We start from the raw sequence: 56661 nt of genomic DNA on the forward strand, positions 1-56661 counted from the left end.
AAGAGGCGAAAAACGGGCCGAAACAGAAGACACCGAGCATCAGTTTTCCGAGCGCTTCTACGGCCGCTTCGAGCGCCGCATTCCGCTAGGATACGAGATCGACGAAGGCAGGGTGAGCGCGAACTTCAGGAACGGCGTCCTGACAGTCACGCTTCCCAAAAGCGAGCAAGGCCAGTCCAAGGCGAAGCGTATCGCCATCAACAGCCAGTAGGCGGACATGCCATGGCGTACCTGCCGGCGCCAACCCGCGCCGGCAGGCCGCTCGCCGTGCGATCAGGCCCGATTTCCAATGCATTAGCACTCTTATACCAAGAGTGCTAAAATCCCGCTCCAGCCCTCTTGAAATCATTTCCCGGCAAAACCAGATCACTTTTGCCGAGCGCTCGCAGGAGGGCTGCCCCGCCGGATTCCTCCGGCGGACGCGTTTGCTCGGCTCTCCCGATGCATGCCGACCAGCCGTTCCCCGGGTCAGCGTGGATGGGAACCAGGAACTTGAGGAGGAAGAGATGACATTCCAACCGCTCCACGATCGAATTCTTGTGCGCCGCCTATTGTCCGAAGAAAAAACCAAGGGCGGCATCATTATTCCCGATACCGCCAAGGAAAAACCGCAGGAAGGCGAAGTGATCGCCGCCGGCCCCGGCGCCCGCAACGAGCAGGGCCAGGTCGTCGCCTTGGACGTGAAGGTCGGGGACCGGGTTCTTTTCGGCAAATGGTCCGGCACGGAGATCAAGATCGACGGCGAGGACCTGCTGATCCTGAAGGAAGCCGACGTACTTGGCGTCATCGAGGATTCGGGCACTGAACGGAAGGTCGCCTAGCGCATCGGCGCAGCGTGCCCTGTGTGCCAGGAGGAACGCCCGGCGCTGCAGGCACCGGCATCAATCGAAACTTGCAGTCTGAGAAGGAGTGAACCATGGCTGCCAAAGACGTTAGATTTCATTCCGACGCCCGCGAACGCATGTTGCGCGGCGTGGACATGCTGGCCAATGCCGTGAAGGTGACGCTTGGCCCCAAGGGGCGAAACGTGGTGATCGACAAGTCGTTCGGCGCACCGCGGATTACCAAGGACGGCGTCTCCGTCGCCAAGGAGATCGAACTCGAGGACAAGTTCGAGAACATGGGGGCGCAGATGCTGCGCGAGGTCGCCTCGCGGACGAGCGAGATTGCCGGGGACGGGACGACGACCGCGACAGTCCTCGCCCAGGCCATCGTTCGGGAAGGAGCCAAGGCCGTTATCTCCGGCATGAACCCGATGGATCTGAAGCGCGGCATCGATCTCGCCGTCGATGCGCTCGTCTCCGAGTTGAGGACCAAGGCGCGCCAGGTCTCCAAGAATGAGGAGATCGCGCAGGTCGGCACGATCTCGGCCAACGGTGACGCGGAAATCGGCCGCTATCTCGCCGAGGCGATGGAACGGGTCGGCAACGAGGGCGTCATCACCGTCGAGGAGGCCAAGACCGCCGAAACCGAGCTCGAAGTCGTCGAGGGCATGCAGTTCGACCGCGGCTACATCTCGCCCTACTTCGTCACAAATCAGGACAAGATGCGGGCGGAGTTCGAGGATCCCTACATTCTCATCCACGAGAAGAAGCTCTCCAATCTGCAAGCGATGCTGCCAGTGCTCGAAGCCGTCGTCCAATCCGGCAAACCGCTGCTGATCATCGCCGAAGATGTCGAGGGCGAAGCGCTCGCCACCCTGGTCGTCAACAAGCTGCGCGGCGGCTTGAAGGTGGCAGCCGTGAAGGCGCCGGGTTTTGGCGATCGCCGCAAGGCCATGCTCGAGGACATTGCCGTCCTGACGGGCGGCTCGGTCATCTCCGAAGATCTCGGCATCAAGCTGGAGAGCGTGACGCTCGACATGCTCGGCCGCGCCAAAAAGGTCTCGATCGAGAAGGAAAACACGACGATCGTCAACGGCGCCGGTGCAAAGGCCGACATCGATGGCCGCATTGCCCAGATCAAGGCGCAGATCGAGGAAACGACCTCCGACTACGATCGCGAGAAGCTGCAGGAGCGGCTTGCGAAACTTGCCGGGGGCGTCGCGGTGATCCGCGTCGGCGGATCGACGGAAGTCGAGGTCAAGGAACGCAAGGATCGCGTCGACGACGCGTTGCATGCGACGCGCGCGGCCGTCGAGGAGGGCATCCTGCCCGGTGGCGGCGTGGCGTTGCTGCGCTCGGTCGGCGTGCTCGGGAACGTCAAGACGGCCAATGACGACCAGCGTGTCGGGGTCGAGATTGTTCGACGCGCCATCGAAGTTCCTGTCCGGCAGATCGCCGAGAATGCCGGCGCCGAGGGGTCGATCATCGTCGGCAAGCTGCGCGAGAAGACGAATTTCTCCTGGGGCTGGAACGCCCAGACCGGAGAATATGGCGACCTCTTCGCAATGGGCGTCATCGACCCCGCCAAGGTGGTCCGCACTGCGCTCCAGGATGCCGCGTCGATTGCCGGCCTTCTGGTGACTACCGAAGCAATGATCGCCGAGAAGCCGAAGAAGGAGGCCCCTCCCCCGATGCCACCCGGCGGAATGGACTTCTGATAGCGCCTCTGCGAACAGATCCTTGGCTCGCTTCGGGCCAAGGATCTTAGATTAGTTCGAGTTCCCTTTCCCGCGCGGCCACGACCCGTCCCGTCGCCCGCTTCATCGGCTTGCCCGCGACGTAGACTTCGGCGACGCAGCGGTCGTCGCCCATCGTCTGCAGAACGAAGAGCTCTTCGGCAAGTGAGGACGCGACCTGCATCCTCAGCTCCATTGCGGATTTCGCACGGCTGTCGAGCACGACGATGTCGGCGTCCGCGCCGACATGCAGCGAACCGATTCGATGCTCCAGACCAAGCGCCTGGGCATTGCCGAGCGTCATCCTGTAGAAAGAATTGAGCGGCGAGAGCCGCTGGCCTTGCAGGTGCAATATCTTGTAGGCCTCGTCCATGGTCTCCAGCATCGAAAAGCTGGTGCCTGCACCGACATCCGTTGCTACCGCATAGCGGCCGCCGAGCCGGTCGAAGCGGTCGCGATCGAAGAGGCCGCTGCCGAGGAAGAGGTTGGAGGTCGGGCAGAAGACCCCGACGGCGCCCGCCTCGGCGAGCACGGATATTTCCCTGTCGCTCAGATAGATGCAATGGCCGAGCAATGTCTTGCGGCCAAGGAGGTCATAGCGGGCATAAATATCGGTATAGTCCCGCGCTTCGGGGTAGAGCGAAGTGGCGAAGGCGATCTCATCCCTGTTTTCGGAAAGATGCGTCTGGACGTAGCAGGCCGGGTGCTCGGCGACGAGCGCCCGGGCGATCTCCATCTGTTCCGGGGTCGAGGTGATCGCAAATCGCGGGCTGATCGCATAATGCGCGCGGCCGCGACCATGCCACTTGCCGATGAGCCGTTTGGTTTCGTCATAGCCTGTTTGCGGCGTGTCGCGCAGGGCCTCGGGCGCATTGCGATCCATCATCACCTTGCCGCCGATCATCAGCATGTTTCGCTCTTCCGCCGCGGTGAAGAAGGCATCGACGCTTTCCGGATGCACCGAACAATAGGCAACGGCGGTGGTCGTGCCGTTGGAGAGCAGTTCATCCATGAACCGGCCGGCAATGAAGGCCGCGTGTTTGCCTTCCCTGAATTTCTGCTCCTCGACGAAGACATAGGTGTTCAGCCACTCGAGGAGCTGCGCTCCATAGGAGGCGATCGCCTGGGTCTGGGGAAAATGGAGATGCGTATCGATGAGGCCGGACAGGACGAGATGCGGACGATGATCGATCAACTGCACGCGCTCTCCGGCAGCGGCCGCCACGTCGCCGTAAGGTCCGACGGCGGTAATCTTGCCGCCGCCGACGAGAACCGCGCCATCCTCGTAAAAGCGGTAGGACTCGCTGTCCTCCATGCCCTGGGGCTCCCGGACGAAAGTCAGCACCCGGCCGCGGATCAAGAGGTCGTTCATTGGATTTTTCCTTCCTTCACGGCCGTCTCGTACCAAGAGGCGAGCAATTGCCGTTCTTCTTCGCTGACGCCGGTGACGTTGGCGGGCGGCATTGCCCGCGACCGTCCCGCCTGCAGATAGATCTCGCGGGCATGCGCGATGATGTCGCCGTCGGTTTCGAGGACGACGCCCTTAGGCGGAACGACCAGCCCCTCCCAGCCGGGCTCGCGCGCATGGCACATGGCACAGCGGCCGAGCACCGTGTCGCGTACTTTGGAGAAGTCCGCCGTCGCGACGACCGCCTGTTCCCTGGTCGAGGCCCTCGCCTCCCCACCCTGCGAGAGAACCTTGGGAACCGTCGAGAGCCACATGATGACGATGAACAGGAGGGCCGTGACGAGCCATGTCCAGGTCGGGCTGCCCTGGCGGGCGTGGCGGGTGTTGAACCAGTGACGAACGGTGACGCCCATCAGGAACACCAGCGAGGCGATGATCCAGTTGTATTCGGTGCCGAAGGCCAGGGGATAATGGTTCGACAGCATCAGGAACAGGACGGGCAGCGTCAGGTAGTTGTTGTGCGTCGAACGCTGCTTCGCCTGTTTGCCGAGCGCCGGCTCCGGCGCTCGGCCGGCGATCAGGTCGGCAACTACCTTCTTCTGGTTGGGAATGATGATGAAGAACACATTGGCCGACATGATCGTGGCCGTAAAGGCGCCGAGATGCAGGTAAGCAGCGCGGCCGGTGAAGAGCTGGGTGTAACCCCAGGCGACGGCGACGAGCACGAAATAGAGCAGCACCATCAACCGCGTATTGTCTCTGCCGAGCGGCGAACGACAGATCGCGTCATAGGCAAGCCAGCCGAAGGCAAGCGAAGCAAGCGAAATGGCGATCGCGGCCGGCTTCGAGACATCGAGCACGCTCGGGTCGATCAGATAGAGATCGGCGCCGGCATAGTAGACGAGGGCCAGCATGCCGAAGCCGGAGAGCCAGGTGACGTAGGACTCCCATTTGAACCAGGTGAGGTGCTCGGGCATGTTTTCCGGCGCCACCAGATATTTCTGGATGTGATAGAACCCGCCGCCATGCACCTGCCACTCCTCGCCATAGGCGCCGAGAGGCATGCCCGAACGCTGCCTCAGGCCCAGGTCCAGCGCAACGAAATAGAAGGACGAGCCGATCCAGGCGATCCCGGTGATGACATGCAGCCATCTTACGGCAAATGTCAGCCAGTCCCAGACAATGGCATATTCGTACATGCGGGTTCTCCCATTTCTCCAGAGCGCATCGCCTTCAACGCGTTCACGTGACGCGCCTTGGATTTCTTGTTTTTGTGCATGTCGTAGTCCCAAACCGCTGCCCATGTTGGAGCGACATGCATTGGGCCGCATTATGTGCCATTGCTGGAGCAAGCGGGAACGTCCAAGGGATGACCAACTCTTTCAAAAAAAACTATAAAATGGAGATGGTGCCGGTACGGTATTTTCAGTTCCTAAGAACCTGAGGCGGAGCATGTCCTATCTCGATAATGTGCGCGTGTTCGTGCGCGTGGTGGAACTTGGAACGCTGTCGGCCGCCGGTCGCGACCAGCGCGTGACCCCCGCGGTTGCGAGCAACAGAATCAAGGAGTTGGAGCGGCAACTGGGTGTTCGCCTCTTCAACCGCACGACCCGCAAGCTGACGCCGACGGAACATGGCCGCGTCTTCTATGACGGCGCCGTCAAGATCCTCGAAGCGGTGGACGAGGCCGAAAGCGCCGTCGCCGATCTTTCCCGCAATCCCAAGGGCGCGCTTCGCATCACCGCACCGCTCGGCATGGGGCGCCGCCTGATCGCCTCCGGCATCCCCGAGTTCCATGACAAGTATCCGGATATCGAGGTGCGGCTGCGCCTTTCCGACCGCAATGTCGACATCCTGGCGGAGGGCGTCGACGTCGCTTTCCGGCTCGGCATACTCGAAGACTCCAACCTGCGCATGCGCGGGATCATGAATTGCGACCGGGTGCTCTGCGGCTCGCCCCGGTATTTCGAGAAGCGCGGCGTGCCGGCGACACCGGACGAACTCATCACCGGGCGCCACGATTGCCTGCTGCTGCGCTATCCCGGCTCCAAGGAATATTACTGGACGCTGCAGACGCCGGAGGGCGTGCGCAAATTCGAAGTGGCCGGCCCCTATGATTCCGACGACGGCGACGTGCTCACCGAATGGGCGCTCGACGGGCGCGGCATCATCAACAAGCCGCTCTTCGAGGTGAAGCACCATATCGACGAGGGCAGGCTGCTGTCGATCCTCCAAGAGACCCCGCCGCTCGGCGCCCAGCTTGCCGCGATCTATCCGCACAAACGCTTCCAGGACCCGAAAGTCCGACTAATCATCGACTTCATGGCCGAACGCTGCCAGCGACTGATCGGCAAGGTTCTCGCCGAGCCGGCGACGGCACAGGTGCAGGAGCCCGTGGAATAGTCGGCGCCGGAACAAGGACTCTTCGAAAGCCTGCCTGTCTATGCGCGCGACAGCACCAGCCGCAGTCCGGCAAGACCAAAGCATATGGCGAGAAGCCCCTCGATCCAGCGCCTCGCCCGGCGGTACAGGCGAACCATCGGTGCCGTCGAGAAGATGATCGCGTAGCCGCCGAAGATCGCGACGCTCAGCACCGCACAGCCGCCCAGGATCGCTGCAAGTGTCTGCCATGACGAATCCGGTCCAAGTCCAAGAGTGACCAGGGCAATCCAGCCAAGGATCGATTTCGGATTGCTGAGATGCATGAGCAATCCGCGCCGATAGAGCTCTGCCCCAGTCAGGACGGCACCGTTCGCTCCCGCATGCGCAGCATCTGCCTCTGGGGCGAACGCGGATTTGCCGGCCTTGAAGGCCAGATAGAGGAGATATAGGCCGCCCAGAATCTTGAGAAGCACCAGGATTTCCGAATAACGGATCATGACTGCGGAAACGCCCGTCGCGGCCATCGCCCCCCAGAAGAGCGATCCGCTGACGACGCCGGCCGCGAGCATGAGGGCTGCACGCCTTCCGCTATGCATCGCCACCCCCATGATCCGCATGGTGCTGGGCCCGGGGCTTCCGGCTGCGATCACATAGGCGCTGTAGACAATCAGGAGATGGTGGAATTCGGACGACAATTCGAAAACCTGTTCTGTGTTGTTTGCTGCAGATAGACCGATGAGACGCGCTGTCTCTATCTTTGCCGTCGCCATCACTTCCACGCAAGCGTCGCGGAAATGAACGGCAGCTACATCTTCGCCAACAGGCTCAAGGCAATCGACCACATCGTCAGGGCGATGAGCGTTTCCAGAATTCGCCAGGCTGCGGGCTTGGCGAAGACCGGCCTCAGCCAGGTCGCGCCGTAACCGAGCGAAAAGAAGAACAGGAAAGAGCCGGTCGCGGCGCCCGCCGCGAAGGAGGCCTCGTATCCCGGAGACCGGGTCGAGATGCTACCAAGCAGTACGACCGTGTCGAGATAGACGTGCGGATTGAGCCAGGTGAGAGCAAGGCAGGTCAAAAGGGTCGCCCGAAGGCTCGATGAGCCCGCCTCCTGCACCGTCAACGCTCCCGACGCGTGAAAGGCGGAATAAAGGCTTTTTGCACCGTACCAGGCCAGAAAGGCCGCGCCGCCATAGCGCATGACCGGATCGAGCCAGGGCAGCAGCGCCGCGATCTGCTGGAAACTGGTCACACCCATCGTGATCAGCACGGCGTCCGACAGGGCACAGGTGAGGCAGACGGCAAATACATGCTCGTTGCGAAGGCCCTGGCTCAGCACGAAAGCGTTCTGCGCGCCGATTGCGACGATGAGACTGAGCCCCATCACCAAGCCCGTGCCGTAAACCGGAAAATTCATACCTCAAAGCTCCCGAACGGTGATGGGCTTTTTTGCTATCGCAGCTCAGGGATTCAGGCTAGTTAATTCTACTAACTTCAATTAAGCAAAACTAATCCATGCTCGATTATTCAGCGCTCCGTGCCGTCTTCTCAGTCATCCAGACCGGCAGCTTCGAGAAAGCTGCTGGCCTGCTCAACGTGACGCCTTCGGCGGTTTCGCAACGGGTGAAGCAGCTCGAGGAACGCCTCGGCATCGTGCTGATCGCGAGGGGCAATCCCTGCACCGCCACCGAAAAGGGAGAATGGCTCTGCCGGCACATGGAAAATGTCGGGATGCTCGAAGCCGAACTGTTCAATCATCTGCCCGCGCTTGTCGATCCGACGGAACCCGAACTGCGCGTGACGCTGCATATTGCGACGAATGCCGACAGTCTCGGCACATGGTTCCTGACGGCCATGTCGCGCTTCGCCAGCCGCTCCCCCTATCTCCTGAACATCGCGGTCGACGACCAGGACCATACCGCCGAGTGGCTGCGGCGAGGACAGGTCATCGCTGCCGTCACCAGCCTGGAAAAGCCGGTTCAGGGCTGCCGGCGCGTGTCACTCGGAGCCCTGCGCTATCACGCCACCGCGAGCCCCGATTTCGTCGCCCGCCATTTCCCGCAGGGCGTCATGAAGGAGGCCATTGGCAAGGCGCCTTTGTTGACGTTCAATCAAAAGGACAGGCTTCAAGGCCGGTGGATGCACCAGGTGTTTGGAGAAGACCTCAACCCTCCCACCCATTGGCTTCCGTCGACGCAAGGCTTCGTCGAGGCAAGTCTGTCCGGCATGGGCTGGGGCATGAACCCGGCACTCCTCGTCGGCGAGCACCTGGCAACCGGGCGATTGGTCGAGCTGATCCCCGATACGCCGCTCGACGTTCCGCTCTACTGGCAGATGAACCGTCTCGCCGCTGACCGGCTGGTGGACCTGACGCGCGAGGTCACGGCGGTGGCTACACATCATCTGTTGGCATGACGCGCTGCCAAGACAAACGCCGTCGTGACGCTCATATCATTCCCATCATCGGCGGCACGAGTAGCCTGTCGGCCATCTGTTTCTGCGCTCCGTCGAGCGCCTGATAGAGAGGGGCGAGAGTTGCCTTCAGCTTGCGCACACTCTCGAGCCGGCTGGCGAGGGCGCTTTCCCTGGACTCGATCCGCTGCAATGGGGTCGCCGCGGCCCTGCCCGTGCTATCCATCGCGCCTGGCATCTGCGTCATGCCTTCCCGTGCGCCGCGGGCGTTAGCGCGCAGAACCTCGGCAAAGGCGTTCCACAACGACTCTTGCTCGGTCGTTATCTTGAGCTCCGTCTTCAGGAACGCGATGCGTCCCTCGATGTGTGCAGGCGCCATCATCTGGGCCATCGCCCACATGCCGCCCTGCGCCATTGGTCCCTGTTCGGTGGCCATCATGTCCATAGGTCCTTGACCACCGCCCATCATTCCCATCATTCCGCCCATCATATCGCCGGGCATCATGCCGCCGGACGGCATCATGGCGCTTGGGTTTGCGGCGGATGCTTGCGGCTGCGTGCTCTCTTCGCTCGCCTGCACAGGCGTGGCCGCGGGGTGATGTGCGTCTTCGGCAAAGGCCGGCGTCCCGACCAACAGCAGTGCACTCGTCAGCAGCATTGTTTGCAGAGGGGTCATTTTCATATCTCCCGGCTCTAATTGAGCAGTCGAAACCATTGAAAATGATATTGCGGCGGCGAAAGATCGCCTTGATGCGGATCAAGCCGGGTCGGTCTAACTACCTGTCTCGTCCGGGAGAATCGACGTCGATCGGCCATCCCGGCGAAATATGGACGACAAGGCCATTCAAGCTGCGCAACTGATCTTCCGGGCGTCGTGACTCCTGAACGGGTATATTATGCCCGATTCACGGGCTTCCCTGAGATGCCGAAGGCGGGAAATCAACGAGATGAGTACGGGCATTCGTCCGGCCTTACGCGTGTCTTTTTGCCGAATGCACAGCCATTGCGCCCGGCAGCAGAAAGCAGGAGGAAGCCATGAAAGCGGCCAGTTCTTTGGACGAGCTGCAGCAACTTCAGCGGCAGACGTTTGATTACTTTCTCAACGAAGTGAGCCCCGCCAACGGTCTCATCCTCGACAAGACGGCCACCAACTGGCCGTCCAGCATCGCCGCGACAGGTCTTGCGCTCGCCTGCTATCCCGTCGCCGTGAAGCGTGGACTGATGCGTCGCGCAGCCGCAGTCGATCGAACGTTGACCACACTCCGGTTCTTCTTGGGCAGTCCTCAGGGGACACAACCCGATGCCACGGGATACAAAGGCTTCTACTATCATTTCCTCGATATGGCGACCGGGCGTCGCGCCTGGCAATGCGAGCTTTCGACGATCGACAGCGCCCTGCTCCTAGCCGGGGCCTTGTCGGCCGCCGCGTATTTCGACGCGTCGGATGCTCGCGAACGGGAGATAACGGAGATCGCAGACGCGCTCTACCGCCGGGTGGATTGGCAGTGGGCGCTGAATGGCGCAGCGACGGTAACACACGGGTGGACACCGGAGGCCGGCTTCCTCAAGTACCATTGGGAGGGCTACAACGAGGCGCTGCTTCTTTATATTCTGGGACTGGGGTCGCCGACCCACCCGCTGCCGGAATCGAGCTACTCCGCCTGGACCTCCACTTATCATTGGGAGAGTTGCTACGGTTACGAGTACCTCTACGCGGGACCGCTGTTCACCCACCAATTATCCCATGTCTGGATCGACTTTCGCGGCATACAGGACGCTTACATGCGCGAGAAGGGCATCGATTATTTCGAGAACAGCCGCCGGGCGACTCAGGTACAGCGAGCCTATGCGATCGACAACCCCCGCAAGTTCGATGGATACCGGGAATGCTGCTGGGGGATCACCGCCAGCGAGGGTCCCGGCCCCGCGACGCTCAAACTGAAGGGCGTCGAGCGCAAGTTCTACGACTATGTCGGACGCGGCGTTCCTTACGGTCCGGACGATGGCACGCTCGCGCCTTGGTCGGTGGTCGCCTCCTTGCCGTTCGCGCCTGAAATAGTCCTGCAGGCGGTTGACTACTGCGTCCACCAGGCGAAGCTGACGAAGTTCAACAGATACGGCTTCAAGGCAGCCTTCAATCCGACCCACCCAGGTGAACCAGGCAACCCCTACGGCTGGTGGGTGTCACCCTGGCACTTCGGACTCAATCAGGGGCCGATCGTGCTGATGATCGAGAATCATTGGAGCGGCCTGTTGTGGCGTTTGATGCGCGCGTGCCCCTATGTGGTCACGGGACTGCGGCGCGCCGGCTTCGACGGAGGCTGGCTGGATGAACTGCCCTGATCGGTTCCTGTGAAAGGAATTCTGCGGTACGATTTCGAAGAGGCCGCTTGCAACGCGTTTTTTCCGACGACGACATGAGCGGCAGTCGCGTTTTCGTTGGCGCGGCTCGCCCCGGAGTAGGTGTCGGACGCGAAGACCATGAAAGTCGCAGTTTACAGCAGCAAGTCTTATGACCGCGAATTCCTCTGCGCAGCGAACAGCAGCGCCGCGCACGAGCTACGGTTTCTCGATGTTCGGCTTTCCCCCGAAACGGCGACCTTGGCAACGGGTGCCGAGGCCGTGTGCGCCTTCGTCAACGACGATCTCGGCGAGCCTGTCCTTCAGGAGCTCGCAAAACGCGGTGTGAAGCTCGTTGCCCTCCGCTGCGCCGGCTTCAACAACGTCGACCTTGAAGCCGCCTGTAATCTAGGCATCAGAGTCGCGCGTGTCCCTGCCTATTCCCCCTACGCCGTCGCAGAGCATACGGCGACCTTGATCCTCGCCCTGAACCGCAAAATCCATCGAGCTTACAACCGGGTTCGCGAAGGCAACTTTGCCCTTGACGGATTGTTGGGGTTCGACCTTCAAGGCAAGACGGTCGGCATAGTCGGCACCGGAAAGATCGGCCAGGCATTCACGCGGATCATGGCAGGATTCGGCTGCTCGTTGCTTGCAAACGACCTCAGGCCGGATCCGGCCTGCGAGGCCCTGGGGGCGACCTACGTTTCGCGAGAGGAGCTCTTCAGGCGATCCGACATTGTCAGCCTGCACTGCCCCCTCACGCCGGAGACTCATTACATGATCAGGAGCGAGACGCTGCCGTGTCTCAAGCGCGGCGTGATGTTGATCAACACGAGCCGCGGCGCCGTGGTTGAAACGCGCGCCGTCATCCGGGGATTAAAGGACGGAACGATCGGCAGCCTCGGGCTCGACGTGTACGAAGAGGAAGGCGATTTGTTCTATGAAAATCTTTCCGACCGTTTCATTCCGGATGACATCTTCGCGCGTCTGCTAACTTTCCCAAACGTCCTCGTGACAGGCCATCAGGCTTTTTTCACGAGAGAGGCCCTCACCAATATCGCCGAGACGACCATCGCGAATATCAGTGCGTTCGTAGCATGTGGCTGCGCAAATCACGAAGTTTCCATCGAGAAGATCGCCGGTCAAGGCCGCTGACGGCAGCCGCCGTGCTCAACCCGTTCGCGTTCACCGCGAAGACATTGCGGGACACGCGAGGGTCGTCGCCATAGATCGGGCCGTGAGATTGCGGTGGCGGGCCGCACTTCACCATGCCAGAGTCCTCGGCAGCAGCCGCGACAGTAACGACAACGCCGCAGGCGAAGACGTCGACATCGTCGAAAAAATCTCGCGGAGAGCTTCTTGACCCTGCCATCGTTGGAAGGTCCATATTGACTTAAGTCGGATCAATGGAGACCTCCAGATGCATCTTTTCAATATCCCCGACATGACCTGCGGGCACTGCGCCGCGGCGGTGGAGAGGGCAGCAAAAGCGATCGATCCTCATGCCGAGGTCACAGTGGATCTCGAGGCGAAGACCGCATCCATCGACTCTGAAGTCGGCTCTGACACGTTCATTGTAGCGATTAAAGACGCTGGCTATCATGCGTCTTCCAAGAATTCCTGCTGCGGCTCGGTCGCGTGACCGTCGGCGGCCGTTTGATCAAGATCAAGGCACAGCCTGCAACCACTGAGCAATGTGCTTGAATAAAGCACGAAGGGTCGAGCGAAACATGATCGCCGCCAGCCAGATCGTCCGGAAACGCGCAACAGAATTGCTGGGCATCATGGCCGTACTCATGTTTCTGTTCGCGCCGACGGCTGGGGCCGCCCTCGTCAAGTGTGAACCACACATCGCTAGCAGCGAACATATCGTCTCTCCGGAAGGTGATCCGGCACATCATGGCGACTTCGAGCCCGCCGACCAGAAGGCGTGCTGCAAAAGCGACTGCAGCCTGTGCAACGCGCTTTTCCCGGCACCAGTCCTTTTCGAAATTGCCCTGAAGCCCAACGGTCACCAAGTCCTCGACCCGCAGGGCGCCATCATCGGCGTCGACTCGCGCCCCGACATTGGCCCTCCCCGATCTGCCTGATGAAACGCGGCTGCCATCAGAACGGCAGCCCTACCATGGTCGCATCCCAGGGAAGCGGCATTCGCCGGCAACGGCCGGCGCTGAACGAGAGGTCAAACAAATGAAACGTCGTGAATTCTTGGGCGGACTGATGTCAGGCGTCGCAGTCGCCGCCTCAGGTGCTCTGCTTTTTCCCACCGCCGCATGGCCGGAGACGATGCCCGGCAATAATGGACTCACTCCGCGGCCCGGGACCAGGCCCCTGTCGATAAAGAAGCGCGTGATAGAGGTGAACGGGAGAGCCGCAGAGGTCTTCGGGCTCGTTCAACCGGATGGCACCGTGGGCTTGACCCTCGACGCGGACACCCTGTTCGACGTCGCCCTTTCGAATGAAGGCGGTGAGCCGACGCTCATCCATTGGCACGGACTTGTTCCGCCGTGGGATATGGACGGCGTGCCGGATAACCCGGCCGCACTTCTGGAGCCAAAGAAATCAAGGCACTACACATTTCCGGTCGGCTCCGGCGGCACCCATTGGATGCACGCCCATACGCTCCAGGAGCAGAACCTGCTTGCCGCGCCCTTGATCGTGCAAACCGCCGAAGACAAGAAGCGCGATGAGCAGGACGTGGTTATTCTTCTTCATGACTTCTCCTTCACACCGGCCGAGGAGTTGTTCGCCAGGCTGAAAAGTCCGGCAGGCGGGCACGCAATGGATCACAATGCGATGTCGGGCATGGCAGCCAATATGCACGGAGGCCACATGTCCGGCATGGCGACGCCAGGCATGGTCCCCATGGACCTGAACGACATCGAATACGACGCTTATCTCGCCAATGACCGCACCCTTGACGATCCGGAAGTGGTTGCGGTCGAAAATGGGGGCCGCGTTCGCCTGCGCATTATCAACGGGGCGACGGCGACCGCCTTTACGATTGATACGGGTGCGCTGACCGGGCAGCTGGTCGCCGTCGATGGGCAATTGATCCGGCCGGTTTCCGCAACGCGCTTTCCGATCTCCATGGGACAACGGCTGGATGTCCGTCTGGAACTCCCCAAGACTGCCGTGGCCAGTCCGGTTCTTGCATTGCGAGAAGGCTCGGATCATCGCACCGGCATCATCCTTGCTCCGTCTGGAGCCAGGGTGGGCAAGCTTGCAACCCGCGGAGCAGAAGTCGGTCCGGTCGTTGGCCTGGATCTCGAGCAGCAACTGGCAGCCACCGCATCGCTTGCCGCGCGTCGGGTTGACAGGCGTTTCGAATTGACCCTGACGGGCGGCATGAGCGGCTATGAATGGAGGATCGACGGCGCTGATAGCCTCAATGTCCGAGAAGGAGAAAGGATCGAGATCGTCATGCGAAACATGTCGATGATGGCCCACCCCATGCATTTGCATGGGCATCACTTCCAGGTTTCCGCCATTGATGGGAGGGCTTTCCCGGGTGCGTTGCGCGATACGGTCCTCGTGCCGCCAATGGGAAGCGCGACCTTCGCCTTCGACGCCAACAATCCGGGGCGTTGGCCGCTGCACTGCCATCACCTCTATCACATGGCATCGGGAATGATGTCTTTCGTCGCCTATACATGACGGAGACTTTGCCCGCCCGGCAAAGACGCGACCTGTTGGTCCGGAGATGCCGGGCGGGCGAACTTCGTCGTCGACGAATACCATTATGGAGACACTCCCCAATGGAAGAGCATGAACATCATCACCGACCCGAGGATCACCGGCACGATCACCACCATGGACATGTGAACCCCCCTCGCGACGAGGACGAAGGGGACATGCAGCAGCAGGGCGTGGTTTACACCTGCCCGATGCATCCGCAGGTACGACAGATCGGTCCCGGAAACTGCCCGATCTGCGGCATGGCGCTTGAACCGGAGATCATATCCGCCGATACCGGTCCCAGCCCGGAACTCGTCGATATGCGGCGGCGGTTCTGGATCGGGCTGGTTCTGACGTTCCCCGTGCTGGCGATTGAGATGGGCGGTCACCTCACCAACCTTCACATGCTGTTGGGTCCCCAGGTTTCAAATTGGCTGCAGCTTGTCTTCGCGACCCCGGTCGTCCTTTGGGCCGGCGCTCCCTTCTTCGAGAGGGCCTGGCAGTCGATCCTCACCCGGAAGCTGAACATGTTCACACTGATCGCCATGGGCACAGGCGTCGCCTGGGCCTACAGCGTGGTCGCAACGGTTGCCCCCGGCCTGTTTCCGGCGACGTTCCGATCCGACGAGGGGACCGTTGCGGTCTACTTCGAGGCGGCGGCCGTTATCACAGTGCTTGTGCTGCTTGGGCAGGTCCTCGAACTGCGGGCGCGGGAGCAGACCGGAGGCGCCATCCGTGCCCTCCTGGACCTGGCACCGAAGACCGCCCGTCGCATTGGCAGCGATGGCGCCGACGAGGACGTGCCGCTGGAAGCCGTTGCCGTCGGCGACCGGCTGCGCGTCCGCCCGGGCGAGAAGGTTCCGGTTGACGGTACCCTCGTGGAAGGCCGCAGCTCGGTCGATGAATCGATGGTCACCGGGGAGTCGATGCCGGTTACGAAGGAGGTTGGCGCGACACTAATCGGCGGCACCATGAACAGGACCGGCGGCTTCGTCATGGAAGCAGGAAAGGTCGGCCGCGACACCATGCTGTCGCAGATCGTCCGCATGGTCGCCGAGGCTCAGCGCTCTCGCGCCCCAATTCAACGCCTCGCCGACGAAGTGTCGGGATGGTTCGTGCCCGCCGTCATCCTCATAGCCATCATTGCCTTCGCGACATGGATGACGGTCGGCCCGGAGCCCCGCTTCACGCACGGACTTGTCGCCGCAGTCGCGGTGCTCATAATCGCCTGTCCCTGCGCGCTCGGCCTCGCAACCCCAATGTCCATCATGGTCGGCGTCGGCAAGGGTGCAAGCCTAGGCGTGCTGATCAAGAACGCAGAAGCGCTGGAACGCTTCGAAAAGGTCGACACGCTGGTGGTCGACAAGACCGGCACCCTGACCGAGGGCAAGCCGAAGGTGACGTCTATCGTCGCGGTAGATGGCGTTTCGGAAAACGAGCTCCTTCGGCTGGCGGGGACGCTGGAACGGTCGAGCGAACATCCCCTCGCGGCGGCCATCGTCGAGGCGGCCGGGGAACGCCGCGTGGCACTCGCCACGGCAGAGAACTTCGACAGCCCCGTCGGCAAGGGAGTGACCGGGACCGTGGAGGGACGCAGCCTCATCATCGGCAGCCACCGGATCATGTCCGAGGAAAAGGTGGACATCTCAGTCCTCTTGCGAGAAGCGGAAGAACTGCGCAGTGAAGGAGCGACCGTCATCTTCGCCGCCATCGACGGTCGTCTGGCCGGACTGTTCGCAATAGCCGATCCGATCAAGGCGACGACGCCCGCCGCAGTGGATGCATTGCTGAAGGACGGCGTGCGGGTGGTAATGCTCACCGGAGATAACCAAACCACCGCCAATGCAGTCGCCCGGAAGCTCGATATCAAGGAGGTCGAGGCGGAGGTATTGCCGGAACACAAGAGCGAGATCGTCGCGCGCCTGCGCAAAGACGGCAGGATCGTCGCCATGGCGGGCGACGGCGTCAACGACGCCCCAGCGCTTGCCGCCGCCGACGTCGGGATTGCCATGGGAACGGGGACAGACGTGGCAATCGAGAGCGCTGGCGTGACGCTGCTCAAGGGCGATCTGCAGGGCATTGCGCGGGCGCGGCAGCTCAGTCACGCGACAATGCGGAACATCCGTCAAAATCTGTTCTTCGCCTTCATCTACAACGCGGCTGGCGTCCCGGTTGCGGCGGGCGTGCTCTATCCCGCCCTCGGACTTTTGCTGTCGCCGATCATCGCGGCAGCCGCCATGGCGCTCTCGTCAGTCAGCGTGATCGGCAATGCTCTCAGGTTGCGGAGTGCTCGGATATGACTTGATACCAACCTGCACCGATATTGACCGACTGCGTGGGACCGGGTGCGGATGTCCGGTGAGGAGCACACCGCAAAGCGATGCTCGTGCGTCTCCACTCTGGCCCTACAACTCCACTGCTAAGAGATGGCAAAGCAAACGCCACTGTCGGCCAGCCGCCCCACTGACCCAGCTATCCTGCTGACCTCCAACACTGGGTGGTTTCTGCTGTTCCGGCACAGGTCGTGGCGAGGATAGGTCTTCCTGGCCCCGGCTTTGACCTGTTTGCGCAGGCACAAAGACGCCATCGCCACGGTTCTACAAAAGACGTGTCGAGTTCAGGGGCGCTCGCGAGCCGTTTCAGCGAGCCAAGGACAGCCTGGCAGTCAACACCAGACAAGGAGCAAACCATGACGGGACTAGGCCTCGACGACACGGTGGCAGTGATCGCAGCAGAGTTGCCCGGAGCCGCGGAACTCTTCCGGGGGCATGACATCAGCTTCTGTTGCGGCGGCAAATATCCGGCTCTCGGAAGCCGCCGTCAAGGCGGGTCTCGCGCCGTCGGCGCTACTTGCAGAGCTCGAGGCCCTCGCCGAGTCTGCAAGACGAGATGCGCCCGAAGAAACATTGGATCTCATCAAACATATTCTCGACAGATACCACCAGACGCACCGCGCGGAGCTCGCCTGGCTCATCCCGCTCGCCCAGAAGGTGGAGCGGGTGCACGGAGACCATCCTGCGGCCCCGGTCGGCCTCTCCCAGGCGCTTGATCGCCTGCGGGACGAACTCGAAAGCCACATGATGAAGGAAGAACAGGTCCTGTTCCCGATGATGCGGCGCGGCGGTAGCCCGGTGATCGGCCATCCGATCGCGCAGATGGGCCATGAGCATGAGGAGGAGGCAGAGCATCTCCGGGCGATCGAGCATGTGACGCATGGACTTTCGCTGCCGCCTTGCGCCTGCGGCTCGTGGACCGCGCTCTATACAGGACTGCGCAAGTTCACCGACGACCTGGTGATGCACATGCATCTCGAGAACGCAGTCTTGTTCCCTCGTTTCGAAACTCAGTCCCAGGCGGCCGTTTGACGCACAAGGTAGCCGATTGGAGATCCATCTGGCGGGCGCCATATCGACCGCTGTTTTTTCTCGCAGGGCTATGGGCGCTTGTCTCGCCCATGGTCTGGCTTCTTCCCGAGCAAGATGCTCCGGAGCGGGTCACGTGGCACAGCCGCGAACTCCTTTTCGGCATGGCCGGCGCAGCAGCAGGCGGCTATCTCCTCACAGCCCTGCCGGCCTGGACGAAGCGGGGTCCCGTCACCTCGGCCGTCACCTTGGTGGCTACCTGCCTGTGGTGTGCCGCCCGCCTGACTGGCGCGCTCACAGGGCATCTGCCCTTTATCGCTGCCGCGATCGGAGTTTCCGCCTATTTCGCGTTCTTGACGGTGGTGTTGACGCATGGCGTCGTGGCCTCCCGCGCGTGGGATCGGTGCTGGGCTCCCTTCGGGACAGGTGCTCTCGGCATAAGTGCCTTGGCTGATATCGGCGCGGGCCCGGGTCCGACGCCGACGGTTTATGCCTTGCTGGTGGTTTTGATAGGCGGACGCGCAGTACCCGCCTTGACTCGGTCATGGTTGGATCGGACGGCGGGTGGGAGGCCTTTTTGTGATCGGCGAAAGATGTCGCACCTGGCGATCGTGGGTATTCTTGCCGCGGCCTTTCTCGATCGCGCTTGGCCGACAATGTCGTCAGGCTATGTGCTGGTGTTTTCGGGCGCTCTGCTTTTGTTGCAGATGATGGGGTGGCAGAGCCTCAGGACCGCCCGCTACCCAGCCTTGTTCATCCTGCATGTCGCTTTCGCCTGGATGCCAGCGGCCCTCGTCCTGAGCGGCCTTTCAGCGATTTTTCCCAGCCGGGTTCCACCGGATGTCGCCCTGCACGCGCTGACCATCGGCGCGATGGGGACAATGATGGCCGCCTTCATGATGCGGCCGGCCATGGACCGCCACGGAGAGACCCTGATCCTGAGCAGGTCCATGGCTTGTGCATTCTCGCTCGTGCCGCTCTCGGCGCTGCTGCGTGTTTTCGGTGCTTGGGTAGGCCAGACGCATTTTAATCCCGTCGCTGCTGCCGCCATCTGCTGGATAGCGGCTTGGGCGCTCTTCCTGACGGACTATATCCCTGCGATGATCGGTCCGGTGCCCAGACCGGTGTTCAGCGCGGCGATCAATAGGACCTGATGGCTCGTGTCGCTGAAGGCGAGGCGCCCGACCTTCGAGACGTCGGACGAAGTCGGATCCGCCCGGACCCCCAACGACGAGACATGAGCAGGAGGGAAGCCATGAAGGTGGAGAGGACTCAAAATGGGGATTTGATTGTGGACCCCACCGAACTTGCCAATCGTTTCGGAATATCCATGGACGACTTGCGCCGCTATTTCAGGAAGGGTCTGGTAACCAGCATGGTGGAACGCGGAGAGGGAAACCATGCCGGTACCTGTCGCCTGAGCGTGAAGCTTGGCAACCGGGTGTGGCGGGCGATCGTGAACAGCGAGTGTCGGGTGGTGAGCGAAGAGACGGTTTTCTATCGCGCGAGTTCACGCATGCTGACGAACGTCGTGGAACCCTGAGAAAGCGCATTGATACCGCCGGACAGGCCGGGGCGTTCGTTCTGCGGCCCCCAGTCTAGATAGGCTGACCGAAACGCACATGAGCACCTGCCGTGGAGATCAGGTCAACCGCAAGCTCCGGGCGTTTCGCGCAGGCGCGCCGGACAGCCGGCGTGCTCATCAGGCTGAAAGCCGTCGAGAAGGCGTCGGCAACCGTCGCGGTGGGGGCAACGACGCTCACTCTGCGGTGCATTCTCGGCGTTCCCCCGCTCAGCGGGTCGATAATATGCCCGAATCGACCGCTGGCGCCGAAATGGAAGCCTTCCTGGCTCGAGGTCGCGACCGCCCTGTTGACGAGGCTCAGAATGCTGTCGGGCCTGCCCATGTCTTCTCTCGTCGCAAGCCCGACTCGCCACGGCAGTCCGCTGCGTTGCGCCCCGATCGCGCGCGTCTCGCCCATGCTGACGAGACTGTTTTCAACGCCTGCGTCCTTGAGCAGTCTTACGACGCAGTCGGTGATGTACCCTTGGGCTATCCCATTGAGCGTCAAAGCCATTCCCGATCGGGCGAAGACGATGCGGTCGCGGTTGGACTTGATCTCGTCCAAACCGACGAGGGATAATGCCCGCTGTCTCTCCTCCGTGGAGGGCCCTGCGGGATCGGCGTAGCTGGCGGAAAAGTGCTTGGCATAGAGCATCCACAGAGGCTGGATAGTGGGATCGAAGGCGCCTTCCGTCGTCTCCCACACATCTCGGCTCACAGCGAGCAGGCTCACCAGATCCGCCGGCGGAGCAGCGATGGCTCCAGTGCGGTTCAGCTCGGAGAGGGCGGAATCCTGCCGGTAAAGACTGAACACCCTCTCGAGGCGCGACACCTCGGCAACGATCCGGTCCACCAGCCCTGCGGCTTCGGACCGGTCCTCGACGTTCAGGATCAATGTGGCTGGGGCGCCCAGCGCTTGACCAGTCCAGGTGACCGTGGCGGCGGCCGCTGCCCTGGCTCCTCCAAGACCCAGCAGCGGGAGCCCGGCGGCGGCAGCCAGGATGCAGATGGCCCTGCGGCGGGAAACGTGGTCAGCCATGAGTATCTCCTTCCGCATCGGGTTCACCTTGCAGGTCCGCCCCTTGCGGTTCGGCGCCGGTGCCCAGTACGTACTCCTTCGGCACATCGGCAAATTCGACCACGTCGCCACCATTCGCAGCGGCAAACTCACGCGCTGCGCCCTCGTCGGAAAACGGGACTGCTTCCTCCGCCCCCATGCCCCCTCTGACCTTGCTGCCGATGACGTAGAACGCCTTTTGTGCATCGATCCAATTCTCCGCCCCCGGCTCCTCCCAGCTTGGCGCTGCCCCCATGTCCGACACGTAGATGGCCGCGATATCCTTCGGCTCCTCCGGCAGCATGGTGAAGGCGATTGTGTCGCGCGCCGAAGAGAACCAGATAGGTTCCGGGATGTCCTCGAGGATCACCTGACCCTTCGGCCCCGGATGTTCGAGGACATTCATGCCGCAATAGTGCCCCATTGCGTCGGCTGTAAGCGAATAGGGAGCGGGCATTGTCGCCACCTCCTCCTTTTCGCAGCCTGCAAGGAGAAGAGACGCGGCCAGTGTTGCCGTGATGGCTGCCAACCTCATAATTCCCTCCTAGAGAAAACCAGTGTGGCCAATCCGAGCGGCGCAAGCGTCCAGAACCCGAGAACAGCAAGCAGAACGGGCGACGACAGGCCGGTATGGGCGGCGACGCCTCCCATGGCCGAAAGAGCGCCGGCCCCGCCTGAGCCAAGATTGAGCAGGCGATAGACGTCCGTGGGATTGGCAAGCAGGAGCACGTTGAGCAGCCCCGTCGGGATCGCCCGTCCCTGGGCGGCGACAAGCGCCCCGAGCAGCGCCATGTCGTAAATCAGTACGAAGAACAGCCATATCCCGATGGCGATGCCGCCGGCGGTCGCGCGCTCGTTTGCGACCGCACTTATCAGATGGCCGATCGCCGCAAACACTGCGCCGAGCAGCACCGAGGTTGCGATCATAGTTCCAAAGGCCTTCCAGCTTTCCGGGCCGATATTGCTTCCCGTCGCCGCCAGCGCCGCAGCCGCCACGCCGTAGCCGAGCAGAGTCGCGAAGGCGAGTATCGCCAGATGGCCCAGGAACTTGCCAAACACGACTTCGCGACGTCCGATCGGATAGCTGAGGAGAAGCAGCATCGTGCCTCGCTCCATCTCGCCGACGATCGCGTCGTGCGACAGGAGGAGCGCGATCAGCGGCACGAGGAAGATGGTGAGGCTTGAAAGGCTGACGATGACTACGTCGAGCTTGTTGACGCCCACACTTCCGGTCGGCGCGCTGCCCAGGAAAGACAATGTCAGGGCAAGCGCTGCCAGCAGCAAGGTGGTTGCCAGGACCCACCTGTTGCGCATGCCTTCCTGTATCTCTTTCCCGGCGATGGTGAGAATGTTCCTCATTTCGTCACCTGACCACCGAGAAAATGTGCATAGAGGTCGTCCAGCGTCGGTTCCGTGATCGTTAGACCGGAGAGCATCGCCGCGTCCGCGGTGATGTCATGCAGCAGCCGGACCTTGCGGTCGGAAGAGACCTCCGCCTCAAGTACCCCCTCCGGGCCGCGGCACCATTTCATGCCGCCATTGAGCCAGGCCGGCGAGGCCGCGGTCTGTGCGAGCTTTACCCTGATGCGCGTCGGCAGTCGGGCCACTCGCCGCAACGCCTCGAGCGAGCCGTCGGCGATCTTCACGCCCTTGTCGACGATGATCACACGATCGGCCCGGCCTTCCAGTTCTGTGAGGGCATGCGACGAGAGCAGTACCGTAGTGCCCCTTGCCTGCAGCTCTGAGATCAGATCGTAGAAGCTCCGGCGCAGAGCGGGGTCGAGACCGCTGGTGGGTTCGTCCAGCAGCAGGACCCGCGGCTTGCCAAGCAGAGCCTGCGCGAGTCCCAGTCGCTGCCGCATGCCCTTGGAATAGGTCCGGACTGGCCGGTCGACGGCATCCTGGGCGAGCCCCACGCAGTCGAAAAGGTCACCTGTCGGGGCGCCGCCGACCCGCTTGAGCCGCGCATAGAAGCGCAATGTCTCGCGCCCCGTTAGGGCCATGTTGAAGGAGACGCTTTCCGGCAGGTAGCCGAGACTTTGCCTGACGGCGAAGTCGCCGGTCGCAGGGTCTTCGCCCAGCACCCGCACTCGTCCGTTCGTCGGCCGGATCAACCCAAGCATCAGCTTGATGAGCGTGGTTTTGCCGGCACCATTGTGACCGACGAGTGCGACTGTTTCAGCCTCGCCGAGCACGAAGGAGACGTCTCGGACCACGGTGGAGTTTCCATACTGTTTGCTGACGCTCGCCATCTTGACGGTCTCGCTCATTGCAAGACTCCCTCGCGCGCCGTCGGAACCATCAGCGGGTGGCTGTCGACGACACCGCCGGGCAGCAGTGCCGGAAACTGCGCCTGGGCCCAGCGGATGACCTGGACCGCGGGGCTGGTCGTCAGCAGCTTTGCCTGAGGGGAAGTCCACAACACCTTGTCGATGAGGTCGTTCGGTCTATAGGGGTTGTCGCCGATACCGTCGCCGTCCAGGTCGAAGGCTGGATTGTCGCTCCAGTAGTTGCCCTGTCCCTCCGACGACCAATCGAGGTGGCGCGTTCCCACATACTTGACCTGATTCCGGTTTTTGATGAAGGAGTTGTGGCTGATCAGGTTGCCCTCCGAACCTGCCGTGAAGTGGATGCCGATCGCGCAGCCCTCGAACGTGTTGTTCCGGAAACGGTTCTTGTTGGCGTTGTAGATGAAGACGCATTTTTCCGGCCCGAGGCGGCGGTCACCTGAGATTTGGTTCTCTTCGTCGATCTTCGGAACGCCATGTCCGGAGGGTCGCGACTTCAGCCAACGCTCGGCCGGCTGGAGGCGGCCGACCACGATGTTGCCGGTGATTCGGGAGTTGTTCGCGTAGTTCAACAGAAGTCCGTGGTCGCGATCCCCGTCCGAGCGATTGCCCACTATCTCGAGGCGGTTGGAGTACATGATCGCATAGCCGACAGCGTTGCCTGTCGAGACGTTGTCGCTGATCTCGCTGTCGTTCGTGTACATGTAATGTACTGCGAACCGCAAGTCACGAAAGCGGTTGCCGCTGAAGACGTTCCGCTTGCTCGCCTTGGTAAAAATACCGTCCCGCCCGTAGCTGACGTCATTGTCAAGAACCCGCGCGCCTGGCGCGTTCCAGACCGATATGCCGTCTCCCGCCTCGCTGGTCCTGCCCTCGCGCAAGCCGATGATCCGGTTGCCTCGCGCCTGGGAATCTTCTGCCCCGTGCAGATAGATGCCGACGAGATTGCCGATGATCGCATTTTTCTCCAGCGTCGCGCCGGTCGCCGTCTGTGCCACGAAGATGCCGGAGTCCATTCCGTAGAGGTCCTTGCCCGACCCTCGAACCTCCAACCCGCGGACGATCGACCGCGGCGCCGTCACGGTTATTACACTGCCTTTGCCGTTGCCCATGACGACAGCCCCGGGTTCGCCTTCGAGCGTCAAAGTCTTGTCGATAGTGACCGGTCCCTGGTGTTCGCCTGCTTCTAGCACGATGACGTCCCCGGGCGCTGCGCCGTCGAGCAATGGCTGCAGCGGTGACCCGTCGGCAGACTTCCGGATCGTCGCCGCCGATGCGGGAGAAACGAGGATGACGACGGCAAGCGCCGCCATCCCGAGAGTCGGTATGTTTGGACGAGCCATCAGGCGCCCTGTGCCTCCACCAGCATGCGGCCTTTCATCTCCATGTGCATCGCATGGCAGAACCAGGTGCAGTAGTACCAGTAGACCCCCGGCTTGCTGGCCTTGAAGGTGACGGAAGCAGTCGCCTGCGGCCCAATCTCCATGTTGATGCCGTAGTTGACGATGCAGAACCCATGCGTAAGGTCCTCGACTTCGTCGATATTCGTCACGTAGACGGTGACGTCGTCGCCCTGCTTGACGGTGAAGTCCTCCAGCCCGAAGGCCGGCGCGGCGGACGTCATGTAGACTCGGACCTTGTTGCCGTCACGGATCACCTCCGAATCGACCAGCAGATCGATATTGTCGGCCTTCGCCTGGGCGACTGCATCGGCGAAGAACGGATCGTCCCTGTTCCAGACGTGCACGGGATTGATCTTTGAGGCATGAACGATCGTCGCGTCATGGGGTTCGGCAAAGGTCGGGTTGTCGTGCACAAGCACCATCTCGTCGCCCGAAATGTCGATCAGCTGATCGTTCTCCGGCTTGAGAGGGCCGACGTTCAGATACCGGTCCTTTGAGAACTTGTTCAGTGAAATCAGCCACTTGCCGTCGGCTTCCTTGGTCTGCCCCATGGAGGTGTGGTTGTGGCCGGGCTGATAGTGGACATCGAGCTTGTGGCGTATGGGATCGACCTTTTCCCCGGCATAGGCCCGCTTGGCGTCCTCGATGTTCCATTTGCAAACCTGGCTGTCGATAAACAGCGTCGTGTAGGCGTTGCCTTTGCCGTCGTAGGCGGTGTGCAAGGGGCCCAGACCGAGTTCCGGCTCGGCGACAACGGTATCGCGGGGCTGGATCTTGTCGTCGAACAGGTCATCGAACTTGCGCACGTCGAACACGGTCACGGTCGGCGAGAGCTTGCCATTCGCAACGACGTGGATACCGTCAGGCGCTGTGTTGATGCCGTGCGGACTGTTCGGCACGGGCACGTAGCGCGTGTAAGGCGAACCCTTGCGGCCGTCGAGCACCGGCACGCCGCCGATCTCCTTGTAGTCTCCCTTTGCAACCGCCTCCTCGATCCGCTTCAGGTTGAAAATGACGATCCAATCCTGCTCGCTTGCCATCATGTCCGCCAGGGTAAAGCCCTCCTCAGAATTGTAGCAGGTGGCGAAGCAGTACTTGCCCTGGTAGTCGGCGTCGACGTTGTCGAGGTTACCGTCGACCATCACCTGCCAAGCGACCTTCATGGTCTCGCCATCCACGGCGGTGAATATCGCCTGGTAGGAGTCCTTGTCGCCCATGGTCTTGCCGTCATTCGGGATCGGCACGGCGTCCTCGCCATTGCAGAAGACGTATCCGGTCTTTGGATATTTCTGGACCCGAAGGCCGTGAACAGTGTGCTGGTTCGGAAGCTGGATGATCTTGTCGCACTTCATGACGTCGAGCCGAATGCGGCAGACGCGGGAGTTGGACTTGTCGTTGGCATAGAGATAGCGCCCGTCATAGGTGCCGTCCGTAAACGACGGGTGCGGATGGTGGAGGTCGCCGTTCATATAGAGACCGCCCTGGTCCTTCAAGAACTCGACCGTTTCCGGCAGCAGGCCTTCGGTCAAGATCTTGCGGCTTTCGTTGGTTTGGCCCCAGCCGGTGGCGCTGCACCGGTTGAAGACGGGAATCCGCATCATTTCGCGCATCGATGGCGCACCGACGACGCGGACTTCGCCGGACTGCCCCGACGAGAAGAAGACGTAGTATTCGTCGAGTTCGCCGGGTTTTACCTCGTAGCTTCCGCCAGACGCCTCCTGCGCCTTGGCAGGCGTCGCCGCGCCGCCCGAGAGCGTTAGAGCGCCACCGGCGCCCACTGCGCCGGCAGCCGCTACGAATGCGGTCGTGCCGAGCATCTGTCGTCTGTTCAGACGCATCTTGGTTTCTTCGCTTGACATGGTGCCTCTCCTTGGATGTTGGCGTCAGACGGGATTTTCCGGGGCCTTCTCAGCTTTTCTGATCGGGGCGCCCTTATGGGTCACGACGGTCTTTGTCGGCACTTCCCCCCGCGAGACCGGGGTCGAAAGCGCCATGAACTTCTCGCGTTTCAACCGCACCTGGATCATGTGCGGACAGCGCTGGTCGTCGTGGTAAAGCTCCTGGCAGTGCATGCAGTAGATGCATTCGTTGACGTTGATGCCGCCCTCCGGGTGAATGGACTGGACCGGGCATTCTTTCGCGCACCTCTGACAGGGCGAGCCGCATTCCGGCCATCGCTTCAGCCACTCGAACATGCGGATTCGTCCCGGTATGGCGAGAGCGGCCCCGAGCGGGCAGAGATAGCGGCAATAGAACCGTTCGATGAACAGGCCGGCGGCAAGCACGGCGAGAGCGAAGACGACGAAGGGCCAATCACGGACGAACTTGAGGATGATCGCGGTCTTGAAAGGCTCAACCTCCGCGAACACTTCGGCAAGTGCGAGGGAGTAGAGCGACAAACCAAAGAGGCCGAGGAAGATCACGTACTTGATCGGCCAGAGCCGTTCATGCAGGCCCCAGGGCAACCGGACTTGAGGCACCTTCAGCCACTGTGCGACATTGTTCGTCAGTTCCTGCAGGGCACCGAACGGACACAGCCAGCCGCAGAATGGGCCGCGCCCCCAGAACAGCAGCGCGGCCGCCACGCTTCCCCACAGGATGAAGACCAGCGGAGCGGACAGGAAGAACTCCCATTGAAAGCCGGTAACGAGAGAGTTGACGAATGTCAGGACGTTGACCACGGAGAGCTGGGCGTTGGCGTACCAGCCGAGCCAGACGAGCGTGAAGAGTAGATAGCCGCGCCGCACCCAGGCAAAGAGCACCGGCCGCTTTACCAGCCAGTCCTGGAAGAAGAAGAAGATCACGGTCAGGACAAGCACGGCCGCGATGGTGATCGCCACCGAGACGCGGTTCATGTCCCACATCTTCATCCAGAGGGGCTGCCCCTCCGCCAACGGCTCGGCGGGTGCTGCCTGTTGCGCGACGCTCGGCTCGACCGCCGGCGCCGGCGCGGCCTCGATGGTCACGTAGGCATCAGGCAGTGTGTAGCCCAGATTGTAGGGCAGCACCGCCTTTTCGCGCCCACCGGCGCTACGCTGGACCAGCAGTTGGAGTTCCCACGGCGCGATCACATCGAAGCCGAACTCGGCCGGAACCACGAACAACGCGATTTCGCGAAGACGCGGCGCGCCGGCGGCCGCAAGCGTCGGCAGCCTCGTGTGGAAGCGGTCGCGGAACCGCAATCCCTGACCATCCTGAAGCAGTTCGATGCGATCGAAAATACCGCCGCGGACATAGCCGGATCCCTTGAAGGAATAGGCCCCGTCTCCCGCCACGACGATCGCCTCTTCTCCGGGCTTCATCTTGGCGCGCATCTGCTCATAGCGAGTATCGCCGAGGAGCGATCTTCCGATGCCCGGCACGCTGACTGGAGCGATATACAGGTCGATAAAGCGATCACCAGGATTATGGGTCTCAGGCCGCTCGGCCGCGCGCTCCTGGCCGGCCTGCCGGAAGGCCTCTGTGACCTCGCCGACGGTAAGCCGAAGACTTTTCACCGAGCCGTCGCCGATCAGCGTCTGCCAGTCGCTTGTCTCTGTCTTGCTAGGGTTGATCTTGCGGATTTCCGAAGTAGTTCCAGCCGCAGCGGCGACATCCGCGCCGAGCCTGTGGCTTCGAATGAGCTTGAGAGCGGAACGGACGATGCTGTCCCCCATCACGAGGACGGTCACCGTGGCGCCGCTGACGATGTCGACCTGGGGCGGCCGCTCGGCGCCTGAGGAAACCCGCCCGAGGTCCTTGCCGATGAGCGCATTGACAGCGGCCACCACCTTGGCTTCCGGGATGCCGATGAGAACGATCGGCTCCTTGTGCTCGACCAGCTTCAGCCCCCGCACTACTCCCTTTAGATCAATGCCGACCACGATCCTGATAGGCTTGCCGGAATAGCCGACCGAGCTTGTGATGTCGGAATTGAGGTAGGCATAGCCCAATAGCTCCTCGCCGCGGAAAACGGGGGCGAGCGGTGGATCTCCGCTCAAGTCCCCGAAACGGGTCGCGCCCGGAAAAATCTCCTCTGGCTGCACCTTTTGAAGGTAGATGGGCAATTCGCCCGCAGCCACGGTCTGAACTGCGAGAAGCAGCGCGATGCAGAAAGCGGCGAGTCCGAGGGAATTTGGCAAACGCATTTTCATCGACCACTGTCTGAACGCCGACACTTGAGGGGAGTTCTGCCGCTGCATAGCGGCGGTTTCGCACGATTTCGAAGGGGCTTCTTTGCGCCAAATCAACTTGACCAAATTCAACTAGGGCCAATCTGTATCAGGTCCGAGGACCAACCCACGAATGCACAACTTAGACGTGCTACACCGGGAGAAGAGGAATGCCGGGAAAAGGGACCGAACCATGGGCATTGGCGTCAATGGGGGAGTTGCTGTCGCTCGCGCGAGCGATGGAGCAGGAGGCGATCGACGGCTACGTCGCCCTGGCCGCGCGCATGCGAACAGAAAACCGCCCCGACCTCGCCGCGGTGTTCGAGCGTCTGATCGCGGAGGAAAAAGGACATCTGGGGAAGGTGGACCAATGGCTCGGAGACAGGAAGCCGGAGCCCGTCAGCCTCGCCGAGCCGCTTTTCGACGATGAGGGGGCAGGCGTTGTTTCTCCCGAGCTGCTGACGTCGTACCGCGCTTTCTCGATGGCCGTGCGCAACGAGGAACGGGCTTTTGTGTTTTGGTCCTATGCGGCGGCGCACGCGCCTTCCGAGGAAATCAGACAGGCCGCTGAGCGAATGGCAAGGGAGGAACTCGGCCATGTGGCGACGCTGCGCCGCGAGCGACGGAGGGCATTTCATGAAATGCGCCGCGGCGATCCCGATTCCATGAAGGGCGACTTGCCGGCATTCGAACAGCGGCTCTCGGAACTATTGTCGCGCGTTCCGGCGTCGGCATTTGATGAGCGTGCGGAGCGGGTGCGCGGCTTTGCGAAAGAGGCGCTGGGGCGGGCAAGCGCTTTATCTGACGTGCCAGCCGGCGAAACGCCTCTCTTGCAGCACGTCCCCAACAGCGTGACCGAACGCCTTGTTCCGCTTTGCGAATTCCTGCTCGATTGTTACCTGGACCTTGCGGAACGCGAAGCCACGGATTCGGCCAGGGCCCGGATGCAGACGTTCGCCAGCGATGTCATTCGCTGCCTCTATGCAGCACGGGAGCTGTAGGAGTCGAGCAGGTCAAGGCAGCGAAGTATCCCAAAAAGGCCCAGGAACGGGTCGAGGCCGCACTCGGCAAGCTTTGACCCTGGCAGAAGGCCCTGACCGTATAGGTCGGGGCCACTCTTCGTGACCGGCGGCACTGAATGACAATGTCCAGGCATGCCGGCTTTTTCGCACCTATCTGGCTTCAAGTGGAATATAGCGGACGAGCGCCAACGATCGAATTTTGTTCACCGTCCCTCTTGGCAGCGCGCACTGGACTTTGACGGTGCACTCCCGCAGAATCAGATCAGTCTTTCACCCCAGCAATCGATTTGCTCCGAATGGTTGGAGCATCCATGGAACGCAAGCTCACCGCCATTCTTGCCGCTGACGTTGTCGGATTCAGCCGCCTCGTCGGGACGGATGAGGCCGGGACATTGGCCGATCTCCGGGCTCACCGAGACAATCTTATTGATCCGAAGATCGCCGAGCATGGCGGGCACATTGTCAAAACGATCGGCGACGGCCTTCTGGTCGTATTTTCAAGCGTGGTTGCAGCGGTGGAATGCGCAGCTGCGATACAACGCGGCATGGTTGAGCGCAATCGCGACGTTCCCGGGCACGGCACGATTGAATTCCGCATCGGCGTCAATCTGGGAGAGGTTGTGGTCGAGGGCACAGACATTTTTGGCGATGGCGTAAACATAGCATCGCGGCTGGAAAGCATCGCCGAGCCCGGGATGATCTGTGTTTCCGGCGCTGTTTTCAGCGAGGTGAAAAACCGCGTCAAACTGCGATTCGAGGACCTCGGAGCGCAAACACTGAAGAATATCGTCGACCCGGTCCACATCTATCGGATCGTGCCAACGGCTGGTGGACCAGCGCCTCGGCATATCCCCCGGGCGACCGAGGACATGCCGATTCCGAAGAGACCTTCCGTTGCCGTTTTGCCGTTCGCCGATTTCACCGGCAAGCCGGATCACGACTATCTGGCAGACGGGCTCCGGCTCAACATCCAGGCGGCGCTGATTCATGCTTCCGGCCTGTTCCTGATTGGCGCTGCAACTTGCAATAGATATCGCAATGCTGATGTGACGGCCGAGCAGGCAGGACGAAATCACGGCCGAGGTTCTGAAGGCGCTCGACGTGAAGCTCGCGAGCGGCGAGAAATGGCTGCTCCACAGCACGATAAGCAATCTTGAAGCGCTCGATCCCTTCTATCGCGGGCTCAGCCTTTTCTACGCCGGGTCGAGAGAAGCTAACGCCGCGGCGCGGGAGATGTTCGAAACGGTCTTCCGCCTCCAGCCCGATTCGCCGGTGGGACCTGCGTATCTGTGCTTCACTTTCTGGGTGGACGCGTTCAGGGGATGGGCGGCGTCAAAGGAGCAATCGCTCGCTCAAGCGGCGCTGTGGGCAGATAAAGCCATCAAGCTGCGGGGGTCCAACGGCCTTGCGCATATTGTCTTGGCATCCGTCCATCTCTTGAATCGTCGTCACGAGGAAGCGCTTGCGACATGCTACAAGGCTGTCGAACTGCGCCCGAACTGCCCGACTGCGAACAGCTATCTGGCAAACATACTCTGCTACTGCGGCCGTGCTTCAGGTAAGCGGTGTTTTGACCGCACCTTCCGGATCAGTGCGTGATTGACGATGTTGAGCCCGAACGAGGGCTTGGACATATGTCGATTTCACAGCTTACACTTACATCCAGCGATGAAGAGCCGGCGCGCCGTTTCGAGGTTTTCACGGGCAGCGGTCGTCGGCGGGAGTGGAGTGACGAGCGCAAGGCGCAGATCGTCGCGGAGAGTTATGAGCCGGGCGTGACGGTCTGCTCCGTGGCGCGGCGTCATGGATTGACCCCGCAGCAATTGTTCACCTGGCGTCGGCTCGCCCGCAAGCCGCTGGAAGCTGTACCTGATGTCGAGGGTGTTCCGATGTTTGCGCCGGCGGTCCTGGATGTGCCGACGAAGGCGGTGGCGAAGGAGCCTGAACCGGCCCGTGCATCGAGAAAGAAGTCGAGCAGCGGCGCAATCGAATTGGAGATCGGCGGGGCGCTCGTCAGGATCGCATCCGGCGCGGACGCGGCCACGATTGCCGCCGTCATTCAAGCGGTGAAGGCACAGTCGTGATCGGGCCGTCGGGAGCGGTAAAGGTCATGGTCGCCACCCGGCCTGTCGATTTCCGCAAAGGTGCGGAGGGCCTGGCGGCGCTGGTAAAGGCCGAGATGGGTGCTGATCCCTTCTCCGGCACGATCTACGTGTTCCGGGCCAAACGCGCAGACCGGATCAAGCTGGTTTTCTGGGATGGCAGCGGGGTGTGCCTAGTGTCCAAACGTCTCGAGGATGGCGAGTTCCACTGGCCCAAGATGCAGGACGGTGCGATGCGCCTGACGGCCGCGCAGTTCTCGGCATTGTTCGAGGGACTGGATTGGAAGCGCGTCCATGCGCCCTTCGAGACGCGCATCCCGGAGAAGGCTGGTTAGCCGCTGCGACCAATTGAATCAGGCTCACCCACGCCCTCGTTTTGGTCGCCGGATTATGCTGTTGTCGCTCCATGACGATGACGGCCGACGAGCTTCCCGACGACCTGAACGCGCTCAAAGCCATGGTGCTTTCGCGCGAGGCGGAGAATGCCCGGCTGCGGCAGATCATCAAGGAATTGCAGCGCCACCGATTTGGCCGCAGAGCCGAGACGCTTCCAGAGGATCAGCTTCTCCTTGGGCTCGAGGAAGCCGAACAGGTCGAGGCGGACGGTCTGGAGGAGAAGGAACATGCAGCGAGCGATCTGCACCGGGAGCGGGTCGCCAAGCGGCGGATAAACCGCGGCTCACTTCCTGCCCATCTGCCGCGCATCGATGTGGTCATCGACATCGAGAGCCATGACTGCCCCTGCTGCGGCAACGGCCTGCACCGGATCGGCGAGGACGTCAGCGAGAAGCTCGACATCGTGCCGGCCCAGTTCCGCGTTCTGGTGACGCGCCGTCCCAAATATGCCTGCCGCGCCTGTGAGGAAGTCGTCGTCCAGGCTCCGGCTCCCACACGGCTGATCGAAGGCGGCATTCCGACCGAGGCGACCGTCGCCCAGGTACTGGTCTCCAAATATGCCGATCACTTGCCGCTCTACAGGCAGGCGCAAATCTACAAGCGACAGGGGATCGATCTCGACCGTTCGACACTCGCCGACTGGGTCGGTCGAGCCGCCTGGCACCTGCGCCCGGTTCACCAAAGGCTGCTCGAGCATTTGAAGGCCTCGTCCAAACTCTTCGCCGACGAGACGACCGCTCCGGTACTCGATCCGGGTCGGGGAAAGACGAAGACCGGGCAGCTTTGGGCCTATGCTCGCGACGACAGGCCATGGCAGGGAGTCGACCCGCCTGGTGTTGTCTATGTCTATGCGCCCGATCGCAAGAGCGAACGTCCGATGGCGCATCTTGATGGCTTCGTCGGCGTCCTGCAGGTGGACGGATACGTTGGCTATCGAGCGCTCGCCGCCGGCAACAGCGTGTCCCTGGCATTCTGCTGGAGCCATGTGCGTCGGCGCTTCTATGAACTGGCCGCCGCCGGTCCTGCACCCATTGCCAGCGAAGCGCTCAGGCGTATCGCCGAGCTCTACAAAATCGAGGACAATATCCGCGGTCTCACCCACGAGGACCGTCGCGCCGTCCGGCAGGACAAGAGCCGTCCGATCATCGCCAGTCTCGCGCCTTGGCTGACCCAGCAACTCTCCCTCATCAGCCAGAAGACCAAGCTCGCCGAAGCCATCCGCTACACGATCTCACGCTGGGACGGGCTGACCCGTTTCATCGATGACGGCCGTATCGAGATCGATTCCAACACCGTCGAGCGTTCCATCCGGCCGATTGCCCTTAATCGGAAGAATGCCTTGTTCGCCGGCTCCGACGCTGGGGCCGAACACTGGGCGACCATCGCCTCGCTCATCGAAACGGCCAAGCTCAATGACGTTGAGCCACTTGCCTATCTGACCGACGTCATCACCAAGATCGTCAATGGCCACCCGAACAGCCAGCTCGACGACCTACTGCCTTGGGCCTACGCCGATAAGCCAGAACCCAAGCCCGTGGCCTGAGAACACCGCTTACTGCTTCAGAAGCGATCGCAAAGGTCCAGGAGGCGATGCGCATCACCCCCGTCTTTCCACCATGGTATATGACATTGCTCGCAGCGGCTTACCGAGACACCGGTGAAATCGCAAAATCGATCTCCGCAGCCGGACATAGCCTTAAGCTGAACCCCGGCGACTGCGACGCTCTCTTGGTTCTGTGCAGTGACTACAGTCTGCTGGGGCAGCATCAGCAGGCCGGAAAATTGGCTCAGGAGATCGTTGCCATCGAGCCTAAGTTTTCACTTGGCAGGTATGCCGAGAGCCAGCCTTACAAAGACGAGGAAGCCCTGGCCCGTTTGATCGAGAGCCTACGGGCGGCAGGACTGCCGCAATAGTCGGCAAGTGGTTGTTCAGGCCACCACAGCGCATGACCGGGTCGGGCCAGGGGTCGGATCCTGGCTTGTCTGACGCGTCCTTGAACGAGGGAATTGCGAGGCGTCGAAGGACCAGCCCGGAGGCATGTTGGCCGGAATTTTGGGGGAAGAATTTCGCCATGGCGCCTCCTTGTGATCGCGGCAGGGGACGCCCATCAAGACTCTCGATCAGTTTCTATGGACCGCAAAGATTCAGCCTTTGATCCCAATCAACGACGCAAGAAAGTGTTGAGCGTAAGCTTACGCCACTGAGGACGATTCGATGCGCAATCTCGAGGAAACGAGCACCGGTGCGTTGCCGCGTTCCGCTGTTGGAACGATCCTCACAGAGGCTCGGCGAACGCCTCTTTTCGTGCTCATTGTCTTCGTGCCCGTCGTTATTCTCCTGGAGCAGATATCGCCCGAGGCGCACACTTGGCTTTTCCTCCTGTCGATTGTGGCGATCGTCCCCCTCGCGGCGATGCTCAGCCGCGCGACCGAGTCGGTGGCTGCGAAGACCGGCGATGCCGTCGGAGGTTTGCTTAACGCCACACTTGGCAATCTCACCGAGCTCGTAATTTCACTCGCGGCCCTGCAGGCCGGGCAATACCTGCTGGTCAAGGCGTCGATCGCAGGCGCCATCGTCACCAACACCCTCTTCATGTTGGGCGGCGCCTTCCTCGTCGGTGGGCTGAAACACCACCTGCAGGAGTTCAACAGGGTGAACGCGCGTTTTCAGGCGAGCCTGTTGTTCCTGGCGACGATCGCAATCCTGGTTCCTTCACTCGTCAGCGAAGCGGATCAGACGCCGACCGGCGCCTTCTCGCAGCAGCTGAGCCTGGGGCTGGCTGTGCTTCTTATCGCCGTCTATGCACTGGGAATGTTGTTTTCCCTGAGGACGCACCGAGAGCTCTTTGCCAGTGTGGCGCACGGCGAGGACGCCGAGACATCGTGGCCGCTCTCGGTGGGCGTCGCCGTGCTGATTGTCGTCACGCTGCTCGTCGCGATGGTCAGCGAGATATTCGTCGGCTCGGTGCAAGTCGCCGCGCAACATCTCGGGATGACGCCCGCCTTCGTCGGCTTCATCGTCGTCGCCTTGGTCGGAGGAGCAGCCGAGATGACCAGCGCCTTCTCGGCGGCACGCGCAAATCGCCTCGACCTGAGCGTCGGCATCGCATTGGGCAGCGCGGCGCAAATCGCTCTCTTCGTCGCGCCTGTGCTGGTGCTGCTCAGCTATTTCATTGGTCCGGAACCGATGTCCCTTCAGTTCTGGCCGGGCGCGGTCGCGATGATGCTGATTGCGACAATGGCGGCAACGCTTTTGTCCAATGGCGGGCATGCAGCCTGGTATGCGGGTGTCATGGCGCTGGCGGTCTATGCCATCTTCGGGTTCACGCTGTTTATCCTGCCGCCCGGAGCGGGGCAATAGGCCATATCCCGACCGCGAAAGAAGGCGCGTGACGCCTGTTCCGCGGTGTCCGCAACCCCGTTTGCCGCTCGGCGCACCATTTTTTGACCGAATGCGGCCCGCTCCATCAGCGACTTCGCCAGAAGCGCTTGATGTCGACCAAGCCGTCGTGTGCTTCAGCCGCCCGGCGCAAAAGCTCCGCCTTGTCGTAGGCTCGGAACAGATCCTGCGTGCCAGCCACTCCCAGTAGGCCGAGCGACGATAACATGCCGGGCGCAACCGCGAGGTCGTTGAGGTCGCCGAGTTGGTCCTGAAGGCCTGCCATTGCCGCGATGAAGCGGCGATGACGTTTCGTTTCGATCTTGCTCCGGAAAAGCGGCTCGAAGAACTCGGCCGCGTATCGCAGCTTCTTTGCCGCAATACGCAACCTGTGACGCGCCGCGTCATCCGCATCGATGAGACGGCGACCACGTGCCACTTTCTTCCAGAGCCGGTCGAGCGCCGTCGAGGCGAAATCTCGGGCGGATCGACCGTGCATCGGCATGGCTGATGCATCGGCCATCGAGCCGGAAATGAACTCGTCAATGTCGATCATGAGGGAGCGGACGCGCGCGGACGAAAGAGTGGCTTCCAGTGTCCGATAGGCGTCGCCGCGCATCGCTTTCAGGCGCCCTGCAAGCTCTTCATCCCTCGCGCGGCCGATCAGGACGTCGATATTGCGCGCCTGCCCTGTCTCCGCGGCGAGCCAGGACAATTCTTCGCGCAGATGATCGAAGCGGCTGTCCTGAAACAGGGACGTGCAGATGGAGAACAGCGAGCGCAGCCGTCTGAGCGCGACGCGGGCCTGATGCAGGACTTCCGCGTCACGGGACCAGGACAGTGCCATTTCGTTGAGCCGAAACTGCCTGAGGCACACGGCGGCGCTGCGGGCGAATGCAGTGGCCGCGCTCATTTCGGACGTGAGTGGCGCCGGACTAGCCTTGACGGCGCCCTGCGCGGCCGCAAGTAGCCGGTAACCTCGCTCCGCCTTGCTCAGCACGCCTAGACGGGCGGGGGTGATCAGGTCGACCTTGCGCGCGAGATCAAAGAGCGCCGCCGGCTGGCCGGCTTTTCTTTCCAGCTCGATTTCGCAAAGCGGCGCCTCGCGATCGGCAGCCACGACCTTGCCGACGTCGAGGCAAACCTCGATCTGCGCCTCACCGGCCGTCACGTTCCAACGGTGCCGCGTAACATGCACCTCGAACAGGGGCGCCAGTTCCGGCCCGGCTCCCGCCAGCAAGGCGACAATCTGCGGATCGTCGATAACCGGCGCATCGGCGGTGACCGGCCGCTCCCATTCCTCACGCACGAACGAACCGGCCGCAGCGCCGTCGCCTGCTTTGACGGTCTGGATCCGCTCGTTTCCCGATTGGCGGATGCGCAATGACAGCCCCCGCTTCGTCAGGTCCCACGCATTCGTATCGAAGTAGACCGATTTCTGCTGAAGAATGGTGGGCGGCGATACGAAGGGATTGGTCTTCAGGAGCGACCTCGCCCCCGATTGGGAAAGCTCGAGCTTCAGTTCCGCCTCTTGCATCGGTTTCTCCGCAAGGCACCGTGTCGCGGCGGATTTCGATCAACCGACTACAGACACAGGTTCTGCAAGGCCCTGTAATTGACGATTTCCACGCCACGAGTGCCCTGCAACCGGATGATGCTGCCGTTCTTCAGTTTGGTGAGCGCGCGGGAAACGGTTTCTATCGTGAGCCCGAGATAATCGGCAATGTCGATGCGGGGCATGAACAGATCGAACCTGCAGGTGCCACCAGCGCGGTTTGACATTTCGAGAAGAAATGCAGCCACACGCTCGAGCGCGCTCTGGCGGCCAATCACCAATTGGTGCTCCTGCGCCGATGAGAAGTTTTCGAGAACGACCGGCAGCAATCCCTGCCAGATATATCTCGTCTCCCGAAGGCTGATACTCTTTATGCCGGTGGTCCCAATCGCTTCGGCCGAAGAGCGGCGAAAGTCCTCATTCTGCAGACCGAACCAGTTTCCACCGAGATGGAAATCCAGAATTTGCCGCCGGCCGCTGGCAAGCACTCGATAGACGCGCACGGCGCCGAACTCCACCCGGTAGACTTGGCCGGCCCGCTCTCCGTCGGAGTAGATGCTCTGTCCGTCAACGAAGTTACTGACTGGCTTTGACTCGACGACGCCGAGTGCGGCCGACGTCACGAGCATAGGCTTCATCTGCCCTTGTGAAAATTCGAATGCAGGCATGTTCATGGCTTCACTCCAATCGCAGCGCCTCCGGCTCTCCTCCACCGTCGATCGAGAGGTATCGTGGCTACCCGAGTGCCTGCTCGATCTCCGCGGCAAGGCTCTCAATAAGGCCTCTGAACTCGTCGCGGCGCTCCTCGCGAATATGCGGCGGGAGTTGATCGGCACAGGCGAGGGCGTACTCGGCGGCAGCGAGATCCTCGCACATGCCCCTGAAACTCTCGTCCCGCATCAGTCGCTCTTTGATCTGTAACGATAGTTCCGGAAACCGGCGCAATGCCGCCGACAGGCCGTCTCCCTCTTCTGCCCTCTCGGATCCTATGCGCATCCCATCCTCCCCACGGGTCGAGAATGAAGATATTTCTAATGTATAGATTGCAACGGGCACGCAGCGGGACGTAAAATACGGAAGCTTACAGTAGCGCGTAAACTGCATGCGACTCCTGAGGCCATTGGGGGCGCCGACATGACAATCACGAAGCGTCTCGGCCCAGATGCAGAGATGCTGCAAACCGCTGCGGAGATACGTGCTCAACTCGACCGCATCCGGTCGAGCGCGGAATTCGACGCGCCGGAACGCGCCCGGAAGTTCCTGGCATATGTCATCGAAGAGACGATCGCCGGCCGTGCCGACCGCATCAAGGCTTATTCCATCGCAACCGAAGTCTTCGGCAGGGATGCATCCTTCGATGCGCAGCTGGATCCTGTCGTGCGCATCGAGGCGGGTCGCGTTCGTCGCGCCCTCGAGCGCTACTATCTGCTTGCAGGGGGAGACGACCAGCTGGTGATAACCATACCCAAGGGCGGTTACGTTCCGGCATTCGCACCGCGTGCCCAGGCGGCGGCGACGGGGGTGCGCGCATCATCGCCAAGCCACACCGCGCGCCGCCTGTTCACACAGGGCCGGCATGTGTGGACGTGGCTCGGTGCAGCCGCGCTGACGTTGGTTGCCGGCCTGGTATTCTCGGTGCTCGAGCCCGGGAAAATGGTGGGAACCGGTGATCAGAACGCCGACGAAGACCAGCCAAGTGTTCCAAGGCTTCTTGTGATGCCTTTCGAGGACCTGTCCGGAACGCCGCAATCGAAAATGATAACGCGGGGGTTTGCCGATGAAGTCATCGGCAAGGTCGCGAAGTTCCGGGAGATCGTCGTACTGACGGATGCAACCTCTGCCCAACCAGGCGGCGGGCGCGACATCTCACCGCTTTACGCCCTTCAGGGGAGCGTGCGGCTCGAGGGTGGCCGGTTCCGTCTCGGAGTGCGCGTCATTCGCAGCGACGACGGCTCCGTCCTATGGGCAAATACCTATGATGAGGATTTGGATCCTCTCTCGATCCTTGATCTGCAGGCAAACGCCGCCGCCGCCGTTGCTACCGCCATTGCTCAGCCATACGGGATAATCTTTCAAGCGGACGCCCCGCAGGTTTCGAGTAAGGTTCCCAACGACTGGAATGCCTATGCCTGCACCTTGGCCTATTATGGATACCGCGCCGACCTCAATCCTCAAGCCCATTCCACTGTCAAAGATTGTCTCGAGAATACGACGGAGCAATTTCCAAAATACGCAACCGCCTGGGCGCTCCTGGCCCTCACCTACATTGACCAGCTTCGCTTTCGATATGGTCCCGAACGGTCGTCGCCCCCTGCGCTTGACCTGGCGATGAATGCGGCGAGGCGGGCGGTGGAGCTTGACCCGCAGAATGTTCGCGGCCTCCAGGCCGAGATGCTTGTCCGGTACTTCCGGGGTGAGGTGGATATGGCGCTGGCCGTCGGAAAACGCGCCCTTTCGATCAATCCCAACGACACGGAATTGTCTGCCGAATACGGGTTCCGTCTTGCTCTTTCCGGTCAATGGAATCCCGGCTGCAAATCGATATCCGACGCCATTGCGCAAAACCCCGGGCTCCTCGGATATTTCGAAGCGGCACTGGCGGTCTGCTCCTATATGAAAGGCGACTATCTCAGCGCTGAGCGATGGTCCCGTTCGGCCGACCTGTCCGGCAATCCGGTATTTCACCTGATATTACTTGCGACACTCGGGAAGCTCGGCAAGCCCAAAGAGGCGAGCCGGGAACTGCACTGGTTGGAGAACAACGCGCCGGAGTTCCTCAGCGATGTCCTGCGCGAAGTCGAAATGCGCATGCAGCGCTCCGAGGACCAATCTCACTTCATTGAAGGGCTGCGCCAGGCAGGCGTCTCTGTTCCCGAAAATTAGACTAATAGGGATACGGGACCTTTGCGCCGACAAGACAGCCCGGGAAACGCGAGCTTCCGCGTCTGAAACGCACGCAGAAGAGACGTTACATCGGCTCCTGAGTGCCAGCAGGATCGAGCTGAGGACGGGTTTCCGGCACTCTCGCATCGGCTCGCATCCACACCATCAACAACTCATAGAAGACACTAAGAACGATGGGCCCCAGAAACAGGCCGATCAGACCATAGGAAAGCGTGCCACCGAGCACACCGATCAGTATGACGAGCGTCGGCGTCGACAGGCCGCGCGCGACGAGCACAGGCTTCATGACGTTGTCGATTACGACGAGCGGCACCAGGAGAATGGTGAACAGCGTGGCGGCACCGGCTTCCATTTCGGTCCACGCCCAGATCACCACCGGCAACACCACGAGCAGAGGCCCGATCTGGATGATGCACAGGATGAGGACGAGGAAGGCGATGACACCGGGGAAAGGAGCATCGAAGGCGCGGAGAACCAACGCGCATAATAGCGCCTGCAACACAGCAACGCCGATAACACCCCGGGCCACATTGCGGATCGTGGCCGTGGCGAGCCGCACAAATCCGACGCCTCTATCGCTGGCCATCCGGCGGGCGAAGCCTTGCAGGATCTCCGCCAGTCGCGCCCCCGGCCCGAAGAGGAAGCCGGCTACGATCACCGAAACGACGAAGCTCAACAGGTCGACGCCGATGCTGGCGACCTTGGTCAGGGCCCTGCTCGTCACCTGGAGCAGCGATGGCTCCAGCCTTTTCAGCGTGTCCTCGAGGTTACTGGCGGCCAGACTCCAGGCGGCATAGACGCGCTCGCCGACAAACGGCCAGTCCCGAACACTTTCTGCAGGCGCCGGTACCAGCACCGAACCTGCGTTCAGCTTGTTGAAAAGGGCCTGCGCGCCGTCGGCGAAGCTGAAGACGACGGCCGCCAATGGGCCGGCGATGATCGCAAGGCACGCCAGCGTGAGGACTATTGCTGCCAAACGCGGCCGATTGCCGAGTGCCGCGCTCAGCGCCTGATACGCGGGATAGAGGGCGACGGCGAGGATGACGGCCCAAATGACGATGATCGCGAAGGGAGCGACCAGTGTCAGGGACCAGTATGCAAAAAGTGCGACAATCCCCAGGCGTGCCGCATCTGTGATCCTGGCCTCGATGGAGGAACGGTCGATCTTGGCGAGTTCGATGGAGGCATTCTTGAGCAGACTGTCGTCATCCATTCTCGCGAACTCCGCGGCGCCGATCGTTCGCCAGCGCCACTATTCTCGACGATGCCGGTTGAAAGGGACCGATTGCGTTTCAGGCACTGTACGGCCGGCTACCGGCGATCCCCAGTAAAATACCGTAGCATACAACTCCGGGAGATTTCTTCTGATAACCTACGGGGAGCGAGCCGCAGGTATGTCTGGCCGCTCTTTGAAGGTAGGCGGAGATGGCAGAATCCTTGCATCCGGCCGCAATTGCCCACGTGCCGGCGTTCATCACGGCCCCGGGGGAGACGGACGTTCTGATGAACGTCATGATCGTCTTCGTGCTGCTCCTCGTCCTGCTCGTCGGCGTTCTCTATCTGCGCCTGCACGCCCTGCCGGAGCATATGGCGCACGGCGCCAGCAAGGTTCAGCTGCAGCTGGTGGCGGTGCTGTCGCTGATCGCGCTCTTCACCCACAATCATCTCTTCTGGATCGCGGCCCTGCTGCTGGCGCTGATCGAGTTCCCGGACTTTTCCACGCCGGTGAGTTCGATGGCCGACTCGCTGCGCAAGATTGCCGATCGGGAGGAGCGGCCGCTCCCCGAAGCGGCGCCGGAGGATATCCACGTCGTCGCGGCAAAGCCGCACCCGGTCGAGACCGAGCCGCCATGGGCAGCAGTCGCGCCGGAGGTCCCGGCCGGCGAGAACCGGTCGGAGCGGAGGGGCTGAGCCATGCTCGAATTCATGATCTGCTCGCTGCTGACGATCTTTCCGGACTTCCTCTTCCGCCGCTACGTCCAGGGCAAGCGGATCGGCCGGGAGATCAATCTCTATTCCATGTGGTTCGAGCTCCGCTGGGGCATCACCGCCTGCGTCATCCTCACGCTGTCGCTGATCACCCTGATCTTCTACTTCCACCCCTCGACGAAGACGGTCACGGCCGCCTTCCGCACCGTCACCATCCTGCCCGAGGCAACCGGGCGGGTGGCCGAGGTGTTCGTCGGCATGAACGACAAGGTCGCGGCGGGCGATCCGCTGTTCCGGCTGGACGACACCGAACAGCGGGCCGCGCTCGAGACCGCCCGCCGCCGCGTCGCCGAGATCGACGCCGAAACGGCGGTGGCCGAGACCGAACTGGCGGCCGCCGACGGGCTGATCGCCCAGGCCGAGGGCGCCTATCGGCAGGCGGTGGACGAGCTCGAGACGCAGGTCGAACTCAACCGCCTCAATCCGAACGTGGTGGCCAGGCGCGAGATCGAGCGGCGCCAGGTGGCGGCCGACGGCCGCAAGGGTGCGCGCGACGCCGCCGTCTCCAACAAGCAGACGCTCGAGGCGAAGATCGCCTCGCTGCTGCCGGCGCAGAAGGCGAGCGCCGAAGCGGCGCTCGCCCAGGCCAAGGTCGAGCTCGACAAGACCGTCATCCGCGCCGGCACCGACGGCATGGTCCAGCAGTTTTCGCTCAGGCCCGGCGACATCGTCAACCCGATGATCCGCTCGGCCGGCATCCTCGTGCCGGACGATCGCCGCATCGGGCTGGTCGCCGGCTTCGGCCAGATCGAGGCGCAAGTCATGAAGCCCGGCATGATCGCCGAGGCGACCTGCGTCGGCAAACCCTTCGCCGTCATCCCGATGGTCGTCACCGAGGTCCAGGAGGTGATCGCCACCGGCCAGGTGCGCCCGACGGATCAGCTCGCCGACGCGCAGCAGTTCGCCCGCCCCGGGACCCTGACGACGTTCCTGGAGCCGCTCTACGAGGGGCAATTCACCGGCATTCCGCCCGGCAGCAGCTGCATCGCCAATGCCTATACCAGCAATCATGACGAACTGCATTCGCCCGGCATCAGCACGTCGCGCTGGATGTTCCTGCACATGGTCGATGCCGTGGGCCTGGTGCATGCCATGATCCTCAGGCTGCAGGCGCTGCTCCTGCCGGTGCAGACGCTTGTCCTGACCGGACATTGAACCGGAGGGCCGCCGGATGACTGCGACCATCCCTCGCCTTCCACTTCTCGCCAGTCTCGACGGCTATGATGGGAAGGCTCTGCGCAGCGATGTCTCCGCCGGTCTGGCAATCGCCGCGGTCGGCCTGCCGAGCGCCATCGCCTATCCGGCAATTGCAGGTCTTCCGCCGGAAACCGGAATTTACGCAAGCATCACACCCCTGGTCGCCTATGCGCTTTTTGGTCCCTCGCGGAAACTCATCGTCGGGCCGGATGCGGCAACAATGACCGTGCTTGCCGCTGTTCTGACGACAATTCTCGCCACGCCGGGCGTCACGGCCGACCGGGTCGCGGTGGCAGCACTCCTGGCACTTACAGTGGGGGCGCTGTGTCTTGTCGCACGGCTGGTCCGCCTTGGCGTGCTTGCGACCTTTCTTTCGCGCCCGATCCTGACCGGCTTCTTCGCGGGCATTTCGCTTTCCATCCTGATCGGCCAGATCAAGCGTTTCACCGGAGTCGATATCGACACGGAGGGTCTTGTCGCGCCCGTGCTCGAGCTTGCGCGGGAGGCGGCATCGATCCACTGGCCGTCGCTTGTGCTCGCACTCGGCTGCTTTGTGCTGCTGCAGGTCGCCCGGGCGGTGAACTCCCCTATTCCCGGTCCGGTAATCGTCGTCGTCCTCTCCGTGCTGCTTTCATTCTTGTTCAATTTCGAAGGGCGCGGGATCGCCGTGGTCGGCAACATCCCCGAGGGCCTGCCGTCGATGTCATTGCCACAGATGGGAAGCATGCCCTTGGACACATTGCTCGTCGGCGGTGCCGCGATCTTTCTCGTCAGCTTCGGCGCGGGTATCATAACCACTCGCAGCTTCGGGGCGCTCGGTGGCTATCAGGTCGATCCAAACCGGGAACTCTCCGGCTTCGGTGCCGCGAATATCGCCGCCGGTCTCTTCGGTACATTCCCGGTCACGGCCTCCGATTCGCGCACGGCGGTGAACTTCGCCGTAGGTGGCCGTTCGCAGATCGCCGGTCTGGTCGCGGCGGCGACTCTTATGGCGGTACTCATGTTCCTGGGAGGCGTTCTCCGTATCTTGCCGATCCCGGCGCTTGGCGCGATCCTGGCGGCCACGGCACTCAGCCTGATCGATCTTGGCGCCTTGAAGCAGATCTGGCGCGTCAGCCGTATGGAATTCATCTTTGCATTGATCGCCATGTGGGGACCGATCGGACTTGGCGTCCTCAACGGCGTCGTCATCGCGATCGCCGCGACGCTGATCTACATCCTTCGCAAGAGCATGTACCCGCATGACGCGCTGCTTGGCCGCATTCCCGGCCGCGACGGCTTCTACAAGCTGCATCGCGAACCGCAAGCACGCCCGGTGCCGGGCTTTGGGGCGTGCATGATCCAGGGGAGCCTGCTCTTCTTCAATACCGACTACGTACAGGCGCGCCTGCTCAAGATCGCCGAGGCATTGCCTATGGGAACGCGTTGGCTGGTGATCGATGCAAGCGCGATTCCGCAAATCGACAGCACGGCGACAGCGATGCTCGAAGAGCTTTGCGAGGAGTTGAAAAGGCGCGGCATCGCGCTGGGCCTGGCGGAACTGCACGGTGATGCGCGCGCCATGCTCCATCGAGCAGGCGTCATCGACAGGATCGGTGTCGATATGGTTTTCACGGGCATGGAGGACGCACTCGACGACTTCGAGCAGCGCTCCGTGAACGCGGCTTAGCAAATGTCGACCAAGAGTGCGCGCGGTTTTGGACCTCGAGATCCGGGGCAAGGAGGGAGGAAGAGCCATGGCCAAGAACGGCAAGGACAAGGGTAGAGACAAGGAAAAGAACAAGAATGGCGCCGTTGCGGATTTCGCCGGCGGCGCATCGGGCCGCGACTATGCCAAGGAACTCGCACGATTGCAGGTCGAAATCGCCCACCTGCAGGCGTGGGTGAAGAAGTCGGGAGCGCGCATCGTCGTCATCTTCGAGGGCCGCGATGCGGCGGGAAAAGGTGGCGTGATCAAGCGCATCACCGAGCGGGTCAGCCCGCGCGTTTTCCGCATCGTGGCACTACCGGCGCCAACGGACCGCGAGAAGAGCCAGATCTATATGCAGCGCTACGTCGCACATCTGCCGGCCGGAGGCGAGGTCGTGATATTCGACCGCTCCTGGTACAATCGTCCCGGGGTCGAGCGCGTCATGGGTTACTGCACCGAAGCACAGGCGAAACGGTTCTTGGAGCTCGCACCGCGCTTTGAAGCGGCAATCGTCGAAAGCGGCGTAATTCTGCTCAAATATTTTCTCGATGTCAGCGAGGAGGAACAGGAGCGCCGCTTCCGCCAGCGCATCGGCGACCCGCTGCGGCAGTGGAAGCTCAGCCCGATGGATGTCGAATCCTATCGCCGGTGGTGGGATTACACCCGCGCCTACGACGAAATGATCCGAATGACGGACACCGAATATGCTCCCTGGTGGATCGTCCCATCCGACGACAAGAAGCAAGCGCGCATCAATTGCATTTCGCACCTCTTGAACTCGATTCCGTATGAGCGTGTGAAATTCCAGGAACCCGATCTCGGAAAGCGCCAGAAGCGCCCGGACGACTTCGACGAAGTCAGGCATGTTCGTCGGTTGGTGCCGAATATCTATTGAAAGGATGCAGGCTGCGAGCCGCCTCGCGGGAGGTGCAGCCGATGATCTGGCCGTGAAGCCTTCCGACCGGGCTTTGCGCGTCCAGAAAAGCGCAACGTCGGGGTGATCAGACGTCGTCCGGCGCCCAGTTCAGGAAAAAGCCGACGTCGCCGGGCATGCCGCCAGGGAAATTGATGATCATCGCCTTTAGCTTGTAGCCCTGCGGCTTGCCGAAGGACTGGTAGCGGTCGAAGAACTCCTTCGCCTTTCCCTGGAGGGTATTCGGCCAGTCCCGGTCGCCACTGTTTATTGCCCTGCCGCTATCGGTGCACAGATCGGACGGGAAGCTGTAGACCATCGCCTCGAACTTGCCGTCCTTGACGGCGTTCGTTACGAGACGGCGCACCATGGCTATTTCTTCCTCGGTGACACGTTCCTCGAGGAATTCGGCAGCGAAATCGGCGAGTTTCTGTTGCTGTATCGTCTTGAGCTTTCGCTCTTTCTCCATCTCGTCCATCTCGCGCTGGAGGAGTTGCATGCGAAGCTCTTTTGCACTTGGGGGTGCCTTCGTATTCAGGTCCTTCTGTTCCGCCATCGCTTTGCTCCAGTTCAGATCGGCGTTAGGTTATGGCTCGCTTCTCATCTCGAAAGGCACATAGGGATTCGGACGGGTGACCACGCCCCTCGAGACGGCGCGCACCCATCGCCAGCGCCCGGTTCGAATATGACCGGTTCCCCGTTATCTCCGAACCTAGCCAGACGGGCTTTGGTGGATCGCCGTCTCCCTTTTTCAGTTCAATCTCCGCTATGACGAGGCCGTCGTTTGCGCCGGAGTAGACGTCTATTTCCCAGCGATGGCCCTGATGAATCACCTCGTAACGGGTCTTCTCTACGATCCCCAGAGCGTGCTCGAACATCTCCATCGCGTCCGAGTAAGGGATTTCGTACTCATACTCTTCACGTCGCAGCCGGCCGGTTCGGATCTTTACCGTCAGCGTCGCTTGCGTTGCGTTCGAGATCCTGACGCGAACCATTCGATTCCTGGTACTCACGACGTAGGCTTGCCGCAGCTCAGACGCCTTACATGCGTGACTGCGCCAACGATCGCCCAGAACAAGGAATTTCCGCTCGATCTCAGTGGTCATTTCCACCTCTTGCAGGTCACGATTCGCTCTCGATCCGGCCAAACCCCGATCATCCCGACCCACTTGACGGACAGGATGCGGTCCGACCCAAGTGCGATGCCCCTTGGCGGCAACGGCGCCCCGAAGCCTTTGTGCAATCGCATCCATGTTAGAAATGGCGAGCGGATCTGTCATTGATTTGAGACAAAAGGGGCGGAAGCCCTCCTATCAATCGATGATGTGATAGCCGCCATCGATGTACAGGGTTTCGCCGGTGATCAACTTCGCGGCGTCGGTTGCGAGAAAGGCCACCGCGGCCCCGACGTCGTCGATGGACACCAGGCTGCGCGTCGGCGCCTTGGACTGCGCCTTGTCGAGAAGCTCGTCAAATTCGGCGATACCGGAGGCCGCCCTCGTCTGGAGCGGGCCCGGTGAGATGGCATGGACCCGGATGCCCTGGGGGCCGAGCTCTGCGGCCAGGTAGCGCGTGGCGCTTTCCAGCGCGGCCTTCACCGGGCCCATGAGGTTGTAATGCTCGACCACCATCTGCGAACCGTAATAGGTCATGGTGAACAGCGTTCCGCCGTCACGCATCAGGGGCTCGGCGAGCTTTGCCATGCGGATGAACGACCAGCAGGATATCTCCATGGCCTGCAGGAAGCCGACCTTCGAACAGTCGACCACGCGACCGTGGAGATCCTCCCGCGGGGCGAAGGCGATCGAGTGCAGGACGAAGTCGAGCTGGCCCCATCTGGCGCCGATCTCATCGAAGGCTGCCTCGAGTTGCCCCCCGACGCCAAGGTCCAGAGGCAGCATCATCGTCGCCCCGAGTTCTCGGCCGAGCGGCTCGACATAGGACCGTGTCTTTTCGTTGAGATACGTCACGGCGAGTTCCGCCCCCAGCGAGCGGAAAGCCTTGGCGCAGCCCCAGGCGATCGATTGATCGTTAGCGATGCCGGTCACGAGGCCGCGCCGGCCTTCGAGCGAAACGGAACGTGGATTAAACGACATGGGATTCTCCTCGCAAACGGTCGGACCAGGATCACTTCCACGAAAAGGCCAGCCGACGATCTTGACCCGGGCCGACAACGAATTCAGCGCGTGACTTGGCGGAGGATCGCGAGCGTATGGCCGGCGATCATTCGTTCTTCGTCCGTCGGCACGGTGAGCACCGCAACGCGGCTCCGGGCGCTCGATATGCGCAGCCCTCCCTCCGCGTTCGCCACCGGATCGGCCTCGATGCCCAACCATGCCAGCCGCTCCACGATCGCTTGGCGGATAGCCGGCGCATTCTCGCCGACGCCCGCCGTGAAGACGAGACCGTCAAGTCCGCCCATGGCCGCGGCGAGCGCGCCAGCGGCCATGGCGACGCGATGGACGAAATATTCGAGGGCAAGCCTGGCCCGCTCGTCCGAACTGGCGATCAGCTCGCGCATGTCGCTGCTGATGCCGGAAAGCCCCTTCATACCGCAGTCGTGGTAGAGCAGATGCTCGACGGCCTTGACGTCCATCTGTTTCTCGGCCAGCAGATAAAGGACGACGCCAGCGTCGAGTTGACCCGGACGAGTCCCCATGGGCAAGCCATCGAGGGCGGTAAAGCCCATCGTGCTTTCGACACTGCGGCCGCCGACGAGCGCGCACATCGAGCAGCCGCTGCCGAGATGAGCGACAATGACCCTCCCCTTTGCCAGATCGGGCGCAACTTCCCTCAACCGGCCGGCAATATATTCGTATGACAGGCCGTGGAAACCATAGCGCCGCACGCCTTCCCGATAGAATGCTTCGGGAATCGCAAATCGATCGGCGACTTCCGGGTGGCCGCGGTGGAAGGCGGTATCGAAGCAAGCAACCTGGGTAAGGTCCGGCCGCTGTCGGCGTATCGAACGGATCGGGGCCAGGTTGTTGGGCTGATGGAGTGGCGCCAGGGGTATCAGTTTCTCCAGTGTCACAAGCACTTGGTCGTCGACGACCGTGGGTTCGCTGTACAACGGTCCGCCGTGCACCACTCGGTGGCCGACCGCCGTCGGCGGTGTGCCGATATGGCCGACCAGCCAGGTGCCGACGATATCCTGCGCAGCCGCCAGGTCTTCGACCTCGTCCGCGGAAAATGCCTTCTCGGCAACAACTTGCCCTCTCGCATCACGGACCATCAAACGCGGTCTGGTGCCGATCCCGTCAAGCTGCCCCTTCAACAGACGCTCGATCGTGTCGCGTTCGTCGATCGAGAAAAGCTGGAATTTGAGGCTCGAACTGCCGGCGTTGACCACCAGGATGCTGTCCATGTCCGTCACTCCGCGGGGACGGCCAGGGTCTGGCGTCTGGCAGCAGCATAAAGCACTGCTACCGCACAGGAGGCCATCCGTGCGCGCAGGTTGTCCGCCCGCGACGTGAGAATGACCGGCACTCTGGCACCCAGGACAATGCCGGCGGCATCGGCATTGGCGAGAAAGGTGAGATTCTTGGCGAGCATGTTGCCGGCCTCGAGATCGGGGACGACGAGAATCTGCGCCCGCCCGGCCACCGGGGACCGAATGCCCTTGATCTGGGCAGCCTCCTCGCTGATCGCATTGTCGAGCGCCAGCGGGCCGTCGAGAATGCCCCCGGTGATCTGGCCACGATCGGCCATCTTGCAGAGGCAGGCAGCGTCGGTCGTTCCGGGGATCTTCGTCGTGACGGTCTCCACCGCCGAGAGGATGGCGACGCGAGGTTCGCCGAGACCGAGACCGAGGTGCAGGTCTATCGCGTTTTGCACGATGTCGCGCTTGGCCTCGAGGTCCGGAAAGATGTTGACCGCCGCGTCGGTGATGAACAGCGGCTCGGGATAGGTCGGCACATCCATGATAAAGACGTGGCTGATCCGCCTTTGCGTCCTAAGACCTGTATCCTTGGCGGTGACCGCCCGCAGCAGTTCGTCCGTATGGAGGCTGCCCTTCATGATCAGTTCCGCCTTACCCGCGCGAACAAGCTCGACAGCCCCAGCGGCGGCGGCGTCGCTGTGCGGGGCATCAACGACCTGGTATTCTGCAACATCAACGCCGCAGCCCTCGGCGGCGGCACGGATCTTGGCGGACGGACCCACGAGTATCGGATCGATCATACCTGCATGCGCGGCCTCGACCACGCCCTGCAACGAACTCGTGTCGCAGGGGTGGGCAACCGCCGTCGGGATCGGCCCTACACCATGGGTCCGCTCGATCAGGCGCTCATATTTGACATGCGGACGATCCGCTTCTGCGGGGCTCGTCAAGGGCATCGCCGTTCTCCTTATGCCTTTTCCCGTCGCCTCCTGCTCCGCCTCCGGTCACGAAGTGCGGCGCGCACGTACCGATGCTCTCACCGGAGTTTCCCTCACAATTGCCGGTTTGCCCGTGCCGTCGGAGAAGAGTGCCTCGACGCAGCTCATACGAGCCTGAACGTCCTCGTTCATATCTCCGGTGCTCTCGATGACCTCACGCACCGCCGCCAGCGCCGCCGTCCGCTGCTCATGGCTTGACGGCAGCATGGAGGGGAGCGCGGCGAGAGCCGCCGGCTCGTCGACCAGCAGCATCAGCGACTGTTCCCGGAGAATTCGTTTGAACTCCTGGAGTGAAAGACCCTCCCGGTGCCGTGCCCGGATGCGCCGCAGCACCGCCAACTGGCGCTCGTCGAGGCCATAGCCGCGGCCGACATAGACGAGAGCCCGAATGCTGGCTTCGCGCAGCCCGCCTTCGCCGATGCGCGCCTTGAGTTCGGCGATCCGTGCACGGATGAAGGCCAAGGTCTCCGGCTGTTCACCGGGGTAGTGCCGCGGCAGTTCGTCCGTCGCATGAAGACCCACGGCGGCCTGCAGCATCGGAGAACCGTAAACGGCGAGGAAAACCTGCTCCTGAGCTTGGTCCCGCCAGGCGCCCCAAAGGTCGAGAGTGGTTTCGATCTGCTTGGACATGAAATCCTGCAATGCAGCGAACATGTTGTCCGGACCGACCGGCTGGCGCTCCTCGCGGACCTGGTCCGCCAGAGTCGCGATAGACGCCATGAGGGGATTGCTGTCCGAGAAGAACTCGAAGGGCAGGCGCGCCGGATGCAGACGGGCAAGCCAGGAGGCGGCATGCTCGCTGGCGATGACCTGAACGAACGGTTGCGCGAAGGTGCGGTAGAGGCCGAGATTGATCTCCGAGACGCGCCGCACCGTGGCGAAGCGCCGCTCGTCCTCCGGATCGTTGCCGCCCATCTCCCGCAGATCATCAAACGTGCGCGGCTCGAAACGGGCGATCCACTCGCCGAGCTCCAGGTCCGGTGCAATGTTTTCGATCGTGTGCGGGATCAATACCGCTTCATAGAGCCCCGGCGGCAGGGTGTCGATCAGATCGATGTTGCTGGCGAATTCGGCATGCTCCTTGATCGCCACCTTGCCCGAGACGAAGATGCCGAGGTGACCGATCGTCTCGTGCATCGCGTAGATGATCGTCTGTCCGTGCGCGCGAATATCGTCCACGCTCCGGTAGAGATCCAGGATCCAACCCAGCGCCTGCTGCGGCGGCGTTATGTTGTCGCCCTTGGAGCAGAAGCAGAGGATCGGCGACTTGATGTTGCGTAGATCGATCCGCATGCCATCCGAGGTAACGATCTCCGCCGTTGCCAGTCGGTTGCCGACGAACAGCTTATCGACGATGAACTGCATTTCCTCGGCGTTGAGATTGACGTGTCCGCCCCACCAGCGCTCGAATTCCAGATAGCGCTCAGCCTCGGTATCGACCTTTGACCAGACGTTGTATTGCTTGCCCCAAAGGGTGTTCGCAGGGTTCAGGCCTTCGAAGTTCGTCACCAGCCAGGCCCCGTCGAACTTGCCGCCGCCGATGTCGCCGGTGAGTGCCGTGAGCCAGCTGCCGCCGAGCAACCCGCCGGTGTAACGCATCGGGTTTGTGCCTCTGACACCGGCCCAATAGGAAAGCGGGGATCCGGCTATGATGACCGGTCCGAAGAGTTCGGGCCGCGTTGCCGCGAGCATCATCACCGCCCAGCCGGCCTGACAATTGCCGATCACGCAAGGTTTGCCGTCCGCCTCTGGATGGAGTTCGATCACTTTTTCGAGGAATGCGGCTTGTGCCCGCATGATGTCCTCGATCGTCTGCCCGGGCACCGGGTCCGGGAGAAAACCGATGAAGTAGCAGGGATGTCCCGCTTGCAGCGCGGCGCCGATCTCGCTGTCGGCCTTGAAGCCCCCGATGCCGGGACCGTGGCCGGCGCGCGGATCGACAACGACGAAGGGGCGCTTGCCCGGATCGACAATGACATCCGCCGGCGGCACGATGCGCACCAGGCCATAGTTGACCGGGCGCGGCAACATCCGTCCGCTCAACACAAGCTTTACATCGAAGCGCAAGACATGCGGCACCGGGCTCGAATTGTGCTCGGCATACTGATTGCCCCGGCGGCGCAGAACGTCACAGAAGAGGATCGTGCGCTGCCATGCATCGATGGCGTATTGCCACGATTCCTGCCACGGCGGAGCCTGCCAAAGCCCGGCGTTTGCGCGGTCTCGCCCTTTTGCAGAATCTTCCATAACCGTCCCCTGTGCCAGTGTCATCGCATGTTCGTGTCGCCGCATCTTCGCGGATCTCGATCAGTACCCAACGAATGATCGTCGGATGCCGCAACAAGCACGCATCAACCAAGCAAAATATCTATAGATGATATACTGCAAAATTAAGACAACATTGGCCACATCTTCAATATATTTCGTATTTTAATGAGATATATTGTATTAATATTACGCAAACTTAATGCGCTATCGCAAAATGACGCGATTCAATACTCCATTCCGTTTTGCGCCGCCGAGAGACAATCTCATCGTTCCACGGCCGCATGCTCACACGGGCCGGCCGGTCGACAAAACAGCAAAACCGCCTCGATGAAATTGAGCTGGATCAATGCTTGACCGTAAGATACTCGAACATACGGGACTTGGCCGCCGCTTCGTGCTGCCGCCCTTCACAGTCGGAAGTATGCTGTTCGCCGCGACTTGCAAAGTGGCTTTCTTTCTGCCGCCTCGGGGCTCCTCATGATCGTCAATTCGGCCATGTCGATCATCAATGCCTATCTTCGTCTCGTGGAGCGGTGGCGATGGAGCCTCCTGCTGACCCTGTTGATTGCGACGTTCTTGTTGCAGCCCCTCTGGTCGCACACGAGGCTCGGCGAACTTGCGAATGTTACGCTCTATCTTCTGGTTTTCGGAGGCGCGGTCCATGCCGGCCGGATCGGAGCAACGTCTGCGGTCGGTGTGATTGCGCTGCTGTCGATGGCTCTGGCGCTTCAAGTTCTCAGCACTTTAGGGATTGCCGGTCTGGATGGTCCGCTCTTGGGGCTGATGCTGGTCATCGTTGTCAGTGCACTGATCGCGACGTTTGCAGAGCTCGTGGGAAGCCGCGAGATGACCACCGACAGTCTCGCCGGCGCGATATTCGGCTACTTCATGATCGCCACCGCCTGGGCGCTGCTTTATCTCCGGCTCGAAGCCTGGCAGGCAGGATCATTCAGAATCCCGAATGGCGGCGATCTCGACATGCAACTATTGTATTTCAGCCTCGTGACCATCACGACGGTCGGCTACGGCGATATCACACCGGCCACCCCAACCGCCCAAGTTCTGTCTGTGCTCGAAGCCGCAATCGGGACCCTTTACATTGCGATCCTGATTGGTCGGATCGTCGGGCAATTCAAGTTTGGGGAAAAGCCCGTCGAACCAGAGTCTGAGCGCAGCGCGATGTTCTTCACCGGCCAGCGATCGCCGGAGGAGGACAAAGGCGCGTCCTGACATACCGTTCAGGGGAACTTTTCCTGCCTTTGATTGCAATCAACGACGCGGCCGCGTGAAGCGGGTAACCTTTCCCGAGTGGTTGCCGAGACGTCGTGGAGCTCGGCACAAGCGCCACGGGGGCAATTGATGATCAGAAAAGCTGCAATTGCACTTGGCGGCGCGATGGCGATCATGCTGGCGATGCAGAGTTCCAGCACCTTCGCGCAGGAAAAGACGGCGGCAGCGACCGAAGCGCCGGCCGCCACGCCGGAGCCGCTCACCGACGAGGAACTCGAGGTTCTTGTAGCGCGGATCGCGCTCTATCCGGACGAGTTGATCGCACTCGTTTCGGCGGCCTCGCTATACCCGCTGCAGATCGTCGAGGCAGAGCGCTTTCTCCAGAGACGTGCGAAAAAGGCCGATCTGAAGCCGAAGGAAAGCTGGGACGGCAGCGTGATTTCGCTGCTCAATTATCCCGAGATCGTCAAGATGATGAGCGAGGATCTCGAATGGACGCAGAGCTTTGGCGAGGCGATCGCCAATCAGCAGAAGGACGTGCTGATCGCGATCCAGCAGTTGCGCGACGAGGCGGTCGCCAAGGACATCATTAAGACGGACGACAAGATCAAGGTGGTCGAGGAGGGTGACAACATCATCATCCAGTCGGCGAACCCAGAGACGATCTATGTCCCCCAATACCCGCCGGAAATGCTCTACGAGCCAGGCTATGCGCCGGCGCCGATCGACTATTACGACGAAGCCTACCCCGCCTACTGGTACCCTGGGGCGGCCTTTTTCGCCGGCGCCGTCACCGGCGCGATCTTCGGCGCGATCATCGACTGGGACGACTGGGGTGTCTGGGGCGGCCGCTGGGACGGCGACATCGATGTCGACTGTAACAAATGCTTCAACAACGTGGATTTCGACGGCAAGCTGAAGTTGAATGACATCGACTGGAAGAATGTCGACCGCAGCAAGCTCAAGTTCGACCGCGACCAGCTTCAGAAGTTCGACCGGACGAACATCAAGAACAGCATCAAGGCCAACGGCGACAACAATATCCGCAACCGCGCCGCAGAGGTCAACCGCGACCGGGCGCGCCCTGGGGGCGGCACGAGCAAGATCACGGATGTGCGCAAGAGCACGCTAGAAGGACTGAAGGCTCAGGCGCAGCCGAAGGCGAAGGCCGCAGGCGGGCAGAAGGTGGCGAAGGCGAAATCCGGAGGATCGAAGCAGAGCCTCAACCGCTCCAAGGGCAAGAAGCCCTCGCAGGCGAGCCGGCCGGCGGGCAAGAAGAAGATGGCCTCCAAGGCGCAGAAACGGTCGAAAAAGCCGTCCGGCCTCGGCAATGTCAATTCCGGCCGGCGCGAGGTGGCCTCGTCACGGCGCGGCGGCCACAGCATGGGCGGCGGCCATCGCGGCGGCGGGCGGCAGCATGTAAGCCGCGGCGGCGGCAGGCCGCCAATGGCCCGCGGCGGCGGTGGCCGCGGTGGCGGGCGCAGGCGCTGAGCGGAGAGGAACGGCGATGACCAAGTATTTGCATACTCTCCTTCTCGGATCGGTGGTCACGCTGGCGACCGTGCCTGCGGTCGCCTACGTCGCTATTGCCCAGGCGCAGCAGCCAGCCGATACCCAAGGACCGGTAGGCATCGACGACTATGCCGCAGACGAAGATCCTCCCCTGTTCGACGATCCAGCAATGGCCGTGGAGGCATTCAAAGCCAGCCTCGCCGCCAACGACTTCGATGGTCTTGCCCGGCTCCTGGGGCTTGATGCGGCGAAGCTGAAGGAAGGCGAAGACGCGCTGGAGACCTTCGCCCTCATTCGCGAGGGGGCGGCCCGCAATGTCGTCGTTCGCGATCTCGAGGAGCGCAAGATCCTCCAGATCGGCGACAGGCTCTGGCCCATGCCCTTCCCGATTGCCAAGGGGGAGGACGGCAAGTGGGCCTTCGACACCTATGTCGGGCTCGAGGAGATCGTCAACCGCCGGGTCGGCGAGAACGAGCTTGAGGCGATCGATACCGCGCGCGCCTATATCGAGGCACAGAAGGACTATTCTTTTCAGGACCGTGATGCGGATGGCGTGTTCGAATATGCGCAGAAGCTGATCAGCAGCCCCGGCCAGACCGACGGGCTATACTGGCCCGCCGACCAGGGCGACGGCGAAAGCCCCGTCGGAGATGCCATCAGCGAGGCGGCCTTGGAAAAGGCAAAGGCGGGTGAGGGCTATTTCGGCTACCGCTTCCGAATCCTGACTTCGCAGGGCGACAATGTCGCCGGCGGAAGGTACGATTATGTCATCAACGGCAACATGATCGGCGGCTTTGGACTGATCGCCTGGCCGGTTTCCTATGCCGAGACCGGCGTCAAGACCTTCGTCGTCAACCAGCAAGGCATTGTCTACGAGCGGGATCTCGGACCGAGCACCGAGGCGATCGTGCCGTTCATCGACCGTTTCGATCCGGACGACAAATGGGCTGTGGTCAACGATTGAATTGATTCGCGGGAGCGGCGTGGCGCTGCTTCGGGTGCTCATAAGTGAGCACTGCCGTAAGAACCTCGGCGGCGGTAAGGGCCGCGATCACCGCCGGGCGCTTGTCCTTCAGCGCCGCACCGCCGATCGGGCAGACGAGTTGGTCGAAAAGTCCCGGCCGCACGATTTCGCGGGAGAGCCAGTTCCTGAAGGTGGCGCGTTTCGTCTTCGAGCCGATCATGCCGACATAGGAGGCGTCCCCGCGCGCGAGCGCCTCCGCGGCGATGAGGAAATCCAGTGCATGATCATGGGTGAGGATGACGAAGGCGCTGCCCGGAGGCGCCTTGCGAACGATCGTCTCCGGCATGGCCGTGAGACAGGTTTCCACGCCCTGCACGTCGACCGTTGCGAGTTCAAGCTCCCGCGTATCGACGAGCACGGCCCGGACCGGCGCAAGCGACAAGGCCATGGCGAGCGCATTTCCGACATGGCCAGCGCCGAAAATATAGACGTGAGGGCGGCGCGCCTGCTCACCGTCGCAGCGCTCCACCAGCTTAGAGCGGGTATCACCGTCGA

General features: G+C 61.9%; 52 protein-coding genes and 1 pseudogene (2 of these 53 only partly in view). 30 read left to right on the plus strand and 23 right to left on the minus strand.

What is annotated here, in order from left to right; all coding sequences use genetic code 11:
- From AC4P1R_RS19595 to groL, 3 genes are all read left to right on the plus strand, one after another.
- Positions 1-211 carry the 3' end of an Hsp20/alpha crystallin family protein gene (locus tag AC4P1R_RS19595; RefSeq protein ID WP_151613699.1) on the plus strand. The gene continues 290 nt to the left of window position 1, outside the view, so 211 of the gene's 501 nt are visible here — the last part of the coding sequence; its start codon lies beyond the left edge, outside the window; its stop codon occupies positions 209-211.
- A gap of 295 nt (positions 212-506) precedes the next feature.
- Entirely contained in the window at positions 507-821 is a 315-nt protein-coding gene (locus AC4P1R_RS19600; RefSeq protein ID WP_069456963.1) for a co-chaperone GroES, read from the plus strand.
- Positions 822-916: 95 nt separating this feature from the next.
- On the plus strand, positions 917-2542 hold the full coding sequence (gene groL, locus AC4P1R_RS19605; RefSeq protein WP_151613700.1) for a chaperonin GroEL: 1626 nt from the start codon (positions 917-919) through the stop codon (positions 2540-2542).
- Between the two features lie 46 nt (positions 2543-2588).
- Here the strand turns inward: groL and guaD are convergent, their stop codons facing one another.
- The gene (guaD, locus tag AC4P1R_RS19610) at positions 2589-3932 is read right to left on the minus strand and encodes a guanine deaminase (protein WP_151613701.1); all 1344 of its coding nucleotides are present in this window, start codon (positions 3930-3932) and stop codon (positions 2589-2591) included.
- Positions 3929-5167 carry a urate hydroxylase PuuD gene (locus AC4P1R_RS19615; RefSeq protein ID WP_151613702.1) on the minus strand — a complete coding sequence of 413 codons (1239 nt, stop codon included), beginning with the start codon at positions 5165-5167 and terminating at the stop codon, positions 3929-3931. The genes guaD and AC4P1R_RS19615 overlap by 4 nt, the downstream gene beginning before the upstream one ends.
- Before the next feature lie 253 nt (positions 5168-5420).
- Between AC4P1R_RS19615 and AC4P1R_RS19620 the strand changes: the two genes are divergently transcribed.
- Entirely contained in the window at positions 5421-6371 is a 951-nt protein-coding gene (locus tag AC4P1R_RS19620) for a LysR family transcriptional regulator (RefSeq protein ID WP_151613703.1), read from the plus strand.
- Between the two features lie 38 nt (positions 6372-6409).
- Here the strand turns inward: AC4P1R_RS19620 and AC4P1R_RS19625 are convergent, their stop codons facing one another.
- Both AC4P1R_RS19625 and AC4P1R_RS19630 read right to left on the minus strand, forming a co-directional pair.
- Positions 6410-7045, minus strand: coding sequence for a LysE family translocator (locus tag AC4P1R_RS19625; RefSeq protein ID WP_069456991.1), 636 nt, complete (start codon positions 7043-7045; stop codon positions 6410-6412).
- Positions 7046-7155: 110 nt separating this feature from the next.
- Positions 7156-7764 (minus strand): LysE/ArgO family amino acid transporter, encoded by a 609-nt coding sequence (locus tag AC4P1R_RS19630; RefSeq protein ID WP_151613704.1) that lies wholly within the window; start codon positions 7762-7764, stop codon positions 7156-7158.
- Positions 7765-7862: 98 nt separating this feature from the next.
- Here AC4P1R_RS19630 and AC4P1R_RS19635 point away from each other — a divergent pair, with 98 nt between their 5' ends.
- Positions 7863-8762 (plus strand): LysR family transcriptional regulator ArgP, encoded by a 900-nt coding sequence (locus tag AC4P1R_RS19635; protein WP_151613705.1) that lies wholly within the window; start codon positions 7863-7865, stop codon positions 8760-8762.
- A 31-nt stretch (positions 8763-8793) separates the two neighbouring features.
- Here the strand turns inward: AC4P1R_RS19635 and AC4P1R_RS19640 are convergent, their stop codons facing one another.
- Positions 8794-9435, minus strand: coding sequence for a Spy/CpxP family protein refolding chaperone (locus AC4P1R_RS19640; RefSeq protein WP_151613706.1), 642 nt, complete (start codon positions 9433-9435; stop codon positions 8794-8796).
- A 359-nt stretch (positions 9436-9794) separates the two neighbouring features.
- Here AC4P1R_RS19640 and AC4P1R_RS19645 point away from each other — a divergent pair, with 359 nt between their 5' ends.
- The 9 genes and pseudogenes from AC4P1R_RS19645 (at position 9795) to AC4P1R_RS19685 (ending at position 19685) form a co-directional block, all read left to right on the plus strand.
- Complete coding sequence (locus AC4P1R_RS19645) at positions 9795-11102, plus strand: glucoamylase family protein (protein ID WP_151613707.1); 1308 nt, start codon at positions 9795-9797, stop codon at positions 11100-11102.
- Positions 11103-11240: 138 nt separating this feature from the next.
- Positions 11241-12257 (plus strand): 2-hydroxyacid dehydrogenase, encoded by a 1017-nt coding sequence (locus tag AC4P1R_RS19650; RefSeq protein WP_069456992.1) that lies wholly within the window; start codon positions 11241-11243, stop codon positions 12255-12257.
- A gap of 265 nt (positions 12258-12522) precedes the next feature.
- Positions 12523-12744 carry a heavy-metal-associated domain-containing protein gene (locus AC4P1R_RS19655; RefSeq protein ID WP_069456971.1) on the plus strand — a complete coding sequence of 74 codons (222 nt, stop codon included), beginning with the start codon at positions 12523-12525 and terminating at the stop codon, positions 12742-12744.
- Positions 12745-12832: 88 nt separating this feature from the next.
- Positions 12833-13192 (plus strand): hypothetical protein, encoded by a 360-nt coding sequence (locus AC4P1R_RS19660; RefSeq protein ID WP_069456972.1) that lies wholly within the window; start codon positions 12833-12835, stop codon positions 13190-13192.
- A 100-nt stretch (positions 13193-13292) separates the two neighbouring features.
- The gene (locus AC4P1R_RS19665; RefSeq protein WP_492178508.1) at positions 13293-14759 is read left to right on the plus strand and encodes a multicopper oxidase family protein; all 1467 of its coding nucleotides are present in this window, start codon (positions 13293-13295) and stop codon (positions 14757-14759) included.
- Positions 14760-14956: 197 nt separating this feature from the next.
- Positions 14957-17080: a copper-transporting P-type ATPase gene (locus AC4P1R_RS19670; protein WP_492178796.1), complete on the plus strand. Its 2124-nt coding sequence runs from the start codon at positions 14957-14959 to the stop codon at positions 17078-17080.
- Positions 17081-17469: 389 nt separating this feature from the next.
- A pseudogene (ric, locus tag AC4P1R_RS19675) lies at positions 17470-18145 on the plus strand (iron-sulfur cluster repair di-iron protein).
- Positions 18142-19296, plus strand: a complete 1155-nt coding sequence (locus AC4P1R_RS19680; RefSeq protein ID WP_069456974.1) for an NnrS family protein — start codon at positions 18142-18144, stop codon at positions 19294-19296. Before ric ends, AC4P1R_RS19680 begins: the two are co-directional and overlap by 4 nt.
- Positions 19297-19397: 101 nt before the next feature.
- Positions 19398-19685, plus strand: a complete 288-nt coding sequence (locus AC4P1R_RS19685) for a DUF6522 family protein (RefSeq protein ID WP_069456975.1) — start codon at positions 19398-19400, stop codon at positions 19683-19685.
- Between the two features lie 55 nt (positions 19686-19740).
- Here the strand turns inward: AC4P1R_RS19685 and AC4P1R_RS19690 are convergent, their stop codons facing one another.
- Genes AC4P1R_RS19690 through AC4P1R_RS19720 form a run of 7 tightly spaced genes read right to left on the minus strand, consistent with a single transcriptional unit; the run spans position 19741 to position 28581 of the window.
- Entirely contained in the window at positions 19741-20745 is a 1005-nt protein-coding gene (locus AC4P1R_RS19690) for an FAD:protein FMN transferase (protein WP_492178510.1), read from the minus strand.
- Positions 20738-21298, minus strand: coding sequence for a nitrous oxide reductase accessory protein NosL (locus AC4P1R_RS19695; RefSeq protein ID WP_069456977.1), 561 nt, complete (start codon positions 21296-21298; stop codon positions 20738-20740). Before AC4P1R_RS19695 ends, AC4P1R_RS19690 begins: the two co-directional genes overlap by 8 nt.
- Positions 21295-22122 carry an ABC transporter permease gene (locus AC4P1R_RS19700; RefSeq protein WP_069456978.1) on the minus strand — a complete coding sequence of 276 codons (828 nt, stop codon included), beginning with the start codon at positions 22120-22122 and terminating at the stop codon, positions 21295-21297. Before AC4P1R_RS19700 ends, AC4P1R_RS19695 begins: the two co-directional genes overlap by 4 nt.
- Positions 22119-23033 carry an ABC transporter ATP-binding protein gene (locus AC4P1R_RS19705; RefSeq protein WP_069456979.1) on the minus strand — a complete coding sequence of 305 codons (915 nt, stop codon included), beginning with the start codon at positions 23031-23033 and terminating at the stop codon, positions 22119-22121. The genes AC4P1R_RS19700 and AC4P1R_RS19705 overlap by 4 nt, the downstream gene beginning before the upstream one ends.
- Positions 23030-24394 carry a nitrous oxide reductase family maturation protein NosD gene (locus AC4P1R_RS19710; protein ID WP_492178511.1) on the minus strand — a complete coding sequence of 455 codons (1365 nt, stop codon included), beginning with the start codon at positions 24392-24394 and terminating at the stop codon, positions 23030-23032. Before AC4P1R_RS19710 ends, AC4P1R_RS19705 begins: the two co-directional genes overlap by 4 nt.
- Positions 24394-26313, minus strand: a complete 1920-nt coding sequence (gene nosZ, locus AC4P1R_RS19715; protein ID WP_069456980.1) for a TAT-dependent nitrous-oxide reductase — start codon at positions 26311-26313, stop codon at positions 24394-24396. Before nosZ ends, AC4P1R_RS19710 begins: the two co-directional genes overlap by 1 nt.
- A gap of 24 nt (positions 26314-26337) precedes the next feature.
- Positions 26338-28581, minus strand: a complete 2244-nt coding sequence (locus tag AC4P1R_RS19720; protein ID WP_492178512.1) for a 4Fe-4S binding protein — start codon at positions 28579-28581, stop codon at positions 26338-26340.
- 194 nt (positions 28582-28775) lie between these two features.
- On the opposite strand from AC4P1R_RS19720, the gene AC4P1R_RS19725 reads away from it, so the two are divergent.
- The 8 genes from AC4P1R_RS19725 to cax all read left to right on the plus strand — a co-directional run bounded on the left by AC4P1R_RS19725 (position 28776) and on the right by cax (position 35486).
- The gene (locus AC4P1R_RS19725; RefSeq protein ID WP_069456982.1) at positions 28776-29606 is read left to right on the plus strand and encodes a ferritin-like domain-containing protein; all 831 of its coding nucleotides are present in this window, start codon (positions 28776-28778) and stop codon (positions 29604-29606) included.
- A 332-nt stretch (positions 29607-29938) separates the two neighbouring features.
- Positions 29939-30784: an adenylate/guanylate cyclase domain-containing protein gene (locus tag AC4P1R_RS19730; protein WP_492178513.1), complete on the plus strand. Its 846-nt coding sequence runs from the start codon at positions 29939-29941 to the stop codon at positions 30782-30784.
- Positions 30729-31226 carry a hypothetical protein gene (locus AC4P1R_RS19735; RefSeq protein WP_492178514.1) on the plus strand — a complete coding sequence of 166 codons (498 nt, stop codon included), beginning with the start codon at positions 30729-30731 and terminating at the stop codon, positions 31224-31226. The genes AC4P1R_RS19730 and AC4P1R_RS19735 overlap by 56 nt, the downstream gene beginning before the upstream one ends.
- Positions 31223-31711, plus strand: a complete 489-nt coding sequence (gene tnpA, locus AC4P1R_RS19740) for an IS66-like element accessory protein TnpA (protein WP_207543998.1) — start codon at positions 31223-31225, stop codon at positions 31709-31711. The genes AC4P1R_RS19735 and tnpA overlap by 4 nt, the downstream gene beginning before the upstream one ends.
- Entirely contained in the window at positions 31708-32064 is a 357-nt protein-coding gene (gene tnpB, locus AC4P1R_RS19745; protein ID WP_069456438.1) for an IS66 family insertion sequence element accessory protein TnpB, read from the plus strand. The genes tnpA and tnpB overlap by 4 nt, the downstream gene beginning before the upstream one ends.
- Before the next feature lie 71 nt (positions 32065-32135).
- The gene (gene tnpC / locus AC4P1R_RS19750; RefSeq protein ID WP_492176919.1) at positions 32136-33668 is read left to right on the plus strand and encodes an IS66 family transposase; all 1533 of its coding nucleotides are present in this window, start codon (positions 32136-32138) and stop codon (positions 33666-33668) included.
- Between the two features lie 47 nt (positions 33669-33715).
- A complete protein-coding gene (locus AC4P1R_RS19755) occupies positions 33716-34039 on the plus strand; it encodes a hypothetical protein (protein WP_492178516.1) in 324 nt (107 codons plus the stop codon).
- Between the two features lie 301 nt (positions 34040-34340).
- Positions 34341-35486: a calcium/proton exchanger gene (cax, locus tag AC4P1R_RS19760; protein ID WP_069456436.1), complete on the plus strand. Its 1146-nt coding sequence runs from the start codon at positions 34341-34343 to the stop codon at positions 35484-35486.
- A gap of 106 nt (positions 35487-35592) precedes the next feature.
- Here the strand turns inward: cax and AC4P1R_RS19765 are convergent, their stop codons facing one another.
- The 3 genes from AC4P1R_RS19765 to AC4P1R_RS19775 form a co-directional block, all read right to left on the minus strand.
- Entirely contained in the window at positions 35593-37041 is a 1449-nt protein-coding gene (locus AC4P1R_RS19765; protein ID WP_069456435.1) for a CYTH and CHAD domain-containing protein, read from the minus strand.
- A gap of 47 nt (positions 37042-37088) precedes the next feature.
- Positions 37089-37733 carry a helix-turn-helix domain-containing protein gene (locus tag AC4P1R_RS19770; RefSeq protein WP_245314427.1) on the minus strand — a complete coding sequence of 215 codons (645 nt, stop codon included), beginning with the start codon at positions 37731-37733 and terminating at the stop codon, positions 37089-37091.
- 61 nt (positions 37734-37794) lie between these two features.
- A complete protein-coding gene (locus AC4P1R_RS19775) occupies positions 37795-38055 on the minus strand; it encodes a hypothetical protein (protein ID WP_069456434.1) in 261 nt (86 codons plus the stop codon).
- A 138-nt stretch (positions 38056-38193) separates the two neighbouring features.
- On the opposite strand from AC4P1R_RS19775, the gene AC4P1R_RS19780 reads away from it, so the two are divergent.
- Entirely contained in the window at positions 38194-39942 is a 1749-nt protein-coding gene (locus tag AC4P1R_RS19780; protein ID WP_492178519.1) for a hypothetical protein, read from the plus strand.
- Positions 39943-40027: 85 nt separating this feature from the next.
- Here AC4P1R_RS19780 and AC4P1R_RS19785 read toward each other — a convergent pair whose 3' ends face one another.
- Complete coding sequence (locus AC4P1R_RS19785) at positions 40028-41176, minus strand: AI-2E family transporter (protein WP_151613714.1); 1149 nt, start codon at positions 41174-41176, stop codon at positions 40028-40030.
- A gap of 212 nt (positions 41177-41388) precedes the next feature.
- Here AC4P1R_RS19785 and AC4P1R_RS19790 point away from each other — a divergent pair, with 212 nt between their 5' ends.
- The 4 genes from AC4P1R_RS19790 (at position 41389) to ppk2 (ending at position 45734) form a co-directional block, all read left to right on the plus strand.
- Positions 41389-41874 carry a hypothetical protein gene (locus tag AC4P1R_RS19790; protein WP_492178520.1) on the plus strand — a complete coding sequence of 162 codons (486 nt, stop codon included), beginning with the start codon at positions 41389-41391 and terminating at the stop codon, positions 41872-41874.
- A gap of 3 nt (positions 41875-41877) precedes the next feature.
- The gene (locus tag AC4P1R_RS19795) at positions 41878-43107 is read left to right on the plus strand and encodes an HlyD family secretion protein (RefSeq protein WP_151613716.1); all 1230 of its coding nucleotides are present in this window, start codon (positions 41878-41880) and stop codon (positions 43105-43107) included.
- A 16-nt stretch (positions 43108-43123) separates the two neighbouring features.
- Positions 43124-44818: a SulP family inorganic anion transporter gene (locus tag AC4P1R_RS19800; protein ID WP_151613717.1), complete on the plus strand. Its 1695-nt coding sequence runs from the start codon at positions 43124-43126 to the stop codon at positions 44816-44818.
- 67 nt (positions 44819-44885) lie between these two features.
- Entirely contained in the window at positions 44886-45734 is an 849-nt protein-coding gene (gene ppk2 / locus AC4P1R_RS19805) for a polyphosphate kinase 2 (RefSeq protein WP_151613718.1), read from the plus strand.
- A 106-nt stretch (positions 45735-45840) separates the two neighbouring features.
- Here ppk2 and AC4P1R_RS19810 read toward each other — a convergent pair whose 3' ends face one another.
- From AC4P1R_RS19810 to AC4P1R_RS19835, 6 genes are all read right to left on the minus strand, one after another.
- Positions 45841-46308 carry a histidine kinase gene (locus AC4P1R_RS19810; RefSeq protein ID WP_151613719.1) on the minus strand — a complete coding sequence of 156 codons (468 nt, stop codon included), beginning with the start codon at positions 46306-46308 and terminating at the stop codon, positions 45841-45843.
- 25 nt (positions 46309-46333) lie between these two features.
- A complete protein-coding gene (locus AC4P1R_RS19815; RefSeq protein WP_151613720.1) occupies positions 46334-46858 on the minus strand; it encodes a CYTH domain-containing protein in 525 nt (174 codons plus the stop codon).
- 207 nt (positions 46859-47065) lie between these two features.
- Positions 47066-47848, minus strand: a complete 783-nt coding sequence (fabI, locus tag AC4P1R_RS19820) for an enoyl-ACP reductase FabI (RefSeq protein WP_151613721.1) — start codon at positions 47846-47848, stop codon at positions 47066-47068.
- 83 nt (positions 47849-47931) lie between these two features.
- Positions 47932-49119 (minus strand): acetate/propionate family kinase, encoded by a 1188-nt coding sequence (locus AC4P1R_RS19825; protein ID WP_151613722.1) that lies wholly within the window; start codon positions 49117-49119, stop codon positions 47932-47934.
- A gap of 5 nt (positions 49120-49124) precedes the next feature.
- Entirely contained in the window at positions 49125-50090 is a 966-nt protein-coding gene (locus AC4P1R_RS19830) for a phosphate acetyltransferase (protein WP_151613723.1), read from the minus strand.
- A gap of 48 nt (positions 50091-50138) precedes the next feature.
- Positions 50139-52379 carry a DUF3141 domain-containing protein gene (locus tag AC4P1R_RS19835; protein ID WP_151613724.1) on the minus strand — a complete coding sequence of 747 codons (2241 nt, stop codon included), beginning with the start codon at positions 52377-52379 and terminating at the stop codon, positions 50139-50141.
- Between the two features lie 498 nt (positions 52380-52877).
- Between AC4P1R_RS19835 and AC4P1R_RS19840 the strand changes: the two genes are divergently transcribed.
- The 3 genes from AC4P1R_RS19840 to AC4P1R_RS19850 all read left to right on the plus strand — a co-directional run bounded on the left by AC4P1R_RS19840 (position 52878) and on the right by AC4P1R_RS19850 (position 56106).
- On the plus strand, positions 52878-53630 hold the full coding sequence (locus AC4P1R_RS19840; RefSeq protein WP_151613725.1) for a potassium channel family protein: 753 nt from the start codon (positions 52878-52880) through the stop codon (positions 53628-53630).
- A 129-nt stretch (positions 53631-53759) separates the two neighbouring features.
- Complete coding sequence (locus AC4P1R_RS19845; RefSeq protein WP_069457714.1) at positions 53760-55121, plus strand: DUF3300 domain-containing protein; 1362 nt, start codon at positions 53760-53762, stop codon at positions 55119-55121.
- Positions 55122-55137: 16 nt separating this feature from the next.
- Positions 55138-56106 carry a DUF2950 domain-containing protein gene (locus AC4P1R_RS19850; protein WP_069457715.1) on the plus strand — a complete coding sequence of 323 codons (969 nt, stop codon included), beginning with the start codon at positions 55138-55140 and terminating at the stop codon, positions 56104-56106.
- Here the strand turns inward: AC4P1R_RS19850 and xdhC are convergent.
- Positions 56096-56661, minus strand: the 3' portion of a protein-coding gene (xdhC, locus tag AC4P1R_RS19855) for a xanthine dehydrogenase accessory protein XdhC (RefSeq protein WP_151613726.1). It continues 289 nt past the right edge of the window; 566 of the gene's 855 nt are visible here — the last part of the coding sequence; its start codon lies off the right edge, out of view; the stop codon is at positions 56096-56098. The genes AC4P1R_RS19850 and xdhC overlap by 11 nt on opposite strands.

Source organism: Sinorhizobium sp. Y406 (assembly GCF_058732025.1).

Excerpts from the sequence above, each read along its gene's own strand:
- AC4P1R_RS19710 (WP_492178511.1), bottom strand. The coding sequence starts at position 24,394 with ATGGCTCGTCCAAACATACCGACTCTCGGGATGGCGGCGCTTGCCGTC.
- AC4P1R_RS19665 (WP_492178508.1), top strand. The coding sequence starts at position 13,293 with ATGAAACGTCGTGAATTCTTGGGCGGACTGATGTCAGGCGTCGCAGTC.
- groL (WP_151613700.1), top strand. The coding sequence starts at position 917 with ATGGCTGCCAAAGACGTTAGATTTCATTCCGACGCCCGCGAACGCATG.
- AC4P1R_RS19815 (WP_151613720.1), bottom strand. The coding sequence starts at position 46,858 with ATGACCACTGAGATCGAGCGGAAATTCCTTGTTCTGGGCGATCGTTGG.
- AC4P1R_RS19640 (WP_151613706.1), bottom strand. The coding sequence starts at position 9,435 with ATGACCCCTCTGCAAACAATGCTGCTGACGAGTGCACTGCTGTTGGTC.
- AC4P1R_RS19825 (WP_151613722.1), bottom strand. The coding sequence starts at position 49,119 with ATGGACAGCATCCTGGTGGTCAACGCCGGCAGTTCGAGCCTCAAATTC.
- AC4P1R_RS19795 (WP_151613716.1), top strand. The coding sequence starts at position 41,878 with ATGCTCGAATTCATGATCTGCTCGCTGCTGACGATCTTTCCGGACTTC.
- AC4P1R_RS19730 (WP_492178513.1), top strand. The coding sequence starts at position 29,939 with ATGGAACGCAAGCTCACCGCCATTCTTGCCGCTGACGTTGTCGGATTC.
- AC4P1R_RS19630 (WP_151613704.1), bottom strand. The coding sequence starts at position 7,764 with ATGAATTTTCCGGTTTACGGCACGGGCTTGGTGATGGGGCTCAGTCTC.
- AC4P1R_RS19770 (WP_245314427.1), bottom strand. The coding sequence starts at position 37,733 with ATGAACATGCCTGCATTCGAATTTTCACAAGGGCAGATGAAGCCTATG.
- AC4P1R_RS19810 (WP_151613719.1), bottom strand. The coding sequence starts at position 46,308 with ATGGCGGAACAGAAGGACCTGAATACGAAGGCACCCCCAAGTGCAAAA.
- AC4P1R_RS19800 (WP_151613717.1), top strand. The coding sequence starts at position 43,124 with ATGACTGCGACCATCCCTCGCCTTCCACTTCTCGCCAGTCTCGACGGC.
- AC4P1R_RS19700 (WP_069456978.1), bottom strand. The coding sequence starts at position 22,122 with ATGAGGAACATTCTCACCATCGCCGGGAAAGAGATACAGGAAGGCATG.
- AC4P1R_RS19830 (WP_151613723.1), bottom strand. The coding sequence starts at position 50,090 with ATGCCCTTGACGAGCCCCGCAGAAGCGGATCGTCCGCATGTCAAATAT.
- AC4P1R_RS19755 (WP_492178516.1), top strand. The coding sequence starts at position 33,716 with ATGCGCATCACCCCCGTCTTTCCACCATGGTATATGACATTGCTCGCA.
- AC4P1R_RS19615 (WP_151613702.1), bottom strand. The coding sequence starts at position 5,167 with ATGTACGAATATGCCATTGTCTGGGACTGGCTGACATTTGCCGTAAGA.
- AC4P1R_RS19790 (WP_492178520.1), top strand. The coding sequence starts at position 41,389 with ATGGCAGAATCCTTGCATCCGGCCGCAATTGCCCACGTGCCGGCGTTC.
- tnpC (WP_492176919.1), top strand. The coding sequence starts at position 32,136 with ATGACGATGACGGCCGACGAGCTTCCCGACGACCTGAACGCGCTCAAA.
- ppk2 (WP_151613718.1), top strand. The coding sequence starts at position 44,886 with ATGGCCAAGAACGGCAAGGACAAGGGTAGAGACAAGGAAAAGAACAAG.
- AC4P1R_RS19785 (WP_151613714.1), bottom strand. The coding sequence starts at position 41,176 with ATGGATGACGACAGTCTGCTCAAGAATGCCTCCATCGAACTCGCCAAG.
- AC4P1R_RS19600 (WP_069456963.1), top strand. The coding sequence starts at position 507 with ATGACATTCCAACCGCTCCACGATCGAATTCTTGTGCGCCGCCTATTG.
- AC4P1R_RS19660 (WP_069456972.1), top strand. The coding sequence starts at position 12,833 with ATGATCGCCGCCAGCCAGATCGTCCGGAAACGCGCAACAGAATTGCTG.
- AC4P1R_RS19720 (WP_492178512.1), bottom strand. The coding sequence starts at position 28,581 with ATGCGTTTGCCAAATTCCCTCGGACTCGCCGCTTTCTGCATCGCGCTG.
- cax (WP_069456436.1), top strand. The coding sequence starts at position 34,341 with ATGCGCAATCTCGAGGAAACGAGCACCGGTGCGTTGCCGCGTTCCGCT.
- AC4P1R_RS19705 (WP_069456979.1), bottom strand. The coding sequence starts at position 23,033 with ATGAGCGAGACCGTCAAGATGGCGAGCGTCAGCAAACAGTATGGAAAC.
- AC4P1R_RS19840 (WP_151613725.1), top strand. The coding sequence starts at position 52,878 with ATGATCGTCAATTCGGCCATGTCGATCATCAATGCCTATCTTCGTCTC.
- AC4P1R_RS19845 (WP_069457714.1), top strand. The coding sequence starts at position 53,760 with ATGATCAGAAAAGCTGCAATTGCACTTGGCGGCGCGATGGCGATCATG.
- guaD (WP_151613701.1), bottom strand. The coding sequence starts at position 3,932 with ATGAACGACCTCTTGATCCGCGGCCGGGTGCTGACTTTCGTCCGGGAG.
- AC4P1R_RS19685 (WP_069456975.1), top strand. The coding sequence starts at position 19,398 with ATGAAGGTGGAGAGGACTCAAAATGGGGATTTGATTGTGGACCCCACC.
- AC4P1R_RS19850 (WP_069457715.1), top strand. The coding sequence starts at position 55,138 with ATGACCAAGTATTTGCATACTCTCCTTCTCGGATCGGTGGTCACGCTG.
- nosZ (WP_069456980.1), bottom strand. The coding sequence starts at position 26,313 with ATGTCAAGCGAAGAAACCAAGATGCGTCTGAACAGACGACAGATGCTC.
- AC4P1R_RS19775 (WP_069456434.1), bottom strand. The coding sequence starts at position 38,055 with ATGCGCATAGGATCCGAGAGGGCAGAAGAGGGAGACGGCCTGTCGGCG.
- AC4P1R_RS19670 (WP_492178796.1), top strand. The coding sequence starts at position 14,957 with ATGCAGCAGCAGGGCGTGGTTTACACCTGCCCGATGCATCCGCAGGTA.
- AC4P1R_RS19695 (WP_069456977.1), bottom strand. The coding sequence starts at position 21,298 with ATGAGGTTGGCAGCCATCACGGCAACACTGGCCGCGTCTCTTCTCCTT.
- fabI (WP_151613721.1), bottom strand. The coding sequence starts at position 47,848 with ATGTCGTTTAATCCACGTTCCGTTTCGCTCGAAGGCCGGCGCGGCCTC.
- AC4P1R_RS19835 (WP_151613724.1), bottom strand. The coding sequence starts at position 52,379 with ATGGAAGATTCTGCAAAAGGGCGAGACCGCGCAAACGCCGGGCTTTGG.
- AC4P1R_RS19725 (WP_069456982.1), top strand. The coding sequence starts at position 28,776 with ATGCCGGGAAAAGGGACCGAACCATGGGCATTGGCGTCAATGGGGGAG.
- AC4P1R_RS19650 (WP_069456992.1), top strand. The coding sequence starts at position 11,241 with ATGAAAGTCGCAGTTTACAGCAGCAAGTCTTATGACCGCGAATTCCTC.
- AC4P1R_RS19780 (WP_492178519.1), top strand. The coding sequence starts at position 38,194 with ATGACAATCACGAAGCGTCTCGGCCCAGATGCAGAGATGCTGCAAACC.
- AC4P1R_RS19690 (WP_492178510.1), bottom strand. The coding sequence starts at position 20,745 with ATGGCTGACCACGTTTCCCGCCGCAGGGCCATCTGCATCCTGGCTGCC.
- AC4P1R_RS19655 (WP_069456971.1), top strand. The coding sequence starts at position 12,523 with ATGCATCTTTTCAATATCCCCGACATGACCTGCGGGCACTGCGCCGCG.
- AC4P1R_RS19765 (WP_069456435.1), bottom strand. The coding sequence starts at position 37,041 with ATGCAAGAGGCGGAACTGAAGCTCGAGCTTTCCCAATCGGGGGCGAGG.
- AC4P1R_RS19635 (WP_151613705.1), top strand. The coding sequence starts at position 7,863 with ATGCTCGATTATTCAGCGCTCCGTGCCGTCTTCTCAGTCATCCAGACC.
- AC4P1R_RS19645 (WP_151613707.1), top strand. The coding sequence starts at position 9,795 with ATGAAAGCGGCCAGTTCTTTGGACGAGCTGCAGCAACTTCAGCGGCAG.
- AC4P1R_RS19620 (WP_151613703.1), top strand. The coding sequence starts at position 5,421 with ATGTCCTATCTCGATAATGTGCGCGTGTTCGTGCGCGTGGTGGAACTT.